Below are 57671 nucleotides of genomic sequence, written 5' to 3'. Positions count from 1 at the left end.
GCGCAACAGCTCGAGCGCGCGGTGTCCGACATTGTGGCGACTTATCAGTAAGTAATAGCAGCCGCCGGCGTCAGGCGGCGTTCAGCTCGGCCTGATTGCACTCCCGAAAGTGATACGCGATTTCGTCGAGCGCGCGCTTTTCCCATTCTTCCGCCTGCGCCAACCAGAACAGCCGGCGCTTCGAATCGAGCGCCGCGCGCTCGCGGCACAAGAATTCCTGACTGCGTATCTCAACCAGCCTGTTCATGCACTCCACTCCTGCCGCGCGTGAAGCCATTCCCCGCAAATCAACCTAACAGAGTCCTGAACCTCTCGTCTCATGATTTCTGTGCATATCGCGACGCAGAATGGGACAGCGACACTTCCCGTGCAATGCGACAGCTCGCACTGCAGCATCAAGTGCGGATCATCAATTGGTGATCGGAGATCGCCACCGTATTCGTGCGCAAGCGATCTTAACTTTTGTGATGCAACGAAGTGCCGCAATTTGTGAAGAGATGTTCTAAACAGCTGACCGAATTCCCGACTCATTGTCGTCGCACGGTCTTCATGCGGCGCCGATAACACAGGCACGCGAACCGGACGATCGCCTGAGGCAACATGAGCAACGATTTCGACTTCGATCTTTCATCCGACCAGTGGGAAGCGCTGAAAGCGCTTCGCAATCCGGTGTCGAACAATCGCCTCGCGAAGGCTTATGTCGTCAAGAGCCTGGTCGAACTCGGCCTTGTCTTCGTGAATGACGGCGTCCCTGCAATGACACCGGCCGGGCGAAAGGCTTTGGTGCGCGGATCTTGCAGGTTGCTGGACCTTGCGGCCTGACGCACACGTCAAAAGATCTGTGCGATCACGATGGCGTAAGCGACGAACACGGCGCCAAGTCCCCACACCATCGCTGGAACCTGCGACCGCCGACCGACGGACACTTCCAGCGCGATGTAGCTCAACGTACCCAGGGCCATTCCGTTGATGAGATTGTTGGTCAGCACGGTCACCAGCAACGTCAGCACGATCGGAACCGCATTGACGAGATCCGTCATGTCGATGCGGGCAAGCCCCTGCATCATCAGCACGCCGACGAGCACAAGCGCGGGCGCGGTCGCTTGCGGCGGGATGATGACGAAGATTGGCCAGAAGAACAGCGCGAGAAAGAAGAATCCCGCAACGGTCAGCGAGGTCAGGCCGGTGCGACCGCCGGCCTGCACACCGGTGATGGATTCGATATAAGCCGTGACGACGGACGTCCCGAGCAGCGGCCCCACGATCGAAGCCGTCGCGTCGGTCGCGAAGGCCGCGGTGGCGTTCGGGATCGAGCCATCGGGCTTCCGTAGATTGGCAGCGCCCGTCACGCCGATCAGCGTGCCCAGCGTCGAAAAAAATTCGGCGCACAGGAAATAGAACAGCAGCGGCAGCGCCACAACGAAATGGCTGAAGAGATACCCGAAATCGAGGGCCATGAAGGTGCTGGTCGGCCAGCGCGGCCACGACAGGATGGCCGATGGCATCGACGTCACCATCTTGCCGTTGGCGCCAGGAACGAAGAAGCCGATCGCGGTCAGCAACACGATCGACAGGATCAACGCCGCCGGCACTCGGCGCGCCACCAGTACCGGCGTGAGCAGGAGTCCGAACAACGTCAGCAGCACCGGCGGGCTGCGCAACGATCCCATGGCGATGTAGGTCGACGGATTCTGGACGACGAATCCCGCGCCTCGCAGCGCAATGAAGACGATGAGGGTCCCGACCGCCGCCTGGATGCCGATCTTCAGCGCTTCGGGCACATCCTTCGCGACCTTCTCCCTCAGTTTCGACAGGCTGAGGATCAGGAATAGCACGCCGGTGAAGGCGACCATGGCAAGCGCGCCCTGCCAGGGCATGCCCATCTGCTTGACGATGACATAGGTGAAGATGACGTTCGAACCCATCGCGGGCGCCACGGCGAGCGGCAGATTGGCCCACAACCCCATCAGCACCGAGCCGAAGATCGCCGCCAGCGCCGTGGCGCTGACGAGATCGGCACGATCCATGCCGGCGTTGGACATGATCGCGGGGTTCACGGCGATGATATAGGCCATTGCCGCAAACGTGGTCGCTCCGGCCATCATCTCGCGCCCGACGCTCGTGCCGCGCTCGGAGAGGCGAAAGACGCGATCGAGCAGCTTCGCGGCTGCCGGCTGCGCGGTGGCGGCTTGCGGCTTCGTCATCTCGTTCATCCCTGTCCTCCCCCTACCAGACCACCGGGTGTGCTTCGCCCGTCTGCACGTTGATGAAACCGAACGGTGCCTGCTCGCACGGCGCTACCAGCACCCAGCTCCAGGGCGCGCAGGTCAGCGTCGCAAACATCAGCCGTTCCGGGAATCCCGGATACCAGCGCGGCCGAAACGTCGGCTCGTACATCCAGTCGACCTTGCGGCCTTCTGCGTAGAGCGCCTGCATCTCGGCATCGAGCGCTTGCGCTGAGCGGCAGCTCATCAGCCCGCCGACCTCGAACCGCACGGTGGCGACGAGCTCACCTTCGCGCACCAGCGCCCATCCGCCTTGAAGTTCGACCAGCGCGTTCACCGCCTTTGCCATCGCCGCGTCGGACGAGCCGACCACCCAGAGATTGTGCTTGTCGTGCGCCACCGAGCAGGCGAGCGCCGTCTCCGGCGTACGCGGGCCACAGCCGCGCCAGAACATCTTTGCGACGCGACCGTCGCCGGAGAACCGGTCGACGATGGCAAATTTTGTGATGGCCTTGCTCTCGTCGCGCTGCACCGCCCCGTCGCGCACCGGCAGGTCGAGCGTGTAGAACTCAGGATGCCAATGGAAGGGGCGGATCACCGCCGCTTTCATCGTGGCCCGCCCTGATTCAGCCCGCAGCTCGAAATCCTCAGGGTTGATCGTGCGCTTGATATTGACGGTCTTGGTCGCCCATTCCGGCCATTCGATCTTGGGCACTTGGCCGAGATAGCGCATGCCCTCGGACACCTGCGCGCCGTCGGCCCACACTTCGGCGATCGTAAGCTTGTCAACATCGGACAGCAGCACGACATCGCCGAAGCGCCCCGGCGCTAGGCTGCCGACGAACGGCGTGAGACGCATGTGCCGTGCCGGATTGATGGTGAGGCACTGGATCGCGATTTCCGGCGCAAGGCCGGCCTCGATCGCGACCCGCGCATTATGATCGCTCGCGCCGAGTTCGAGCGTGTGGCTGGCACTGCGGTCATCGGTGGTGAACGCAACCTGCGACCAGTCCTGCAAACCCTTCGCGAGCAACCATTTGACGATCTCGTCCATGGCGTAGACGCGCAGCTCGACGAAGAGACCGCGCGTGAGCTTGTCCCAGGTTTCCTCGGGCGTCTGCACCTCGTGGTCGGACGCGAGCCCGGCGGCGGCAAAGGCGTTGATGGAGGGCAGATCCCGCAGGCCCGACGCGTGGCCCTCGACGACGCCGCGCGCAGCGAAAGTCGCCTCGATCATGCCCCAGAGCCGCTTGTAGGACGGGTTGTCGGGATTCCACACCGCCGGCCAGTCCATGACCTCGTCGAGGCCGGTGACCATCAGGCTTTCGCTCATGAAGCGCGCCTGTTCGTCGCGGCCATACCAGCCGCCGCCCCACTCATAGGCGGTCGGCGGCACAGCCGAGCCGGGCTGCGGAAAGATCTTCAGCGGCGAGCCGCGACGGCGTGCCTCGAACCAGAATTCGAGATTGCGCGCACCGTTGACGTTGGAGAATTCGTGGCTCGCCTCGCAGGTCCAGGTATTGCCGCGCGGCAGCACCAGCGCCGCTTCCCATTCGGGCGTCAGATGCGAGCTTTCGATATGCTTGTGCACCTCACCGAAGCCGGGCACGGCTGCAAGATCCGGCCGATGCATACGCTCGCGGACCTCGCCGGGATAACTGCCGGCCGGGCCCACCCACGCGATCCGCCGGCCCTTGAAGACGATCTCCTGGTCCTCGCTCCACGTGCGGCTGTGCACGTCGAGCAATTTGCCGACCAGCAACGAACGATCGGCCGGGCGACGACCGAGCGCCGTGAGCACCAGGTCCTGGCGAATGCGAACCTCGTCAGGCGCATTGATGAGGAGATCGTCGGGTATCGCGTTCATGGCTGCCTCACTCTATGCCGGTGCTTTCGCAGCCGCGGTCCGCTTCCGCGGTGGTTTGCGCCCCTTGCCGGCGCGCGCAGCAGCGGCATCGCGCCGACGCACATCCTGCAAAAGGGTCGTGAGCGCCCATTCGATCGCGTCGGCGATCTCGGAGCTCGTCATGCCGAAATCCTCGCGCATCGCGTTCCAGGCCAGCACGTTGTTGAGGTAGGACGCGAGAGCTTCGGCCTGGCGGACGTCCTTGGCAGGGAGATGGCGCACCAGCGGCGCCATCGCCTTGCGATGCTGGTCAATTAGGTGTCGTCTGAAGCCTGCACGCACCCGGCGCCCCACCCTCGTTATCGCAATGGCGCGCGCCAGATGCGGATGACGGTCGAACCGCTTGCACAGCTTGCGGAAGATCTCGGGAAGCTCGTCGGGCGAGGTGAAGGGAATGTAGCTGAAGACGTTGTTCTCGATCCACTCGCCGGCCGCGGCGAACAGCTCCGCACGGGTCTTGAAGTGCCGATAGATGGTTCGCTCGGCCACCTTCGCGCGCTTGGCCACCGCGGCCATGGAGATGTCGTCGGCCTCTTCGTCCTCGAGCGTCGCGACGAAAGCGGCAACGATGCGCTGCCGCGTCATCTCGGCATATTCGTCACGAACGCTGACGGTATGTCGCTCTGCTGTACTCATGTCATAAGTCTGACACCGGTTGATTTTGCGGGTCAAGCCGAGACTTGAGGCACGTGGCGCTGCAAGAATGGGCGCCCGCCGGCTCGGGGGAACTGGTACCCCGCGTCAGCACGACGGTCACTGCCGCCTGAAAAATGGACTTTTGCGCATCGCCAAAATCGGATTTGCTCCGCCGAGAACTTGCGCGCAACGGCGCCGCGCGGGTAGCAAGGGAGCTGATCATGAACGGGCTTGGCGGACTGAACAAATCGCCTGAGGGCGTCGTGATTGGGCTGGTTCAGTTGCAGCTACCGAACGTCGTCACCCGCGCCGATCTCGCCAGGCAGACCGAGCGCATCGTCTGGATGGTCGGCAAGGCCCGCCGCAATCTCTCCACCATGGATCTGGTGGTCTTCCCCGAATACTCGCTGCACGGCCTCTCGATGGACACCAATCCGGAGATCATGTGTCGGCTTGACGGACCGGAGGTCGCGGCCTTCAAGCAGGCCTGTGTCGACAACAAGATCTGGGGCTGCTTCTCCATCATGGAGTTCAACCCGCATGGCAATCCCTACAACTCGGGCCTGATCATCGACGACCACGGCGAGATCAAGCTCTACTATCGGAAACTTCATCCCTGGATTCCGGTCGAGCCATGGGAGCCCGGCGACATCGGCATTCCCGTGATCGAGGGCCCGAAGGGCGCCAGGATCGCGCTGATCATCTGCCATGACGGCATGTTCCCGGAGATGGCACGGGAATGCGCCTACAAGGGCGCGGAGATCATGATCCGCACCGCCGGCTACACCGCGCCGATCCGCGAAGCCTGGCGCTTCACCAACCAGGCCAATTCGTTTCAGAACCTGATGGTCACCGCGAATGTCTGCATGTGCGGCTCGGACGGCTCGTTCGATTCCATGGGCGAAGGCATGATCGTCAATTTCGACGGCACCGTGCTGGCGCACGGCACGACCGGCCGCGCCGACGAGATCATCACCGCAGAGGTCCGGCCGGACCTCGTGCGCGAGGCGCGCATCAACTGGGGCGTCGAAAACAACATCTACCAGCTCTGGCACCGCGGCTATGTCGCGGTGAAGGGCGGCGCGATGGACTGCCCCTACACCTTCATGCAGGACATGGTCGCCGGCACATTCCGACTGCCGTGGGAAGACCAGGTCAAGGTCACCGACGGCACCTCGTGCGGCTTCCCGGCCCCGACGCGGATGTTCGGCAAGACGGCGAAGGCGGCGGAATAACCCGGTTTCTCGGGCGTAACCGCGACATTCTGGCACGGTTGTTGCTCCTCTCTGACGTCCAGGCGTGTCAAAGGGGAGTGCACCATGTCGACCATCGCCGCGGCACCCGCCGCCGAGCCGAAGCCGCTCTACACCTCGCTGTTCGTCCAGGTCTTGGCTGCGCTGGTGCTTGGCGTCATCCTGGGGATGGCCGTTCCGAACTTCGCCATCAGCCTCAAGATCCTCAGCGATGCCTTCCTGAAGCTGATCTCGATGATCGTGGCACCGATCGTGTTCTGCGTCGTCGTGCATGGCATTGCCGGCGCCGGCGATCTCAAGAAGGTCGGCCGCGTCGGCGTCAAGGCGTTGATCTATTTCGAGATCATGACGACGGTGGCCCTCGTGGTCGGCCTCTTGCTCGCCTACATCTTCGGTCCCGGCCACGGCATGAACATCGATCCCTCGACGCTGGATGCCAAGGCGCTCAACACTTATGCCGACAACGCCCACAAGCTCTCCGGCGGCGGCATCGGTGCCTTCCTGATGAACGTGATTCCGACCACCTCCTTCGATGCGCTGTCGCGTAACGACGTGCTTCAGGTGCTGTTCTTCGCGGTGCTGTTCGGCATCGGTCTCGCGCTCGTCGGCGGCGAGAAGGGCGCGCTCGTCACCTCCATGATCGACGCAGCCTCCACCGTGCTGTTCCGCGTCATGGGGCTCATTGTGCGGGTTGCGCCGCTCGGCGTGCTCGGCGCGGTCGCCTACACGGTCGGCAAATATGGCGTCGGCTCGCTGAAGCAGCTCGTATCGCTGGTGATGCTGTTCTACGTCTCGGTCGGCATCTTCGTGCTCGGTGTGCTCGGCGGCGTGATGGCGCTCGCCGGCATCAACATCCTCAAATTCCTCGCCTACCTGCGCGAGGAGCTGACCATCGTGCTCGCGACGGCGTCCTCGGACGCGGTGCTGCCCCAGATCATGAAGAAGCTGGAGCGCATGGGCGTGAAGGATTCCGTCGTCGGTCTCGTCATTCCGACCGGCTATTCCTTCAACCTCGACGCCTTCTCGATCTACCTCACACTCGCCGTCGTCTTCATTGCGCAGGCCACCAACACGCCGTTGTCGTTCGGCGACCTGCTGCTGGTGCTCGGCGTGTCCCTGATCACGTCGAAGGGCGCACATGGCGTGCCGGGCTCGGCGATCGTGATCCTGGCGGCGACCTTGAACGCGGTGCCGAGCATCCCTGCGATCGGCCTCGTGCTGGTGCTGTCGGTCGACTGGTTCATCGGCATGGCCCGCGCGCTCGGCAACCTCGTCGGCAATTGCGTCGCAACCGTCGTGGTCGCGGCCTGGGAAGGCGATCTCGACCGCAGCACGGCGGCCAAGGTGCTGGAGGGCGGCGAGGTGGTCGACGTGACCGCGGGATAGAGGTTCGCGGGATCAGTCATTCCACTTGAGGAGTGGCGTGCCGTACGCCCTCCTCCAAACCGACAGGAAGCGCGGAAACCACGAGTGGGCCACGGCGCCCTTATAGGCCCAGGTGCGATACTTCAGACCCTGCTCCGAGATCAGCTCCTGATAGCCGCCGTGGACCTCGGTCGCGGTGCGAATGTCCTTCAGGATTCCTTGCGCGCAGGCCCGGTAGATCGCGCTCCCTGAGGCCTCATCAAAGTCGAGCATACGATCCGCAAACTCGACGTTGAATGTCGGCCAGGAGGAGCGCCCCTGATAGGCGGGCGCCGCTATCTTGTGGATGATCTTGTTGCGCGGATTATCCGCCGACACCAGGAAGTGGAACGTGCTGGGGATGCGAAACCGCGGTTCGGCAATGATCCGATCCGCCGTGGCCGCGAACAGCGCGCGCTCGCTCGCCTCGCTCATATCCCAGAAGCCGCGATGCACGCTGACGAAATCCAATGCGACCGACGATGCCGGTGAGCTCGCCGGGCCGTCCAGGGAATGCCTGATATAGCCGTCCTTCCCGAACAGGCGGAGCAGGTCCCTCTTGTACTGCGCGAGGTCGCGCCCGAGCAGCCGCTTCAACTCGTTCTCGCCGACGATTCCGAGCTGCACGCCCCACACGAAGGTCGTGTAGACGCAGGCATTGGTGACGAAACGCCGGCGCTCGGCACGGGTATCCGTCGCCGCGGAGCGCGGGCCGGTGGAGTCGCACAGTAAATATCTGGTGCCGTCAGCGTCGAATACCTCCAGCTCGCTCGCAAGCTTCAGGATCGCGCGCTTCAGGTCTCCGCCATATTCGGCCAGCAGCAAGCGGCCGGCATGCGCGCATTGCGACATCGCGAGGTAGGACGACGCTCTCTCCTCGGCAGAGAGCATCTGCTGCAGACCGGCGAGAATGCCGAGCAGCGTATCCGAGGGCCGCGAGAAATAGTTCACGCCGAGATACCGGCCGCGCCCGGCCGGAACGATGGTCGTCGTCACGACATCGGCGCGAACCGCCTCCAACAACAGGCGAACGCTCTTTTCGAGCAGACGGACCCGCCGCACCGCGTCCTGCGCATCGATGATGGTTTCAGGATCGAGAACGTTGGGATAGAACCAGGCAAAGTCGCGGGGGTAATAGGCGGAGGCGTGCGGTGCGCCGGTGACGAGGAAGGCCTCGGTCACCGAAAAGGCGCTGTCCATCGAGTGCCGGTAAAGGTCTTCGATGGCCGAGAGCGAATGATGCGATTGTCTCAGGAACCGATCACTGAGAAAATTGACCGCCTGAAGGGCGTTGGCGACGAAGGTCGCAGCCATCCCCTGATAAAACCGGTTTTCACGATGTGATGGAAAAGAGATGTCGCTATTCATGTCCGTCGATCGGCTGATTGTCTCGTGACCCTCGCGATGATGGCCACCATTCTAAACATGACTGATTCGTATCTCTACCCGGTGACTTGCGGGTCCGTGACGCTCGCCTAAGCCGTACGCGGCCTGAAATTCTCGATCACCCTGAGCAGCACCCGCGCGCCGGCGTCGGCATCGGCCAGCTCGACATGCTCGTCCGGGTGATGGCTGACGCCGCCGCGGCAGCGGACGAAGATCATGCCGACATCGGCGATGTCGATCATCGCCATGCCGTCGTGCCCTGCCCCGCTCGGCAGCTCGAACACGGAGAAGCCTTCGGCTTCGATCGCCTGCGCGATCTGCTGCTTGAGCCAGGGCGCGCAGGGCGCGGTGCGGTTCTCGTGGGTCACGTCGAGCTGGAGTCCCAATTGCCGCCGCTTGGCGATCGCCTCGATCTGGCGGACGACGTCGGCGACCGCGCGCTTGCGGTGCATGTCGGTCGGCGCGCGCATGTCGATGGTGAACGATACTTCGCCCGGAATGACATTGGTCGCGCCGGGCCTCGCCTGGATGTAGCCGACGGTGCCGACGAGGCCGCCCTCGTCGGTGCGGCAAAATTGCTCGATCGCGCCGATGCATTCGGCCGCGCCAGCGAGGGCGTCGCGCCGCAGTGCCATCGGCACGGTGCCGGCATGGCCGGCCATGCCGGTCAGCCGCGCCGCAAGGCGCGTGGCACCGGCAATCGCGGTGACGACGCCCACGGGCAGGTTCTGCGCTTCCAGCACCGGCCCCTGCTCGATGTGCAATTCGAGATAGGCAAGCAGCTCGCGCCGCGCCCGCGCAGCCGCGCCGATATGGTCGGGATCGAGGCCGAACTGCACGAGCGCCTCGCGCATCGACACGCCATTGCTGTCGCGCGTATTCAGCACGCTCTCATCGAAGGTGCCGGCCACCGCACGGCTGCCGAGCAAGGTCGAGGCAAACCGCACTCCCTCCTCGTCGGCAAAACCGATCACCTCGATCGCAAACGGCAGGCGCTTGCCGCGGCGGTTGAGATCGGCGACGCAAGAGATCGCCGTGATCACACCCAGCGGCCCATCCCATTTGCCGGCATCGCGCACGGTGTCGTAATGCGAGCCGAGCATCAGGCAGGGCGCGCCCGGCCGCTCGCCTTCGTACCGACCGCAGACATTGCCGATGGCGTCCAGATGCGCGCTCATGCCGGCCTCGCGCATCCAACCCATGATGAGGTCAGCGGCCTTGCGCAGCTCCTTGCTGAGAAAGATGCGGGTGAGTTTTTCGGGCTCTTCCGAGATCGCGCCGAGCTCGTTGATCCGGCGAACGATCTCATTGCCGAGCGATGCATCGTGAACGGTACCAGCGCCCATCTCGGCGAGCTTTCCATCTTCTGAGGACACGGCGGTCCTGGCGACAATCGATACAAGTTCGGTGCCAGCGAACATCACCGGCGCCGTCCCAGTCAGCGCGTGGTTAGCATGAATGCGCCTTGCCGGCCGACCGTCCAACGGCGGTCATACACATGCGCGAGCTGGTTCGGGCTGCTCAACTCCACTGCATACAATATTTAGATATTGCCCATAAATTAATCTGCACCTTTCCTCACCAAGTTCGACGCTCTCCTTATCTAGCATTTGTTTTCAAGTACTTATAACGAACTGCTCACTTCATAGCCTCTGGCACGAAGCTTGCGACATCTGGTCCCGGCTCCGCCAAGCCGGCGCAGCCGCGAGATCAAGGCGGGACATCCGCCAAGGGGAGCGAGCAATGGATTCTGGCAGGATTTCACGACGTCATTTGTTGCAGGGCGGCGCGGCCCTCACCCTCGGCGCGGCGGCGGGCCTCCGCCCGGCCTTCGCGGCCGAGACCACCATCGGCTTCATCTATGTCGGCTCGCGCGACGACTACGGCTACAATCAGGCCCACGCGCAGGGTGCGGCGGCGCTGAAGAAGATTCCCGGCCTCAAGGTGGTCGAGGAGGAAAAGGTGCCGGAGACCGATGCGGTCGAGAAGACGATCGAGTCCATGATCAATCTCGACGGCGCCACCCTGCTCTTCCCGACCTCGTTCGGGTACTACAATCCGCACATGATCAAGATGGCCAACAAGTACCCGAAGCTCCGCTTCGAGCATTGCGGCGGCCTCTGGAGCGACAAGGACCCCAAGAATGCCGGCAGCTATTTCGGCTATATCGACGAGGCCCAGTACATCTCCGGCATCGTCGCCGGCCTGACGTCGAAGAGCGGCAAGCTCGGCTTTGTCGCAGCCAAGCCGATCCCTCAAGTGCTGCGCAACATCAACGCCTTCACGCTTGGCGCCAAGTCCGTCAATCCGAAGGCGACCACGCAGGTGATCTTCACCGGCGACTGGTCGATGCCGGTCAAGGAGGCCGAAGCCACCAACAGCCTGATCGATCAGGGTGTGGACGTGCTCACCTGCCACGTCGATGGGCCCAAGACCATGGTCGAGAATGCCGCGCGGCGCGGCGCCTTCGTCTGCGGCTATCACACCAACCAGTCGGCGCTGGCACCCAAGGCTTATCTCACCGGCGCGGAGTGGAACTGGGAAGCGCTCTATCCGAAGTTCGTCAAGATGATCGCCTCCGGCGAAGGCATCCCGAATTTCTACCGCGGCGGCCTGAAGGAAGAGATCGTCAAGACCTCGCCCTATGGCGAAGCGGTCTCGGCCGAAGCGCGCAAGGCGGCCGACGAGGCCAAGGCAAAATTCCTGTCGGCAGAAGGCTACGCCATCTTCAAGGGTGGGCTGGTCGACAACAAGGGCAAGACGGTGATCCCTGCCGGCACCGACCGGGGCCAGAAGGATCCTGAACTGGAGAAGATGGACTACCTCGTCGAGGGCGTGCTCGGAGCCACTTCGTGACCACGGAAGCGGCGGATTCCACGGAAGCGGTCGGGACAGTCGCCCCGGCCGCCGATCCCGGCTTCCTCCGGCGTCACGGCGGCACGATCGAATATGTCCTGGTCCCGGGCGCGGCGCTGGTCGGCGCGCTCGCGGTGTTCGGCATCTTCGTCGCGATGTTCGGCAAGAACCCGTTAGATCTCTATTTCTACATGTATTACGGCGCGTTCGGCACCTGGTTCTCCTGGCAGAACACGCTGACGCGCGCAGCGCCCCTCATCCTCACCGCGCTCTGTACCGCACTGCCGGCGCAGCTCGGCATGGTCATCATCGGTGGCGAAGGCGCGCTGCTGATCGGCGCGTTGTCGGCAACCAGCGCCGCAATCGCGCTTCAGGGCATGCCGCCGTTCGTCGTCCAGATCGCCATGGTCTGCGCCGGCGTGATCGGCGGCGGACTGTGGATCATGCTCTCAGGCGGCTTGCGGCAGTATCGCGGCGTCAACGAGACCATCTCGAGCCTGCTGCTCGTCTACATCGCGCTGGCGATCCTCAACCATCTGGTCGAAGGGCTGATGCGCGATCCCGCCAGCCTCAACAAGCCGTCCACCCGCGAGATCGGCGCCGCCAACATGATCGGCTCCATTCCCGGCACCGACGTGCATTGGGGCCTCGTGTTCGGCCTGATTGCCGCGATCGCCTCTTACATCCTGATCTATCACACCGTGTTCGGCTTCGCCGCGCGCGTGGCTGGCGGCAACATCCGTGCTGCGAAGATCGTCGGCCTCGGCGTCGACAAGCTGATCCTGACCGTCTGCTTCCTTGCTGGCGGCGCGGCTGGCCTTGCCGGCATGGTCGAGGTCGCCGCCGTGCAGGGACGCACCAACGCCAACCTCGCGGCCGGCTACGGCTTCACCGGCATCCTCGTTGCCTTCCTGGCGCGGCAAAATCCGCTCGCCATCATCCCCGTCGCCATCCTGCTCGGCGGCATCAGCGCCAGTGGCGGCCTGCTGCAACGCCGCTTGGGGCTACCCGATGCGTCCGTGCTGGTGCTGCAGGGCATCATCTTCGTTTTCGTGCTCGCCAGCGATGCGCTCTACGGCCGCATCGGATTTCTGAAGGGAAAATCCTGAGATGGCAGACGGATCGATCGGCCTCTGGACCGTCCCGCTCGCCGTGCTTGGCGGCGCCATTCGCGTCTCCACCCCATTCCTGTTCGTGAGCCTGGGCGAATGCATCACCGAGCGCTCCGGCCGTATCAATCTCGGCCTCGAAGGCACGCTGGTGATGGGCGCGATGAGCGCCTATGGCATCTCCTATCTCACCGGCTCTCCGTGGCTCGGCGTGCTGGCCGCCGGTATCACCGGCGCGCTACTGGGTGCACTGCATGCCGGCATCTGCTCGCTGCCGCGCGTCAACGACGTTGCCGTGGGTATTGCCTTGATGCTGTTCGGCACCGGCCTTGCCTTCTATCTCGGTAAGCCGCTGATCGAGCCGACAGCGCCGCGGCTGCCCGCCATCGACTTCGGCTGGTGGAGCGACATCCCGCAAGTCCGCGCCGCGCTACGCATCAACGTGCTGTTCCTGATCGGCGTGGTGCTGGCGCCAATCCTTTATTGGGCCTTCCGCACCACGCGCTGGGGCTTGCTCATCCGCACCGCCGGCGAGAGCTCGGATGCCGCACGCGCGATGGGTCATTCCGTGCTGCTGATCCGCCTGCGCGCCACCATGGTCGGCGGTTTCCTCGCCGGCATCGGTGGCTCGTTCCTGTCGCTGTTCTATCCCGGAAGCTGGAACGAGGGCCTGTCCTCGGGCCAGGGCATCACCGCCGTCGCGCTCGTGATCTTCGCACGCTGGGATCCCCTGCTCTGCCTGTGGGCTTCGCTCGCCTTCGGCGGCGCGGCGGCGCTGGGTCCGGCGCTGCAATCGGTCGGGGTCACCTCCGGCTACCACCTCTTCAACGCTGCGCCCTACATCCTGACGCTGGCGATCATGATCATCACCTGCTCGCCGAAGCGGACGCTGACCGGCGCGCCCGCCGAACTCTCGATCACACGGTAAACACGCACGAGGTCGTCCATGCCCGAGCGCTACATCAAGTCCGAGCCCTATGCCTGGCCCTACAATGGTGATCTCCGCCCGGAGAATACGGCGCTGATCATCATCGACATGCAGACCGATTTCTGCGGCGTCGGCGGCTATGTCGACAAGATGGGCTATGACCTCTCGCTGACGCGGGCGCCGATCGAGCCGATCAAGCGGCTGCTCGCGGCGATGCGCGGCCAAGGCTTCCACATCATCCATACCCGCGAGGGCCACCGCCCCGATCTCTCCGACCTGCCCGCCAACAAGCGCTGGCGTTCGCGCCAGATCGGCGCCGGCATCGGCGATCCCGGTCCGTGCGGCCGCATCCTGGTGCGCGGCGAGCCCGGCTGGGACATCATCGAGGAGCTCAGCCCCCTGCCGGGCGAGCCGATCATCGACAAGCCCGGCAAGGGCTCGTTCTGCGCCACCGATCTGGAGCTGATCCTGCGCGTCCGCGGCATCGAGAACATCGTGCTGACCGGGATCACGACCGACGTCTGCGTCCACACCACCATGCGCGAGGCCAACGACCGCGGCTTCGAATGCGTCCTGCTGCACGATTGTTGCGGCGCGACCGACAAGAGCAACCACGACCACGCGCTGAAGATGATCAAGATGCAGGGCGGCGTGTTCGGCGCGGTCTCGACCTCTGATGCCTTTATCGGAGCGATTTCGTGATCATCGGCGAAACGCCTCCGCCCTCGGGCGCCTTCGGCGTCGATGCGATCGCCATGACCATGCGCTTCGGCGACTTCCTGGCGCTGGACAATGTCGAACTGAAGGTGCGGCCGGGTTCGTTCCACGCCCTGCTTGGAGAGAATGGCGCCGGCAAATCCACCCTCGTCAAATGCATCATGGGCTATTACCACGCGACCGAAGGCGACATTCTCGTCGGCGGCCGCGAGCAGGCGATCGCCAACCCGAAGGATGCCCATGCCCTCGGGCTTGGCATGGTCTATCAGCATTTTACGCTGGTGCCCGCGATGACGGTCGCCGAAAACCTCGTGCTGGCGCGCGACGACGTGCCGGCCGTGGTGAGCTGGCCGAACGAGATGAAAGAGCTGGAGGCGTTCCTTGCTCGGATGCCTTTCAAGGTGCCGCTTGCCGCGAAAGTTTCGGACATCTCTGCCGGCGAACGGCAGAAGTGCGAGATCCTCAAGCAGCTCTATCTGAAGCGCCGCTTCCTGATCCTGGACGAGCCGACCTCGGTGCTGACGCCGGCGGAAGCGGACGAGGTGCTCGGCATGCTCCGCGACATGGTCGTGAAGGGCGAGCTGACCATCCTGATGATCACGCACAAGTTCCGCGAGGTCATGGCCTTCGCCGACGAAGTCACCATCCTGCGCCGCGGCAAGCTCGCTGGAGCCGGCAAGGTTTCCGAGCTGACGCCGGATGAGATGGCACGTACCATGATCGGCGCCGAGGAGCTGACGGTGCAGCCGCCGCGCACCGGCGAAGCCGGTCAGGCCAGGCTGGAGCTGCAAAAGCTCCGCGCCCTGGACGATGCGGGCGCCGTTGCCGTGCACGATGTCTCGCTCACGGTTCGCGCCGGGGAGATCGTCGGCATTGCCGGCGTTTCCGGCAACGGCCAGCGCCAGCTCGTCGAAGTTCTGGCCGGCCAGCGCGAGGCCGAGAGCGGCGATATCCGCGTCGCCGGCGATCCCTATCGCGCAAGCCGCGAGGAGATGCGGCGCCACAGAATGTCTCTACTGCCCGAGGAGCCGCTGAAGAATGCCTGCGTCGGCGGCATGAGCGTCGCCGACAACATCGCCTTCCGCGAATTCGACCGCGCACCCTTTGCCAGCGGCGGCTGGTGGCTCAATCGCGGCGCCTTCCGGAGCGACGCCAGGAAGAAGATCGGCCAGTACAAGATCAAGACCCGCACGCCCGATACGCCGATCTCGGCGCTGTCGGGCGGCAACGTGCAGCGCGCCGTGCTGGCCCGCGAGCTAGGCGGCGACGTCGAGGTGCTGATCGCCGCCAACCCCTGCTTCGGCCTCGATTTCGCGGCGGTGGCGCAGATCCACGCCGAGATCATGGCGGCGCGCAACCGCGGCGCCGCCGTCCTGCTCGTCAGCGAGGACCTCGACGAGCTGCTCGAACTGTCGGATAGGCTGGTGGTGATGTTCCACGGCGAATTCGTGTATGAAGCACGGACCAGCGAAGCCGATCTCACCGTGGTCGGCCGGCACATGGCAGGACACTGAACGGAGGATCGATGGACGACGCATCAGGGCGCGACGAGTACTTCCTGCGCCTGTCCTTCGCGGTCGCCCGTCGTTCCCTCACCCATGGCAACCACCCCTTCGGCTGCATCGTCGTCGATGCCGACGGCAAGGTGCTGATCGAGACCGAGAACGGCTACATGCCGGATCGCGACGCCACCGCGCACGCCGAGCGCCTCGCAGCGACCCAGGCCTGCCGCACGCTCGATCGCGAGGTGCTGGCGAAAGCCACGCTCTATTCCTCAGCCGAACCCTGCGCGATGTGTGCGGGCGCGATCTACTGGGCCGGCATCGGCCGCGTGGTCTATGGCCTCAGCGAGCATCGCCTGCGCGGCATCACCGGCAACCATCCGGAGAATCCGACCCTAGACCTGCCATGCCGCGAGGTCTTTGCCAGCGGCCAGCGGCCGACGGAGGTCATCGGGCCCCTGCTCGAAGACGAAGCCGAAGCGCTGCACGACGGCGTTTGGACGACGTAGCAGCACATCCCCAAAGGACCAAAGAAGATGACGCCGCGGAGGTTTGACGCGGCGTCATTTTCTTTCACCTGCAGAGCATCAGGCGATCAGAACTTCACGGTGATACCGGAGTAGAGCGAGGACTCGGTGCACGCTCCGGTGCTCACCCTCGCGCCACCGACGAGCGTGGTACAGCCGACCGCCAGGTTGTGATCGAGACCAAACTTGTTCTGCCAGTAGCGGTAAGCCACCCAGACGTCCACGAAGTGCGAGTACTTGTCGCCCCAGGCCGCCTTCGACGCATCGAAGGTCAGACGGATGGGCTCCGAATTCAACTCGACCGCGGTGTTGTAGACGCCGTTCGCCGGGCTGTAGGGAAGCGGCTCGGTGTCCGTGCCCTTCTTGCCGTACCAGCCGGCGCGGCCGCTGATCGAGAAATACTGCATGTTCGGCGGCAGGAAGCCGAGGTCCATGTAGTAATTGACCTCGACGGCCCAGGTTGGCTTGAACGACGTGTTGCCGTCTGCAAGACAGGTGACGCCGGGAACGCCCGGACCGAACAGCCCGCACTGGCTGAAGGAATTGTGGTTGGCGAACTCCCAATAGACCAGCGGCGCGACATTGACGTACCCCTTGTAGGGCAGGTCGAATGCGAACTGCAGACCGCCGACGACGTCGCGCTTGGCAGCGCCGAAATACCGGTTCTCGGTATTGGCATCCATGCCGACTTCGAACGAAATGTTGTGCAGCGGGCCCGCGCTGAAGGCCTTGGTGTTGAAGAGTTCGTTCCAGCCGAAGGTCGAGCGGAACAGGCCGTAGATTTCGGTCGCACCCGCGCACGTCGCCGGCGCACCGAAGATCGTCCCCGCATTGGTGCACGGCCCCGCCGGATCATTGTGATCCGACTTGAACAGGGAGATGGTGAAGAAGTTGGTGCCGTACGCCCAGAGGTCGAAATGAGTGAACGAATAGACCTGCTTGGTGGTCTTGCTGTCGATCGACCCATCTGGCCGGAATGACCACGCGCCCGGTTGCGCAGCGTTGAAGATGTATGAGAACGTGACGCGGTTATCGATCACCAGGAAGAACGGAAGGTCTGGAGCCTTCTTGGCCGCCTTGACCGGCAGGTCCGCCGCCTGAGCCAGGCCACCGATGGCCAGCGTAGCAAGTGACAGCGCCGCTGCTGCCACTGCCTTACAACGAAACGACATCCTGAATACCCCCTCGTTTGGGCAAGCAAAAATGCGCGCCCCTGGGTGCGACATTTGCGCCGATCTCCGGGACCGAGAAGCCTCAACTTTTCACATGGCGTGCCGCATGTTGCAGCAGCACGCGACGGGTGACGGAAAAATCGCAGCGCCCCGACGTGGAGCGAACACGCAACGAGAGAGGCATCGCTGCCGAACATTCCCGATTGTTTTTATTCGGATTTTCTGATTGCGCCCGAACGCAGTGCCGCATCGACGCAGCTGTTGCCGCCGCTGCACTCCACGCGATGGGCGACCGACGCGTCCATTGCTCAACATGGCGTCAGGTCTGCACAGCGGGTTCCGATTTGCCTTGAACCGTCACAAATTTGCAACAGAGGACCCACTCGCGGACGCGATCGCCCCGGCCGTCCAGGTGCCGTTTGCGGGAATTGATCGCTCGGAATCGATGACAAGCGCTGGGCCGAGGGCCTGCCGAAGCGTTGAGCAAGGGATGATGCTTTTTCACATCTTACACCGCGGTCCAAACTGGCCCAGTATTGAGGCACTTCACCCATGCAAGCGCATCAGCGAATGTTAGATCCGACGCCCAACGGCCAGCATTCCGGCAAATCCCCGCTCCTGAGGACCATCGGCCTCACCAAGCGTTACGGGGATTTCATTGCCAACGATTGCATCGATATCGACATCTGGCCGAGGGAAATCCACGCCCTGCTGGGCGAGAACGGCGCCGGCAAGTCGACGCTGGTCAAGGCGATCTACGGACTGATCCAGCCCAGCGCCGGCGAGATTCACTGGCAGGGCGAGCGAATCGTGCTGTCCGGTCCGTCCGAAGCCCGCAGCCGCGGCATCGGCATGGTGTTCCAGCACTTCTCGCTGTTCGACAATCTCACGGTGGCCGAGAACGTTGCGCTCGGCCTCGACGGCAAGGAATCCTTCAAGGACATGTCGTCCCGGCTGGAACAGGTGTCCAAGACTTACGGCCTGCCGCTCGATCCCAGGCGCGAGGTGTGGCAACTCTCCGTCGGCGAGCGCCAGCGCATCGAGATCGTCCGCGCCTTGATGCAGGATCCGAAATTCCTGATCCTGGACGAGCCCACCGCGGTGCTGACGCCGCAGGAAGCCGACCAGCTCTTCATCGTGTTGGAGCGCCTCAAGGCCGAAGGCCGCGCCATCCTCTACATCAGCCACAAGCTGGAGGAGGTGAAACGGCTCTGCGACACCGCGACGATCCTGCGCGGCGGCAGGAAGGTCGAGACCTGCAATCCTCGGCTCGAAACCGCCGCCTCACTTGCGCGGATGATGGTCGGCGGCGAGGTCAAGGAAGTGAAGGCCGCATCGGGCCGCAAGACCACCGTGCCGCGGCTCGTCGTCAACGATCTCTCGCTCGCCCCCGCCGAGGCGCATGGCGTGCGGCTCGAGCACATCTCATTCGAGCTGAAGGGCGGCGAGATCCTCGGCATCGCCGGCGTCGCCGGCAACGGCCAGGACGAATTGTTCGCGGCGCTTTCCGGCGAGCGCCTCTCGAAGGACCCCGGAACGGTGGTGATCGAAGGCATCGCCGCCGGCCACCTCTCGATCACCCAACGGCGAAAGCTGGGCGCAGCTTTCGTTCCCGAGGAGCGGCTCGGCCACGGCACGGCGCCGCGGATGAGACTGTCGGAGAATGCGCTGCTCACCGGCCATGCCGCCAGCGGCATGGTCCATCGCGGTTTCATCGATACGGCGGCCACGCTGAGAACGGTCGACCGCGCGACCGAAACCTTCGACGTCCGCAAGGCCAAGCGCGATCCCGAGGCCGCGAGCCTGTCCGGCGGCAATCTGCAGAAGTTCATCGTGGGACGCGAGATCCTGCGCAACCCCGCGGTGCTGGTGGTGAGCCAGCCGACTTGGGGCGTCGATGCCGGCGCTGCCGCCGTCATCCGTCAGGCGCTGCTCGATCTCGCCACCGCAGGCGCCGCGGTGCTCGTGACCAGCCAGGATCTCGACGAGCTCGCCGAGATCGCCGACCGCATCGCCGTGATGTTCCACGGCAAGCTGTCGGCTCCGCTCTCGGCAGGCGAAGCAAGCCGCGAGAAGCTGGGCCTTCTGATGGGCGGCAGCAGCCTGCAGCCGAAGGAGGTCGCGCATGCAGCTGGTGCTTGAGAAGCGTGCCGAGCGCTCCAATACGATCGCGCTGGTGTCCCCCCTGATCGCGATTGGCCTTACGATCGTGACCATGGTCATCCTGTTCGCGATCCTCGGCAAGAATCCGCTGCTTGCCCTGCACGCCTATTTCATTGCGCCCCTGACCGACGGCTATTCGCTCCAGGAGATCGCGGTGAAGGCGACGCCCCTGGTGATGATCGCGATCGGCCTGTCGCTGTGCTATCTCGCCAACGTCTGGAACATCGGCGCCGAAGGGCAATTCCTGATCGGCGCAGTCGCGGGAAGCTGGATCGCGGTGAAGACGCAAGGCACTGACGCCGGCGCCTGGGTGCTGCCGGCCATGCTCGTCCTCGCCGCCGCCGCGGGCGCGCTCTATGCCCTGATCCCTGCGATCTGCAGGGTGAAGTTCGGCGCCAGCGAGATCCTGACCAGCCTGATGCTGGTCTATGTCGCCGACCTTTTCCTCGACTATCTCGTGCGCGGTCCCTGGCGGGATCCGCACGGCTTCAATTTCCCGACCACGGCCGAGTTCGATCCGGTGGCGACGGTGCCGTTGCTGATCGAGGGCGGCCGGCTCCATGTCGGCTCGATCATCGCCCTGTTCGTCGTCGCGGCAGCCGCGATCCTGCTCGGGCGCACCATCAAGGGTTTCGAGATCCGCGTGGTCGGCGCCGCGCCGCGTGCAGCGCGGTTCGGCGGCTTCAACGCCAACCAGCTGATCATCCTGACCTTCGCCGTCTCCGGGGCGCTGGCCGGGCTTGCCGGCATCATCGAGGTGGCGGGGCCGGTCGGGCATCTCCAGCCCGGCATCTCGCCCGGCTACGGCTTTACCGCGATCATCGTCGCCTTCCTCGGCCGGTTGAACCCGCTTGGAATATTAATTGCAGGCCTCTTCCTCGCGTTGACCTTTATCGGCGGCGAGCAGGCGCAGATCGCGATGAAGATTCCGCTGGACGTCACCAAGGTCTTTCAGGGCATTCTGCTGTTCTACGTGCTCGCCTGCGACTCCCTCATTCTCTACCGCTTCAAGCTGGTGTTCCCGAACCGACAGGTGGCCCGTGGTGCTGGTTGAGGCCATCATCCTGGCGGTGCTCGCCGCGTCGACGCCGCTGTTGATTGCGGCGACGGGCGAGCTCGTGGTCGAGCGTTCCGGCGTGCTCAATCTCGGCGTCGAGGGCATGATGATCGTCGGCGCGGCCTGTGGCTTTGCCGGCGCGTGGCTGACCGGATCAACCTTTATCGGCGCGCTGTTCGGCATCGTCGCGGGCATGCTGATGTCGCTCGTGTTCGCGCTGATGGCGCTTGGGCTCGCCGTCAACCAGGTCGCCACCGGCCTCGCGCTGACCATCCTCGGCGTCGGGCTCTCGGGCCTGATCGGCGCCGGCTTCGTCGGCGAGCGCATCACGCCGGCCGTGCACCTCCATATCCCTGTCCTGACCGATATCCCGCTGATCGGCCGCGTGCTGTTCGGCGAGGACGGCTTCCTCTATTTCTCGATCGCGCTGATCGTCGGCGTGTGGCGGTTCCTGTACCGCACCCGGGCGGGACTGATCTTGCGCGCCTGCGGCGACAATCACGTTTCCGCGCATGCGCTCGGCTATCCCGTACTGCGCATCCGCACCTTCGCGGTGATGTTCGGCGGCGCCTGCGCGGGTCTTGCGGGCGCCTATCTGCCGCTCGCCTATACGCCGTTCTTCATTCCAGGCATGACCGCGGGGCGCGGCTGGATCGCATTGGCGCTGGTGGTGTTTTCGTCCTGGCGGCCGGGCCGGCTCGTCGTCGGCGCCTATCTGTTCGGCGCGGTGACGATCCTGCAGCTGCACGCGCAAGGTTGGGGCGTCGGCATTCCCTCGCAATTCATGTCGGCGCTGCCTTACCTTGCGACCGTCATCGTGCTGGTCCTGCTCTCCCGCGCGCGCACGGGCGGCTCGACCGCACCGGCCGCGCTCGGCACGGTGTTCGTGCCCGACCGCTAGATTTCGTTTCCGCAGTGTGCGCGAAGGGGCGCGCATGCGGCGGATTGTGGCTTCCCCCGATGTTTGGAGATTGATGATGAGGAAATCACTTCTTGCACTGGCTGCCGGGCTCTTGCTCGCCGGGAGTGTCAGTGCGGCCTCCGCCGCCGACAAGCTGAAAGTCGGCTTCATTTATCTCGGTCCGATCGGAGATCTCGGCTGGACCTATCAGCACGACCTCGGTCGCCAGGCGCTGGTGAAAGAATTGGGCGACAAGATCGAGACCACCTATCTCGAGAACGTGCCCGAAGGACCGGACTCCGAGCGAGCGATCGAGCAGCTCGTCCGCGCGGGCAACAAGCTGATCTTCACCACCTCGTTCGGCTACATGGATCCGACGCTGAAGGTCGCCAAGAAATATCCGAACGTGCATTTCGAGCACGCCACCGGTTACAAGCGCAACCCGAACATGTCGACCTATTCGGCGAAATGGTATCAGGGCCGCTACATTCAAGGCCTGATCGCGGCCAAGATGTCGAAGTCCGGCGTGCTCGGCTATATCGGCTCGTTCCCGATTCCGGAGGTCGTCTCCGGCATCAACGCGACGATGCTGGCGGCGCAGACCATCAACCCGAACATCAAGGTCAAGATCATTTGGGCCAACACCTGGTTCGACCCGGGCAAGGAGGCCGACGCCGCAAAGGCGCTGATCGACCAGGGCGCCGACGTCATCATGCAGCACACGGATTCGCCCGCCGCCATGCAGATCGCCAGCGAGCGCGGCAAGCTGGCCTTCGGGCAGGATTCCGAGATGATCAAGTTCGGCCCCAAGACCCAGCTGACCTCGATCCTCGACACCTGGGGCCCCTATTACATCGAGCGCGTCAAGGCCGAGCTCGCCGGTACCTGGAAGTCCGAGGACACGTGGGGCGGCCTCGATAGCCACATGTTCGCGATGGCGCCCTACACCAACATGCCTGACGATGTGAAAAAAATGGCTGAGGATGCCCAGGCCGCGATCACCGCTGGCAAGCTGCATCCGTTCAAATGCCCGATCGTTGGGCAGGACGGCAAGCCGGTCGAGTGCAAGGGCGGCGATCACCTGGATGACGGCCAGATCCTCGGCATGAATTTCTACGTGAAGGGCATCGACGACAAGCTGCCGGGCAAGTAGCACGCTTCTTGCATTGGCTAAATCACCTGCTCCTCCCGGAGGAGGTTCGGAGGGGGTGGCCAGAAGCACCCGGCACTTGTGGCTGCCCCCTCTTTTTATTTTGCCCCGACTATCCCGCCTGCATCGCGCGCGCCGCGGAACTGTGGCGACGGACGAGGTCGGCGACATCGAGGCCCGGGATCGCACCGTCGATCACCGCCCATTTTCCAGCCACCATCACCCGGTCGGCGCGATGCGCCCCGCATAGCACGAGCGCGGCCAGTGGATCGCCGTGGCCGGAGAAGCGCAGCTCGTCGAGCTTGAACAGCGCGAGATCAGCGGCCTTGCCGACGGCGATGTCGCCGAGTTCCGGCCGGCCGACGCACGCCGCCGAGCCCTTGGTGGCCCAGCGCAGCGCATCCTTGTGGCTGACCTTCGTCACGCCATAGCGCGCCCGCTGCAGCAGGAAGGCGGCCCGGACCTCCTGCATCAGGTTGGACCCGTCGTTGGAGGCCGAGCCGTCGACACCAATGCCGATCCCGACGCCGGCTTCTTCCATGTCGCACACCGGGCAACAGCCGGACGCGAGCAGCTGGTTGCTGCACGCACAATGGCTGACGGTCGTGCCGGCCTTGCCGAGCCGTCTCATCTCGTCCGGATTGAAGAAGATTCCGTGGGCGAGCCAGGTGCGCGCGTTGAGCCAGCCGCATTGCTCGAGATAGTCGAGCGGGCGGCAGCCATACATCTGCTGGCAGAATCTGTTCTCATCCTCGGTCTCGGCGAGATGGGTGTGCAGGCGCACGTCGAGCTTGTCGGCTAGATCTGCCGTGGCGCGCATCAGCGACGTCGTCACCGAGAACGGCGAGCATGGCGCGAGCGCGATCTGCACCATCGCGTCCGCGCCGCGCTGGTGATGCTTGGCGACGACGCGGGCGCTGTCGGCGAGAATGGTGTCCTCGTCTTGCACGACGCTGTCCGGCGGCAGGCCGCCGTCGCGCTGCGACAGGTTCATCGAGCCGCGCGTGAGCAGCACGCGCACGCCGAGGCGCTTCGCCACCGCCACCTCGATATCGACGGATTCCTCGAGCCCCGCCGGGAAGACGTAGTGGTGGTCCGTCGTGGTGGTGCAGCCGGAGAGCAAAAGCTCGGACATCGCCACGGTGACGCCGAGCTCGAGCGCTTCCGGCGTCAGCCTCGCCCACACCGGATAGAGCGCCTGGAGCCAGGGGAACAGCTCGCGGTCCATCGCCGCCGGCAGCGCCCGCGTCAGCGTCTGGTAGAAATGATGATGCGTGTTGATCAAGCCCGGCAGCACGACGTGCTCGCCCGCATCGAACACTGCGACATCCGTACTTGCCGGCACACCGCCCGCCGGCACGAGCTCGACGATCCGGCCGTCCTTCACGACAATCCCGCGCTCGGCCCCGTCGGCGAGGATGGCCAGGGGATCCCTGATCCAGGTCGGACTTGCCTCACTCATGATCCTGCTTCTCCTCACACAAGCTGACAGCGGAGCCGCAAGGCGGAGGACGACTTGCGTCCTTGCTGCGACTTGCTGTTGCCACTTGGCTCCCGTCTTGCAACACTTCTCTCGGACCATTCACCCTTGGGACGCGTTGGCACAGCCATGGACTTGAATACCATCACAGCCGTCGCCCATCCGCAAACGCGCGCGCAGCTGCCCGTTTGGACGGCAGGTGATGCTTGGCTCGCAGGCGGCACCTGGCTGTTCTCGGAGCCGCAAACGCATCTGACACGACTGATCGATCTCACCGATCTGAAATGGCCGGCGCTGACGATCACCGAGAGCCACCTCTCGATCGCCGCCACCTGCACCATCGCAGAGCTCGATGGACTCGCCTGCCCGTCCGATTGGCTCGCAGCGCCGCTGATCAACCAATGCTGCCGGGCCTTCCTTGCCTCGTTCAAGATCTGGAAGACCGCGACCGTCGGCGGCAATCTCTGCATGTCGCTGCCGGCGGGACCGATGATCTCGCTGACGTCGGCACTCGACGGCGTCTGCACCATCTGGAAAGCCGGCGGCGGTGAACGGAGGCTTCCCGTCGCCGAATTCGTCACCGGCAACCAATGCAATCGCCTGATGCCAGGCGACCTCCTCCGGCAGATCGACGTCCCGATCGCCGCCTTGAGGCGCCGCACCGCTTTCCGCCAGATCTCGCTGGCGCCGGTCGGCCGCTCGGCGGCGCTCTTGATCGGCAGCCTCGAAGCCGACGACACGCTGACGCTCACAGTCACCGCGTCGACGGTGCGGCCGATCCAGTTACGCTTCCGCAAAGCCCTGGACCCGAGCGCGCTGCGCGCCGCGCTCATGCAAGAGATTACAGATGATCTGTACCACACGGACATCCATGGCACGCCACTTTGGCGCAAGCACATGACGCTGCGCCTTGCCGAGGAAATTCGCGGCGAGCTCTTGGGAGCGACACCCGCATGAGCCTTGAGGTCAACGGCAAGGCATTTTCCCAGGAGCCGCGCGTCGGCCAGTGCCTGCGCACGTTCCTGCGGGAGCTCGGCCATTTCGGCGTGAAGAAGGGCTGCGATGCCGGCGACTGCGGCGCCTGCACCGTGCTGCTCGACGGCGAGCCCGTGCACAGCTGCCTGATCCCGGCGTTCCGGGCCGAGGGCCGCACCGTGACCACGATCGAAGGCCTTGGCGGCGATCACGGCAAGCATCCGATGCAGCAGGCCTTCCTCGATGCGCAGGGCTTCCAATGCGGCTTCTGCACCGCCGGCATGATCCTGACCTGCGCCTCGCTGAACCAGGCGCAGCGCACCGACCTCGGCGCGGCACTGAAGGGCAACATCTGCCGCTGCACCGGCTATCGCTCGATCGAGGATGCGATCATCGGCAAGACCAATGTCGAGGCGAGCGTCGAGGCCGGTGCCGCCTTCGGCCGCAGCCTGCCGGCCCCCGCAGGCCCCGACGTGGTCCGCGGCGCGGCACGCTACACCTTCGACACCGCAATCGATGGCCTGCTCCACATCAAGCTGCTGCGATCGCCGCACGCCCACGCCAGGATCATCGCGATCGACAAGTCGGACGCTCTGGGCATCCCCGGCGTGCACGCCGTGCTGACGCATGAGGATGCGCCGTCCGTCCTGATGTCGACGGCGCGGCACGAGAAGGACTGGATGGACCCGGAGGATACCCGCGTCCTCGACGACGTCGTCCGGTTCATCGGCCAGAAGGTTGCCGCCGTCATCGCCGAGACCGAAGCAGGCGCCGAGGCGGCGTGCCGCAGGCTGAAAGTCAGTTACGAGATTCTGCCGGCGCTGATCGATCCCGAGCAGGCGATGGCACCGGGCGCGCCGGTCGTTCATCCCGGCCGCACCAGCGCGAACCGCGTTGCCGATGCCGAGCGCAACCTGGTCGCGGAGACGCATGGCGAGTTCGGCGACGTCGCATCGGCGCTTGCGACATCTGCCGCTACCTATGAGGCCACTTTCCACAGTCACCGTGTGCAGCACGCTGCGCTCGAGACCCATGGCGGCCTCGCCTGGCTCGATGATTCCGGCGTGCTCAATGTCCGCACCTCGACGCAGGTGCCGTTCCTGACCCGGCGTGCGCTGTCGGACATCTTCCAGCTCCCCATAGACAAGGTCCGCGTGTTCTGCGAACGCGTCGGCGGCGGGTTCGGCGGCAAGCAGGAGATGTTCGTCGAGGACATCCTGGCGCTCGCCGCGCTGAGGACGGGGCGGCCGGTCAAGCTGGAGCTGACACGCGAGGAGCAGTTCATCGCGACCTCGACGCGGCATCCGATGCGGATCCACGTCAAAGCCGGCGCCGATAGCGACGGCAAGCTCACCGCGCTCCAGCTCGACGTGCTCTCCAACACCGGCGCCTACGGCAATCACGCCGGCCCCGTGATGTTTCACGCGCTGGCCGAGTCCATCGCCGTCTACAATTGCCCGAACAAGCGGGTCGACGGCGTCGCCGTCTACACCAACACCGTGCCGGCCGGGGCGTTTCGCGGCTATGGCCTGCCGCAGGCGCTGATCGCCGTGGAAGCGGCGATCGACGAGCTGGCGAGGCAACTCGGCATCAGCCCCTACCAGATGCGCCGGCGCAATATCGTGAGGGCCGGCGATCCCATGCTGTCGCCGCCGCCGTCCGAATTTCACGACGTGCTCTACGGCTCCTATGGGCTCGACCAGTGCCTCGATCTCGTCGAGCGCGCGATGCAGGCCGATGGCCCGCAGCCGGAGCTGTCGCCGGATTGGCTGATCGGCGATGGCATCGCGCTGACCATGATCGACACCGTGCCGCCGGCCGGACACTTCGCCGATGCTGCGATCGCGCTCAACGACGACGGCGGCTTCGATCTCACCGTCGGCACGGCCGAGTTCGGCAACGGCACCAGCACCGTGCATCGCCAGATCGCGGCGACCACGCTGGCGACGACCGTCGAGAGAATCCATCTGCGCCAGTCCGACACCGCCCATGGCGGCCACGACACCGGCGCGTATGGCAGCGCCGGCACCTTCGTTGCGGGCAAGGCGACGCATGCGGCTGCCGTGCAGCTCGCGAGCGAGCTGAAGGCGGCAGCCGCCGGCGCCTGGCTGTGCGATGTGGAGACTTGCGCGCTCGATGCGGACGCTGTCGTCAGCGGCGTCCGCCGCATGCCTTTTACGGAGCTGGCGAAGCTCGCCCGCGAGCGCGGCCGGCCGTTCGCAGGCAGCGGTACGTCCGGCGGCACGCCGCGATCGGTGGGGTTCAACGTGCAGGGCTTTCGCGTCGCGGTGAACAGGGGCACCGGCGAGCTCCGGATTCTCAGGAGCGTGCACGCCGCGGACGCGGGCGTGGTCGCCAATCCCATGCAGTGCCGCGGTCAGGTCGAAGGCGGCGTGGCGCAGGCGCTCGGCGCTGCGCTCTACGAGGAGATGGTGATCGACGCGAACGGCCGCGTCATCAATCCGAAATTCCGCGACTACCACCTGCCCTCATTCGCCGACGTGCCGCGCACGGAAGTGTTCTTCGCCGACACGTCCGACACGATCGGACCACTCGGCGCGAAATCGATGAGCGAGAGCCCGTACAATCCGGTCGCCGCCGCGCTCGGCAACGCGATCGCGGATGCCACCGGCATTCGCTTTACTGCACCGCCCTTCAAGCCGGACCGGCTGTTTCCGGCGCTGCTCGACAAGTTTGGGGGCTAGCTGCCGCGATAGGTCGAGTAGCTCCAGGGCGTGACCAGCAGCGGCACGTGGTAATGGCTTTCCGGCTCGCTGATCGCAAAGCGCAGCGGGATCTCGTCGAGGAACGGCGGGTCGGACAGCGGCACGTTGCGCGCGGCATAATATTTGGCAACGCGGAATCTGAGCTCGTAGCGACCGATCGGCAGCGGACGGCCGCCGATCAGCGGCCCGTCGGTGCGGCCGTCGGCATTGGTCACCGTGCGCGCGATGACGCGGTTCTCGCCAAGGCTCGCGAGCTCCACCAGCTCAATCGGAATGCCCGGCGCGGGCTTGCCGATCTGGTTGTCCAGCACATGGGTCGAGAGCCGGCCGTGCACCTTCAGACTGTCGTCGGCGACGACGAGCTGGTCGAGCCGCAGCGCGGAGATGCGGCCGATCTCCTCGATCGCACGCCTTGTCTCGGTCTTGGCGATGTTGAGCAGCCGGGCCTCGAAGTCGCGCAGCACGGAATCCTTGGTGTGACGGCGCACGCAGACGATATAGGGGAAGCCGAACTTGTCGCGATAGGCATTGTTGGCCCGCTCGAACGCGGAATATTCGGCATCCGACAGCCGGTCGAGCCCGGCGCTGTTCTGCTCGTCGGTCGATTCCGCGGTGAGGCCGGCGGCGCGCTGGGTCTTGTTGGCAAGATCGGGATGCGCCCGGATCAGTGCCAGCTGCACGTCGGGCTCGGCACTCTGGATCGCCGTCATCAGCGCGGCGTGCAGCTCGTTGATGCCGGCGAACGGCCGCTTTGCCGCGAGCTGCTCGGCGATCCACGGCGAATATTCGACGACGTTGGCGAGCACCGCGACGAAGTCGGCCGTGCTTGCAGTGTTGAGATCGGCGAGCGAAATCTGCGACATCATCTCACCCGATCTCGAATGCGTCGGCGGCAAGGTGGGCGTGCTTGTCGTGCCAGTGCTGCGCGATCTGCAGCCGTGTCGGCACCCAGACGCGCTCGTGCTTGCCGATATAGTCGAGAAAGCGGATCAGGCCCGCTGCGCGGCCGGGCCGGCCGGCGAGGCGGCAATGCAGGCCGACCGACATCATCTTCGGCGCGGTCTCACCTTCCGCGTAGAGCACGTCGAAGGCGTCCTTCAGATAGGTGAAGAACTGCTCGCCCTCGGCAAAGCCCTGCGGGTTGATGAACCGCATGTCGTTGGCATCGAGCGTATAGGGAATGATGAGCTGCTTGCCGCCCGTGCCCTTGACCCAATAGGGCAAATCGTCGGCGTAGGAGTCGCAGAGATAGAGGAAGCCGCCCTCCTCCATCAGCAGACGGTTGGTGTTGATCGAGGAGCGCCCGGTGTACCAGCCGAGCGGACGCGAGCCCGTCGCCTCGGTATGGACGCGGATGGACTCGGCGATCTCGGCGCGTTCCTGCGCCTCGGTCATGTCCTTGTGCTCGATCCATTTCAGGCTGTGGCTGGCGATGTCCCAGCCCGCCTCCTTCATCGCCGCGACGATTTCCGGATTGCGCTTCAGTGCAGTGGCGACGCCGAACACCGTGGTCGGCCACTTCCGCTCGTTGAACATCCGCCACAGCCGCCAGAAGCCGGCGCGCGAGCCATATTCGAACATGGATTCGATGTTGGCATGGCGCTGACCGGGCCAGGGCTGCGCGCCGAGCACGTCGGACAGGAAGGCTTCCGAGGCGCGATCGCCGTGCAGGATGTTGTTCTCGCCGCCCTCTTCGAAATTGACGACGAACTGCACCGCGACCCGCGCGTCACCGGGCCATTGCGGATGCGGCGGGTTGCGGCCGTAACCGCGGAGATCGCGCGGGTAGCGGGGCTCAGTCACTCAGACTTCCTCGAAGCGGATCGGCAGCGCGCCCTTCCACAGCACGCTCTTGCCCAGCGTCGCCAGATTCTCCAGGCCCGAGGTCAGCGTGATGAAATGATTGCCGGCGAGCTGGCCCATCTTGCTCGCGAAATGCACGCCGCCATAGGCCAGCAGGATCTCGGTCTCGCTGATGCCGCCGGGATAGAGGATGATCTGGCCGGGCGCCGGATAGCTGGTGTGGTTCTCGTAGCCGACGCCGAAGTCGAGGTCGCCGAGCGGCATCCACACGCCCTCGCCGCTCCAGCGCACATGGATGATGTGGCTTTCGAACGGCAGCGCCTTGCGGAAGGCGGCGACGGTTTTGGGCGCCGCTTGCTCCTCGAAACGGGCATCGAAGGTGAAATCGCCGGCGCGGATAACGAGTTTGCTCATCTCATCTCTCTGGATCGGGGGCGATGCGCCCCGCGGGAACTTTCAGCAAAAAGCACTCCATCGGGCTTCGCGCAAGGGGCGAAGCCACATCACCTGCGGTCGTAGGACCAGCCGAATATGCCGCTCCGCCTGACCTCCGGCTCCGGCTCGGCCGCGGCCGGCGCCTCCTTCAGTTCCGCCTGCGGCGGCGGTGCGGGCGGCGCCGGCAGGTTCTCGCATTTCATGGAATAGACCAGCTTGCCGTCCGCGGTCCGCCCGATCGGTGCGCAGGGGTCGGGACGCGCCGCCGCGCTCTTCGGCGTGGGCTTGATCTGCGCCGCCGCCGGCGCGGCGACCAAGAGAAGGATCAGCAGATATTTCGACATCGTTGTCGCCTGGAAGCTCAATGGCCCATTGAACCGGATTGCGCAGGCCAAGTCCATACGCGAGGCGGCGATCGTGCTCACGAACGTGTCCCGGACAAGCTGCAACGCTTTGAGCGTGGCAGCGCAGAGCCGGGACCCGGAGCGATACGGCACCATGCCGCGAGTGGGCCCCGGCTCTGCAGCGCATCGTCGAAGGGACGCTGCCATAGCGCGTCGAAGACGCGCGTAAACGCGCTGATGGCGTCCGGGGCACGAGAGCGAAGTGTGGTGCGCACACTCTCCTCCTCGTCATTGCGAGCGCAGCGAAGCAATCCAGAGTCTTTCCACGGAGGGATTCTGGATTGCTTCGCTGCGCTCGCAATGACGGAGTATGAGGCAACTGCATTGCTCTTTCGGCTCGCATCTTGCTTGCAGACACGCCTTCGCGTCCTCGCGGCTTATTCGCCCGAGCCTTGCTTGATTGCTCGACCCTCTTGAGCCAAGAGAGCGCAGGGAAGACCGGGTGCCGACTGGCACCCGCGGTCCGCTGCGCGAAAAGCACACGCAGAAAGAACCGCACAGCAGCATACAGGTGTAGCCAAGCACTCGGCCTTCCCTGCGCGATGGTCGGACGGCTTATGCCGCGCTCTCCCGGGAGCCGAATTCCTTCTGGCCTCCCTCACCTTCGCGAAAGTCGCTAACACGACGCCGGTTGACGCCAATGTCACATTCGCCAAGGCTTGACCGTAGCAACGACGGCCAGGACCACACGGTTTTGCCGTACGCACGGCCCGCCATTTCGCCGCAGTTTTCCCTGACACCGTCGACAGCGCCGGAAACTTACAGACGAGACGAACCTAGCAGCGCCGTTCGTCCGCGCGCGGCCGCGAGCTCACCGGGGACTACCCTCCCTGCCCGCACCTCTCGCGCCCGACGCTGCCGCGTCCACCGCAAGCCCCGACTCGCGAACATGACGGCATCACGATCGCCCCTCAAGGATGAGCCGGGATGGACGACACATACGACAAATCCGAATTTCGGTAAAGCGGAATGTTTTCACGCGGATGGGTTGACAACCCGGCGACACACCCCGGTCCGGTAGCCCGGATGGCTACACCGCGAGTAACAAGAAGGGCGGCGCAAAGCACCGCCCTTTTGCAAAGATCCGGAAGACAAACGACCGCGCGATACGGCCGATATCAATAGCCCGGGTCGTAATAATAGGGACTGCCCCCGTAATAGCCCTGACCGCCGTAATAGCCTGGGCCGCCATAGTAACGTCGCGGGCCATAATAATAGTTGTTCTCATAGTAGTCGCGGCGCCGCTGCTCGGCGATCACTCCGCCGATGATCCCCGCTGCCGCGCCCATGAAGGCGAGACCTGCGGCGTTCGGTCCGCGCCGATAGTAGCGGCGGCGAGCTGCGCTAAAGTCCGTGACGTCGGAGGAGCCCTGACCTGCGTTTGCGGGAGCGGCCTGGGCCGGCCGGGGGGCTGCTGCGGCCGAGGGCGACACCGAGGCCGCGAACAGCGCCAGGCCTGCGCACGCAGCCAGGACGGTGTTGCGGTAGGATGCGGAAATCATGAGTCTGCTCATTGTGATCTTCCTCTGTTTCGCCCAAGCACATCTATGCAAACCCGCTCTAACGCGTAAACCACTGAATTGGTTTCATGATCGCGGCGATCTGCCACGCTTTGAACGATTGTAAACCGAACGATCAGAACCAGATTGAACCATCCAACCTGAGCGAATCATGAACAGCCGCGCCGTTTTCGGTCCCGGAAGCGTTCCAGCCTGGGTCGTCGCAACTCCGCCCGGTCGATAAGCCCGCCTAAGACAGCGCCCCCAGCACGCCCCTCGTCGCCTTGTCGATCTCCTCGACATAGCGGCGGCGGGCGAAGTTCTCGGTGAGGAAGCCGACCACCTTGCGGCTGTCGGTGGAATCGACCACCGCCAGCATCTCCGCCTCGGCTTCGTCGAACACCGCCATCGCCGACTTCACGTTCATTTCGGGGATCAGCACGATGTCGATCAGGCGGGCGAGCTCGATCACCTGGATGTCGTCGGCGATGGTGTCGAGGTCGCTGGAGAACAGATCGGGCAGCAGGACGAGGCCGATATATTCGTCGGCATTGTTGACGATGACGATTCCCGGCCGCGAGCCGAGCGCGAACTCGCGGCGCGCGGCGGCGATCGTCGTGGTCGACGGCACCTTGCCGACGTCCGAGCGCATCAGGCGCTCGACCGTGAGGTTGCGCAGCCAGCCGACGTCGTTGGCGCTGCGAATGGTCTCGCCGCGCAGATGCAAGCGCCAAGTCGAGAAGGAATGGCCGAACATGAAGCGGACGCAGATCGAGGTGACGATGCAGCCCGCCAGCACCACGGCGGTGACGTCGACATTGCGGGTCATCTCGAGCACCAGGAACGACATCGTGAGCGGGCCGCCGACGATGGCGACGCCGAGCGTCGCCATGCCGGTCAGCATCGCCACCAGCGGGTCGATCACGAAATGCGGACTGATCAGTTCCAACAGCTCGGCAAAGAACTTTCCGATCAGGCTGCCGACGAACAGCGAAGCGAAAAACAGGCCGCCGCGAAACCCCGAGGCGAGCGAGATCAGGCAGGCCGTCACCTTCAAGGCGATGATCAGCGCGATCAGGCCGATGGTCATGTCGTGGAAGAGATCGAGCACCATGGCGCCATGGCCGGCCGCGAGAACCTGCGGCGTGATGATCGCGAACCCGCCGACGATGAGGCCGCCGATCACGGGACGCAGCCAGACCGGCATCCAGGCGAACAGCCGCTCGAACACCGGCGAGGAGCGCATCACGGCGATGCCGACGCCGCTGGTGATGAGGGCGAGCCCGATCAAGGCGAGGTACTGCTCGACGCCGACGGCGCTGACCTTGGGTATCTCCAGCGAATAGGGCGCGCCGCCGAGCCATTGCGCGGTCAGGGCGCCCGCCAGCGAGGCCGCCAGGATCGGCGCAGCGCTGCCGACCGAATAGACGCCGACGATCAGCTCGCAGGCATAGAAGGCGCCGGTGATCGGCGCGCCGAACGCCGCCGCGATCGCCGCGGCCGCCCCGCAACCGACCATCAGGCGCAGATCGTTGCGGCGAAGGTTGAAGAACTTGCCGAGCAGCGAGGCGATCCCCGAGCCGATCTGGGTGTAGCCGGCCTCGAGGCCGACCGAGGCGCCGCAGCCGTTAGAGATCAGGGTCTGGCTCGACACCACCACGCTGTCGCGCATCGACAGATCGCCGCCGCGCAGCGCGTTGGCCTCGATCGGGTCGACCGCGTTCGAGATCTTCATGCGCCGCCGCGACCATTCCATGATGCCGAGCGCGAGCCCCCCGAGCGCGGGTGCGATCAACGCTGCCCAGGGGCTGACGCTCGCGTTGGCCGACAGGCGGACGTCGACGGGAATGCCGTAGATCACGACATGCGCGATCTGGGCGATGTGGGCCATCAGCGTCACGACGGCACCCGCGAGCGTGCCGATCACGAGCGCGAGCGGGATCAAATAGAACTCGTTGCTGCGCAACAGCGCACGCAGCCGAACCATGGTGCGGTTCGTCTTCTTGCGATCGACGAGATGCCTGATCCGCACCAACATCGTCTGGCCCGCCCTACCCTTCCGACAGACCGTAACCGGCCATGCGCTGGCGGACCCGTTCGATCTCCTCGCTGGGGAGTAACGGCGGTTGTCCGAGCTGCAGGCAGCCGTGATATTGCCGCGCCAGCGTCTCGACCTCGACCGCCAGCCACATCGCCTTGTCCAAGGACTTGCCGATCGCGATCATGCCGTGATGATCGAGCAGGCAGGCGAGCCGGCCCTCCAGCGCCCGCACCGCATGCTCGGACAGCTCCGCCGTTCCGAACGTCGCGTAGGGCGCGCAGCGGATGCTGTCGCCGCCTGCCGCCGCGATCATGTAATGCACCGGCGGGATCTCCATGCCCATGATCGCCAGGATGGTGCAATAGGTCGGGTGGGCGTGCACCACGGCGTTGACGTCGGGCCGCGACTTCAGGATGTCGCGATGGAAGCGCCATTCGCTCGACGGCTTCTGGCCGGGCGCGTGCGAGCCGTCCATGGCCATGAAGACGATCTGGTCCGGACTCATGGCCTCATAGGGCACGCTGGTCGGCGTGACCAGGAGCCCGTCCGCATGCCGGACGCTGATATTGCCCGATGTGCCCTGGTTGATGCCGAGCGCGTTCATGCGCCGGCAGGCCTCGATAATGGCCTGTCTCTTGGCGAGCTCGTCTGCTGTCAGCGACATGTCGCTTTCCTGTCGAAGGGCTTGTTGGACCGGAAGTACGTCAAAGAAACGTGACAGTGCAAGCGAAAGCGTCCCGGATCCTGCCGCCAAGCGGGAACGGGAGTTCGACAAGTTAACAGATTGTCGCAGCTCCAGGGCAGGCTGGTCCGGACCGCCGCGACCCCGTTGCGGTGCGCCCGAGCAAGCGCGCGATCAGGCTAGCTGAGAGAAAGCACAGCCTGCTGCAGAGCACGTCGAAGACGACATCCAGCATCTGAAATCGATGCCCAAGCGCTGCATGTCGGCCCACCTTCAGCTCGAATATTTTCGCGGCTTGCGCAAGTTCGGCCGCTCGCCGCGAGAAGCGATCGGCGACGTGACCAAATGGCTGCGGAGCACGACCGAAGCCGGAAACTTCACCGCCGGGGCGGCGAGCCGAAGGCGCCCGCGGTGCGGCAACGGCTCACCGACCTGGTCTGACGCCGCGGGCCGCGGCCGCATGGAACGAGGTTTCGGCCGCCGACTTAGCTCAGCGTGACAGCAATGGACAATTGTGGAGACCAATCATGAGCGACAGCGGAGTTAGCATGCTCTTGGGTCACGCCTCGGCCCAGATGCTTTGGCTCTGGTTCATCGGCGCGTTCGTGCTCGGCGGGGTCCTCGTCTACGGGGTGATGAAGGCCGGCCATCTGCGCCGCAGCGAGCGCGCACGCCTCGACCGCGCGACGGAAGAGCGCCAGCGCCAGGAAGACCCCTACAAGCGCCCGACCTGAGCGCGGTTGCAGTTTGGAACTTTCGTTCTCGGACGGCTTTGATCGGCCGAGGATCGAGGAAGGCGAGGCCTTCCCGTGTCGCCTCATGAGGAGGACGTATGGCAAAACGAGCGAAGAAACGCACGACAAAGAAGACCGCGGCGCGCCGGCCGCGTCAGGCGCCGAAGATGCTCAGCGACCTGTTTCTGGAGACGCTGAAGGACATCTATTTCGCCGAGAACAAGATCATCAAGACCCTGCCCAAGATGGCCAAGGCCGCGAATTCCAAGGAGCTTGCGGCCGCCTTCAACAAGCATTTGCGCGAGACCCAGGGCCAGGTCAAACGGCTCGACCAGATCTTCAAGATGCTGGGCAAGCCGGCACGCGGCAAGCCCTGCGAAGCCATCAACGGCATTGCCGACGAGGGCGCCGAGATCATGAAGGAGTTCAAGGGCGCGCCGGCGCTCGATGCCGGACTGCTCGCGGCAGCGCAGTCGGTCGAGCACTACGAGATCTCCCGCTACGGCACGCTGTGCACCTGGGCCGAGGAGCTCGGCATGCAGGACGCAGCAAGGCTGCTCCAGGAGACGCTGGACGAGGAAGAGGCGACCGATCGGACGCTGACCGAGCTCGCCACCTCCGTGATCAACCTCGAAGCGGAAGAAGAGTACCGCGCAGCGGCCTGACCGCGCGCCCTGCCAATGAACGGAACGTCGCGGCCGCATGCCGCGGCGTTCGCTTGCCTTGATCGCACTGCGGCGCATGGCACGTGCGCGCCACCGCACTGGATTTCCTTGGAACCAGCCCCATATGCAGGCTTTCCCAGCCCCGAGCCCGCATCATGCAACCCAAAAATCCCCTCGACTGGATGCTGTCCGAAGCCCTGGACTCGCTGACCCGCGCCGATCGGCTGCGCCAGCAGTTCGGCCGCCAGGAAGCCTGCTGGGAACCGCCGATCGACGTGCTCGAAACCGAGCGTGAGCTCCTGATCCTTGTCGCACTTCCCGGCGTCAATCCGGACAATGTCGAGACCGTCATCCATGACGGCGTTCTCGTCATCTCGGGTCAGCGCACGCTCCCGCCGGAGCTTCGCAACGCCCGCATCCATCGGCTCGAGCTGCCGCAGGGCCGCTTCGAGCGCCGCATCGCGCTTCCTCTCGGCCGCTACGCCATCAGCCGCTTCGTGATGGACGGCTGCGTCGCACTGCGCCTCGCGAAATCCTGAGGTCGATCATGGCCACCGAACAGATGAACAACGAACAGACCAATAACGACGTGAAGATCCCCGACGACGCGCTGATCATCGTCCCCGTGCGCGAGATGGTGCTGTTTCCCGGGGCCATCGCGCCGATCACGATCGGCCGGGCGAAGTCGATTGCCGCCGCGCAGCAGGCGCTGCGCGAGCAGCGGCCGATCGGCATCGTCCTGCAGCGCGGCCCCGAGACCAACGACCCCGGGCCGGACGACCTCTATAGGGTCGCGACCATCGCCAACATCGTGCGCTACATCACCGCGCCCGACGGCACCCACCACATCGTCTGCCAGGGCGTGCAGCGCGCGCGCATCCTCGACTTCCTGCCGGGGACGCCGTTCCCCGCCGCGCGCTTCCAGCAGATCCCCGAGCCGACCACGACCTCGCCCGAGATCGAGGCCCGCGCGCTGAACCTGCAGCGCCAGGCCATCGAGGCGATCGAGCTGCTGCCGCAGGCGCCGCCCGAGCTCGCCGCGATGTTCCAGGGCACCACCGCGCCCGGCGCGCTGGCGGACCTGGCGACCTCGTTCATGGACATCAAGCCGCAGGACAAGCAGGAGGTGCTGGAGACCATCGACCTCGCGCTCCGCATCGACAAGGTGTCGAAGCACCTGGCCGAGCGGCTGGAGGTGCTGCGCATTTCCAACGAGATCGGCCAGCAGACCAAGGCCTCCTTCGACGAGCGGCAGCGCGAGGCGATCCTGCGCGAGCAGATGGCGACCATCCAGCGCCAGCTCGGCGAAGGCGACGGCAAGGCCGCCGAGGTCACCGAGCTGACGGCTGCGATCGCCAAGGCCAACATGCCGCCGGAGGCGGAGGCGCATGCCAAGAAGGAGCTGCGCCGCTACGAGCGCATGCCGGAGGCTGCAGGCGAAGCCGGCATGGTCCGCACTTACCTCGACTGGCTGATCGAGCTGCCCTGGGCGCTGCCCGCGGAGAAGCCGATCGACATCAAGCAGGCGCGAGCCATCCTGGATGCCGACCATTTCGGCCTGGAAAAGATCAAGAGCCGGATCATCGAATATCTGGCGGTCCGCAAGCTCGCCCCGCAGGGCAAGGCCCCGATCCTCTGCTTCGTCGGCCCGCCCGGCGTCGGCAAGACCTCGCTCGGCCAGTCCATCGCGCGCGCGATGGATCGCCCGTTCGTGCGCGTCAGCTTGGGCGGCGTGCATGACGAGGCCGAGATCCGCGGTCACCGCCGCACCTATATCGGTGCGCTGCCCGGCAACATCATCCAGGGCATCAAGAAGGCGGGTGCGCGCAACTGTGTCATGATGCTTGACGAGATCGACAAGATGGGCCGCGGCGTCCAGGGCGATCCTTCCGCCGCCATGCTGGAGGTGCTCGACCCCGAGCAGAACGGGACGTTCCGGGACAACTATCTGGGCGTGCCCTTCGACCTGTCGCGCGTGGTGTTCATCGCGACCGCCAACATGCTGGACCAGATCCCGGGTCCGCTGCTGGACCGCATGGAGCTGATCAGCCTCGCCGGCTATACCGAGGACGAGAAGCTGGAGATCGCGCGGCGCTATCTGGTGCGGCGGCAGCTCGAGGCCAATGGCCTCTCGGCCGAGCAGGCCGAGATCGAGCCGGAGGCCTTGAAGCTGATCGTCAAGGGCTACACCCGCGAGGCCGGCGTGCGTAACCTCGAGCGCGAGATCGGCAAGGTGTTCCGCCATGCCGCGGTGCAGGTCGCCGAAGGCACGGCCACGAAGGTCGTGGTGACGGCGAACGACATCGCCACCGTGCTCGGCCAGCCGCGCTTCGAGGGCGAGATCGCACTGCGCACCAGCGTTCCGGGCGTTGCCACTGGCCTCGCCTGGACGCCGGTCGGCGGTGACATCCTGTTCATCGAGGCCACGCGCGTGCCCGGCAAGGGCGGGCTGATTCTGACCGGCCAGCTCGGCGACGTCATGCGCGAGAGCGTGCAGGCTGCGCTGACGCTGGTGAAGAGCCGGGCCTCCCAGCTCGGCATCGATCCGCAGGCGTTCGAGAAGAGCGACATCCACGTTCACGTCCCCGCGGGCGCAACCCCGAAGGACGGACCGAGCGCGGGCGTTGCGATGTTCACGGCGCTGACGTCCCTGCTCACCAACCGGACGGTGCGGAGCGATACCGCGATGACCGGCGAGATCTCGCTGCGCGGCCTGGTGCTGCCGGTCGGCGGCATCAAGGAGAAGGTGGTGGCGGCGGCGGCTGCCGGCCTGAAGCGGGTGATGCTGCCGGCGCGCAACAAGCGGGATTACGACGACATCCCGAAGAGCGCGCGGGACAACCTCGAATTCATCTGGCTGGAGCACGTCGACGAAGCCATCGCCGCGGCGCTCGAGCCGGCTGAAGCCAAAGAAGCGGCGGAGTGAAGGCGATGAAGAAACTGCTGAAAAGAGCGAAGCGATCGCGGAAGACGCAGCGGCTGCGCCAATTGCTCGATCGGGCGATCGACCGGATTCGCGATACGCTCGCAGGACCCGAGCCGCGGCTTCAGCCGGTCCCGGTGCGGGTGAAGCGCCGCAAGGGTTGAGCCCTCCGTCTCAGGCCCTCGCGGCTGCCCCAGACAAAAGGCCCCCTCGTTCGAGGGGGCCTTTGCGTTGTTAGCCCACGGCGTCCTTGGCGGCCTTGACCGGGCGGGCGCGGACGATCTTCCGGGCCGGCTTGGCCTTGAACATCATCTCTTCACCCGTGAACGGGTTGGTGCCCTTGCGCGCCTTGGTCGCGGGCTTCTTGATGACCACGAACTTGGCGAAGCCCGGCACCAGGAACAGGCCGTTCTTCTTGAGCTCCTTGTGGCCGACGTCGGTCAACGTCTCCATGACGTTCTTGACGTCACGCTTGGAAAGCTCGGTGGCGGTCGCAATCTTTTCGATCAACTGCGATTTGGACATCTGGGTTGGCATCGTGTCTCCTCTGATTCGTTGCCGGTTGCATATTAGACCAACCGTTGAAGGCCTATAGCCTTCTGCACAGTTTTGTCGCGAAATTACGGGCTTTTCTGGCCTGCTGTGACAAAAAACCCTGCTTTTTAGCACCTTCCGGGGCGGAGGAAGCCTCGGGCAGCGGTTTTTGCCTTGTTTCAAAGGCCCGCACGACATCTTGCTAGAACTGATTCGCCGCTTTCGACAAGCGACGACCGGCCTCTTTGTGAAGGCGGGCGCGTGTTTCACCCTGAAAAATAAGGGTCGGATCGCAGGTCGCCGGTCTTCCTCCCCGTGAAAATGGGGAGAAAGCGAGGGGCGATTGGTTTAGACGCGCTCGATGATGATGGCCGGCGCCATGCCGCCGGCGGCGCACATGGTGACGAGACCGCGCTCGAGGTCGCGCCGTTCGAGCTCGTCCAGCACCGTGCCGATCAGGATCGAGCCGGTGGCGCCGATCGGATGGCCGAGCGCGATCGAGCCGCCGTTGACGTTGACCTTGGCCCGGTCGAGCTTGAGGTCGCGGATATATTTTTCCGCCACCACCGCGAAGGCCTCGTTGATCTCGAACAGGTCGATGTCGTCGATGGTGAGGCCGGCCTTGGCCAGCACCTTGCGCGTTGCCGGCACCGGTGCGTTCAGCATCAGGGTCGGCGAGTCCCCCATGTTCGCCATCGCGACGACGCGGGCCCGGGCTTTGAGGCCATGGGCCTTGGCGTAAGCGGGCGAGGCCAACAGGATCGCGGCGGCGCCGTCGACGACGCCGGAGGAATTGCCGGCGTGATGCACGAAGTCGATGTCGAGATCGGGGTACTTTTGCAAAATCAGGCCGCGATAGGTCGTGCCCTTGTCGTCGAGCGCGTAGTCCGCGATCGCCGGAAACGCCGGCTTCAGGCTGCTGAGGCCTTCCATCGTGGTCTGCGGCCGCGGGTATTCTTCGTGATCCAGCGCCAGGCTGCCGTCCTCGCGGTTGACCGGCACGAGGCTCTTCTTGAAGTGGCCGTTCGCGATCGCATGCGCGGCGCGCTTCTGGCTCTCCAGCCCGAGCGCGTCGACGTCCCTTCGGGTGATGCCTTCCAGCGTCGCGATCGCATCGGCGCAGACGCCCTGATGCGACTGCGGATGCCGTGCCCGCAGGCGCAGATTGCCGCCGTCCATCATCATCGGACCGCCGCCGCGGCGTCCCTCCATCGACATCATCTCGCAGCCGCCGGCGATGACGAGGTCTTCCGCACCCGCCATGATCGAGGATGCCGCCATGTTGACGCTGGTGATGCCGCTGCCGCAGAAGCGGTCGAGCGTCACCGCGCTGGCACGTACGTCGTAGCCGGCATCGAGCGCCGACATGCGGCCGAGATCGCCGCTCTGCGTTGCCACCTGCGCGCTGCAGCCCCAGACGATGTCGTCGACATCAGCGGTGTTGATGCCGGTGCGATCGGCGAGCGCGCGCAGCACGGTTGCGCCGAGCTGCTGCGGATGAATGCCCGACAGGGCTCCCTTGCCGGCCTTGCCGATGCCCCGCGGGGTCCGGCAGGTATCGATGATCAGCGCGTCAGCCATTGGCGTCGTCCTCTTGTTTATGGGTGTTGAAGACGGTTTTGAATAAGGGGGAGAAGAGAGTCAATGCGCGGCGCCTTCTTCGCCTCTCCCCGCGTGCGGGGAGAGGCCGGATTTTACGCGCAGCGGAAAATCCGGGTGAGGGGGAGCTTCAGCAAGGACGGCGACAGATGGACTCGCGGAGAGAGCCCCTCACCCCTGCCCTCTCCCCGTAAGAACGGGGAGAGGGAGAAGAGCTACGCCCCCGCCGCGTTCTTCGCGATCACGTTGTGGTAGAAGCTGGCGCTGAGTTTTGCCGTGCGGACCTGGGTGTCGAAATTGACGTGGTACAGCCCGAAACGCTTGTTGAGGCCATACACCCACTCGAAATTGTCCATCAGGCTCCAGAGGAAATAGCCGCGCACCGGCACGCCTTCGTCGGTGGCGCGCTGGAGCTGAGCCAGATAGTTGCGCAAATACATGATGCGGTCGGTGTCGTAGATCTTGCCGTCGGGCGACACCACATCGTCGCCGGAGGTGCCGTTCTCGCTGATATAGATCGCATCCGTCTTCCAGATCTTCGCCGCCAGCTTCGGCACCCAGTAGATCGTCTCTGGCCCGACGCGCAGCCAGTCCGAATTCATGTGCGGGAAGGATTTCGGGATCGGCAGCGGCTTGAAGCCCGCGCCCTGGTCGGACGCCACCACGTAGTTCTGCGGCGCATAGATGTTCAGGCCGAGGAAGTCGACCGGCGACGAGATGATCTTGAGCTCCGCATCGGTGTATTTCGGCGCGTTGGTCCCGGCGTATTTCAGGAAGGCGTCGGTATAGCGGCCCGTCATGATGACGTTGAGATAGCCGGCATTCATCTCGCGCAGCGCGATCTCCGCGGCGCGCACGTTTTCCGGCGTGTCGAACGCGGGCGCGCAGGCATCGATATTCTCGGCCGGCCCCACCCTGGTGCCGCGGCGGCCATGGGCGCGCACCGCCTGCACCGCGAGCCCGTGCGCCAGCGCGCTGTTGTGCCTGATCTGGTTGACATCGGCTTGCGGCAGCTTCAAGCCCGGCGCGTCGATGCCGATGCCGTAACCGAAATAGACGAAGCGCCCGCTCTCGTTCAGCGTGAACACGTTCCTGACCCGGTCGGTGAGGTGCGCGGCGACATAGGCCGCGTAGTCGCCGAAAATCTTGCAGGTCTCGGTCGAACGCCAGCCGCCGAAACGGTCCTCGAGCGATTGCGGCAGATCCCAATGATAAAGGGTCAGCCACGGCTCGATGCCGTTCTTCAGGAGCTCGTCGACAAGACGATGGTAGAAGTCGAGCCCTTTCGGATTGGGCTTGCCGTCGCCGTCGGGAAACAGCCGCGGCCAGGCCACCGAGAAGCGATAGGCCTTGCAGCCGAGCTCCTTGATGAGGGCGATGTCCTCCTTGTAGCGGTGATAGTGCTCGTTGGCGCGGTCGCCGGTGGTGCCGTCCTCGATCTTGCCGGGGATGCGGACGAACTTGTCCCAGATCGAGGCCCCTCGCCCATCCTCCTCGACCGCGCCCTCGACCTGATAGGACGAGGTCGCCGTGCCCCAGAGAAAGCCCGCAGGAAAGCCGCCTGCATTGCGCGGCGGCCGTCTCGGCTTGGCCTCGACCGCCTCAAGGGGACTCGCAATCCCGGCTGCGGACAATCCCGCCAGCGTGGCAAACCGGCGGCGCGAGACCCTTTCCATCATCGATGCTGCTCCACTTCTCTTCATTTCGGCCCGGCACAATGAACAGTTCCGGGCGATTTGAGAAGCGGGTGGATTCTAGCGTCGACTTGCTCCGATTGAACCGACCAAGACCTGCATCAACCACTCAATGCCGGCGTCTCTCATCGCCGCCTTGGTTGCGATGGCCCGGATCGTGTCCGGTTTGCGCGCGAAAGGCAGCTCGACGAACACCAAGCCGAAACGACGCGCGTGGTGCTCCACCAATCGGCGCGGCAAGGCTGCGATCAGGTCAGACCCGGAAAGCTGGGCTAGCGCCATCATGAAATTCGGGACCGTCAAGGCGATGCGGCGTTGGAGGCCGCGCTTGGCCAACATGTCGTCGACGAAACCGCGCGGCTCACCGCTGAGTGAGACCAGCAGATGTTGCGATTGCGCGAAGGCCGCATGGGTTGGCGCTTTTGAAAAGCGATGTCCCTTGCGCATGGCCAGCACAAAATCCTCATCATAGAGGCTGCGCGCCTCGAACCGCGGTGATACCGAAGGCAGCGGCAACATTGCGACGTCCAGCTCGCGTCTTTCCAGCATGTCGAGGCATTGCTGCCAAGGCTCTCCGATCGCGCCGTGGCGCGGCGCGGGCATCAGGTGGATCAACCCGATGTCTATGTGCGGCGCGGCAGCTGCGATCGATCGCAACAGCGGACCGGTAGCCGAGACCAGCACCGCATCGGGTGCGCCAATGGTGAACCTGCGGCTGCTCTTTTCGGGGTCGAACGGCGTAGCCGAGCCGAACAGCTGTTCGACGCGCGCGATGATCTCAGCCACCGGCTCCCCCAGCTCCAAGGCCCTTGCCGTTGGAACGACGCCCTTCGGGGTCCGCAGAAACAGCGGATCGTTGAGCAGCAGCCGGAGCCGGCCGAGCGCATGGCTGACGGCCGACGGTGTCAGGCTCAGCCGAGCGGCTGCGCGCGCCACATGGCGCTCTTCCAAAACCACGCGGAAGAGCACGAGGAGATTGAGGTCGATCCTGGATAAATCAATTTGGTTCAGCATGTTGCTGAAATCATATCACTGGATTCATCGGGATCAAGGCTTCATGGATGAGCTCGCACGTCATTCGACCAGGAGCTGTGAAATGACCAGGAGACCGCCCGGAGCGAACAAAAGCCCAGATTCTCAGGAGATCTCGCGGCGCTCGATGATGGCCGCTACGGCTGCAATTCCACTGTCCGTTCAGCTGTCGGCCGATGCGGCGGCTCAGAACGAGGCGGTAACGACTCTCGTCGAACGCGCTCGGCAGAAAAATGCCGCGTTCATGCGGGGCGACATGGATCGCTGGTCCAGGCTTGTTGGCATTGCGCCGGATTTCACGCTGATGCAGCCCTTCGGCGGCCCGGCAAGCCGCGGATTTGACGCCAGCCCCGAGCGCCTTGCCGCGCTATCGCGATACTTCAGGGAAGGCAAAACGGAACTCGAGGTTTTGCAGACCTATGCATCGGACGCGCTCGTCGTTCTCGTCATGGTCGAGCGCCAGCGCGCCGAGGTGGGCGGGTTGCCGGCTCAAGACTGGTCGCTGCGCGTGACCGAAGTCTACCGTAGGGACGGCACGGATTGGCACCTCGTGCACCGTCATGCGGATCCGCTGGTCCGAAGCATCACCTTGAAACAGGCGGCGATACTCGCCCGGGGCTGGCCAGAGGAAGAATGACGAAGCGCCGCAGATGAGCTGGATTCGGAGTGACGCGAGATCTTGTCCGACATGTGATGCTGCCCCCGCAATGGTTGTTGGAGCCGTACAATGACGGGTTAGGGGAATTTGAGAAGCAGTGGGGCAGAAGTTGACGATGCAAACATGCCGAAGAGCGCCCCTGCTCCGAGGCGCTAACGCGGCGTGCATCAGGATCATGAACCGGTCTTCGGTCTACAGAACAGATCGAAGGCTGAGCCGAACACGTTATGTCCGTCCGGACAACTGATTCCCGCGAAACCGCCATTGGCAAACGCCATCACGCCGAAGAAGATGAGCAGGCCGGCCATGACGGCAAGTCCGAGGGTGCCTCCCTTGATCAACCGTACCCACCTGGCCCACTTTTCCTGCCGAGCGATGAAGTCTCCCAGCATCGTGATCGACAGGTGAACGGCCGCCGTGATCGCCAAAGCAATCAGGCTGACATTGCGAGCACCCGACGCCCCGATCAACGCGGTAACGCCGAAGAACAGGAATTCCACAACGTACAGCAGCCCGAGCCAGTAGCAGAACACGGCTCGACCAAGGCTGCCCGGCGTCGAGATCGTGAGCAGGGTCTGAACCGCGCGACCGGCCCGTGTGACCCACATCATCCAGCTTCGCTGTCCCCGACGGTGCTGTTCCGCCTCCTCGAGGATCTGTCCGGTAATGGTCAAGGCGCGTGAGCCGGTCCGCAGCGCGACCTCGGTGCTGGGCCTGCGGTTGACGTTGTAGTACTCGCGCACATAGTTGAGCATGCCCTGGTCGCCCAGCACCTCTTTCAGCGCCTGAGCGATCTGCGTGCGGCGCTGTCCGCCCGCGGTCAGCGCCAGTTTTTGCCATAAGGCATCGAAGGCGCCTTCGAGCGTTTCATTCTTCTGCTCCGCCAGCGCCTTTGTGAAGCCGTCAACCAATTGGTCGTAGCTATCCGGCTTCATCTCCTCGCGTATGATCGTACATTGCGCCTCCTTGAGGAGAGCGTCTCTGATCACCTTGTCCTCGGCGGCAGGAAACAGGGTTGCCAGTATCCGCTCGCAACCGTCCAGCCGGCCCCACATGATGTCGTTGCGCCGCCACTGCTCGTCGAGAAAGGCGCCGAAGTGGAGCACGGCAACGCCGGCGAGCTTGTGTCGCAGGCCATTGCGTTCGTCGATCAGGCTGGTGGCATCCTCCGGGCTAACCCGAACGATCTCGACGGTCGAAGGCTCGCCGGTGCCTGTATCGTAGTAGAGCGGGAAGCTCGCCTGATCGTACTCGTCGAACCTCATGAAATATTCGGCCAGGAATTCGCGGAGCGCCGTCCCCTCCGGGGTGTTGAGCGCGTCGACGTCCTCTGGCAAGGCCACCTTGGCGACCGCGACGCGGACCTTGGGGCCGCCTTCGTCGCTCTCCTCGCAGGCATGAAGCTCCGGGTTTCCAAGCAGGGCCTGGGGAAGCGGCATCTGGCCGCGCGGCGCCATGCCGATCACCGGGGCGTAACCGTCTTTCAACGCGCGAATGTCGCCCTCGAGCGCGACCTGAAGCTGCGTCTCGACGGCCCTCGTATATTGGAGGAGCATCTTGGCGTTGGCGAAGACGTTCTCCTGAAGCGTCCGCAGCGGACTCGGAGGCGGCAGGTCGCTCGGAAGCGGCACGGGCGTACCGGACTTGGTCGTCAACGCCTTCAATTTGGGATCCGGCTTCTGGCCAAGAATCACACGAAGCGTCTGGATCAATTCTTCATGACATGCCGACCTGCTCCCGGTCTCCGGGGGCTTCAACTGCCAGGTCACGCAACGGAGCTGGGCGATGGCTTCTCCGAGCCCGCCGGCGAGGCGGTTCAACGCAGCGAAGAGCGCCTGCGAGTCCATTCGCCGGTGGGACACGTGCCTGTCCCACCGTTCCATGAGATGTGTTTCAGCATCCGACCAGGCGTTCCCGTCGCCAGGCAGCTCCGGCTTGATGAAAAGACTTCGAAGCTGATGCACCTTGCGCAGGATAAACCCGGTGCGCCTGAGGCGATACTTGACGTCGTAATCGTCCAGAAAGGCGTTGACCGACTCGGTACGACCCTTGGCGTCTTTCTCGTATTCGTAGAAATTCTCCTCGCGCCAGGCTCGCGCCAATGCGCGCAACGCGTAAAATTGGTCGGAGCGGCGGTCGATGCCCCACCAGACGGCCAACCGATCGGCGAGATCGTCCGTGACGGTCATCAGCCGGAGATGACGGTATGGCAGAAACGCGACGCCGTAATAATCGACCATATGGCGCATGTCGCGCGACCGCCAGGCAGGCACCTTGCCGTCCCCGTCGAGCACGATGCGCGCGAAGGGGTCATCGTTGCGCGCTTCGATGTCGACTTCGACCTGACGCACAATCCGCTCGACCCGCTCGATGCGCCTGTTGCGCGCCAACACCGCTTCGATGTCCTCGCGGATCGTCTCATCCTGCGGGATTGTCAGCATGGCCGAGAGCGCATTGGCGAGCGCATCGGGTTTTTGGCTCGCGCTTCCCTGCTCGGTTTCGGGATGAGCGGGGGTCGGTTCGACATAGATCAGCTTGCGTTCCATCGGTAGGCTGCCGAGACGCCATGACAGCGCATCGACGACGTAGCTGAAGGGCTTGTTGTCGAGATAGCCTCCGTCGCCGAACGCGCGCTTGCGCCAACCGTCACCGTCCAGGTCCGCGATCGACAGCCCCGTGAAGAACGGCTTCCAGGCGTCGAAATTCACGCTCCCGACGGTTTGGCGCGCGTCGCACAAGCGCTGCGCGTCGGATACGGACATCGGTTCGAATGCGAATGGGAAGGATGACGTGCAACGCGCCGCAAACGCAAGAAACGGGGCGAAACTTTCGGTGAAATGGTTCTCGCCCCCGGCGGCATATTGGAAGTGATAGACCTGCTTGTAGCGCTGCTCATAGACGACCTTGTCGAACAGCCGCAACGGCACGACTGCGCCTCGAATGTCCGTCGTCGTGACGTACAGATCCAGTTCGTCGACGAGTTGAGACTCGCCCCTCGCCGTCGGCGCGACCCTCCCCTCTCTCTCCTTCTCCATTTTCTCGAAGGCATCGAGAAGCTTGACGTACATCCGATCGCTGTTCAGGAGCGACTGCGGCGCAGAACCGGTCTTGGCGAACTCCAGCCCCTCGTAGGAGGCGTTGTCGTTGAGCAGACGATTGATATCGCCCTCCTCGATCCACAACGTCTTCAATGGAGCGAACTTCTCTCCGCTGACGAGAGCTTTTGCGAGGAAAATGCCGTTGATGCCGCCAGCGGAGGTGCCCGCGAGCGAATCCACCACGAAGCGTGTGCGTTGCCCAGTCGGCAGAGTGGCCATGTCGGCGAACGGATCACGCCCGCCGATGGTCAGATGCTCGAGATAGCGGGCGCGCAAGTTCTCGTCGCGCAGCAGCCATGACGCCTTTCGGTAGACCTCGCGCGGCGAAGATTCAGGTCATCATGCTCCTTCGGCGTCGCGCACGCCATCTCGTAGAGCTCATTCGTAACTCCGTTGATGTAGATCGCGAGCGAAACGCCACCATACATCACGATGCCGAAGCGGATCTCCCGCGAATAGAGATTATCCCCCACCCTGGGGTGACAAGCCGCAGCAACTTCCATCGCCCGCCTCGTTCAAAAAATCTTCACGCAATTCGTCGAAGCGAGGCCACCCATGGCGGCTCGCAACGTTCCCGCTAATCGGTCAGCAGCTCATTGTGCCCTTGCCACGACGCCACTGAAATCGCGCCGGGCTCCTGCACGCACCGTCGAGGTCATGCCCTCGAAATCACGATCGAAACATATGGACGCAAAATCGACCCGGCGTGGCTTGGTCCTCGTACGATATCGAACCTGCCACCCATCGCAACGGCTGTATTATGATCTATCGGCAACCATTGATACAAGCCTATCCGGGGCCTGATTTTGACAATTTCCGCTGAACCTGCCTGAGACAATTTGCCCGAACGTTGGCACGCGGCGGTGCCGGATCGGAGTTCACGATCGTCATGGCCGGGCCGAAGAAGCAGCACGTGCAATGCGGGCCGGCGCGGCGGCCCTCGTTCAGCGCGAGCGCTTCGGCAGTTTCGGCAGCTTGTCGGGATTGAATGCCGGCATCTGCCCTGGTGGTTCAGGTGCGGGCGGCTGTTGTTCCGTGCGGATGAGCGTTCCGTGGAGGATCATGCCCGGCGCCTGAGGTGCCGTCGCGGTGTAGGTCGCGATTCTGCCAGGACAGCTTCCTTCGATCGTCAGGGTCAGCTCGTCATCGTTGCCGAACACGGTGGCGCGACCGTCGGTATGACGCCTCGTCGACACGATAGCGGTGAAGCGATCTCCATCGACCTGGCAGGTGCCGTGATAGGTCATCAGGCTGTCACGGCCCCAGATCTGGCCGTCGGCGACGTGGACGATCCCGGTACCCTGGTCGACCGGCGTCTTGTACCAAGCCGCGTAGGTGCCGTCCTTCAACATGGGAGCAGCCTCCGCTGGTATTCCCACGCCGACAATTGGCATCATTAGCGCCAACAAACGGTTAATGACCGGGCCCGTGCCAATCCGGTCTTTCCTTGCGCAGCTCGGCCTCGAGCTCCTCGATGATGCTGTGAAGCAGATGCACGGCAAGCGGGTCGGTCACCTCGCGCTCCAGATGCCGGTATCGCGCGATCAGAAATTCCTGCTCTCTCAACTGGTGCTCTGTCATCGGACGGGCCCTCCGACACATCGACGCGCAGACGATCAAGCAGTTTCGTTAAAGTTTTCAGATCATTTGCTATGGTTTCTGACCGGTTAAGAGGCCCGCGCCGCCGGCCTTCGCCCGCGGGCCTGCAACGATCGCCCGCCGTCATCCCGCGTGCCTTTGAAACCGCGCGCTCGGCTGGAGCAGGATCAGGCAAAGCACAACCGTTTCAGGCAAGACCGGTGCCTCGGCCCCGCATAGAACCCGCGCCAACCCGTACAAGTACGGGCCCCTGATCTCAGGCAGCAGGCGATCGGAAGGAGCCACGCAATGACCGGGAGCACCGCATCCACGCACAATCCCTCGCCCAATGGCCAGCCACCCGTCCCTGGCGCACACCCCGCCGATGTCGCGATTTCCGAGCGGCGCGCCGCCGGATCGGAGATGGCGCGGGTGCTCAGGACCGAACCGACCCGCATGGCCTTGGACGCCTCCGGCGCCGGCATCGCGCACTGGAATCACGACCCATTGCACGACGTCGTCGAGCCCATGAGCCACCACGTGATCATGGCGTATAACGGCGTGATACAGCGCATGGAGCGCCGGACGGGAAAATCGGTTTCGATCGGGACGTTTCGCCCCGGAGCCGTGATCATCATTCCGGAAGGGTCGAGCTCCCGATGGGACATTCCGAAGCCGGTCGATGTCGTTCAGCTCTACCTTCCGAATGCGACACTGAAGCGCGTCGCCGGCGAAGCCGGAATCGCAGGGCCGACCGACCTGCTGGAGCGGACGGCGCACCCTGACCCCATTACATCGAGACTGCTGTTGAGCGCAGCGGATGCACTCGAAGGCAATGGGGTCCTGGATGCGCTGTTCCGGCATCAGGTGACGGATCTTCTCGCCACCCGCGTCCTGGCTGCGCACACAGGCACGCGGGCCACGTTCCGACCGGCCATGGGCGGGCTGGCGCCGAAGGTCCTGCTCCGCGCGATCGAACGGTTGCGCTCGGACGGCGATGCGGACGTCTCCCTCGATGCGCTGGCATCCGATGCCGGCCTCTCGCGCTTCCACTTCTGCCGCGCCTTCAAGGAGAGCACCGGGCTCTCGCCCCACGCCTGGCTGCGCCAACACCGGCTCGAGCAGGCCATGCACAAGCTGCGGGGGAGCGACGAGCCGATCGTCTCGATCGCTGCCGCGCTCGGCTATTCCTCGCAGACGGCGTTCGCGGCGGCGTTCAGGAAGCTGACCGGCGAGACGCCGAGCGATTGGCGCAGGCGCATGCGCTAGCAGTTATCGCCATTGGCGAGCGCATACCGCCTCATCTCGTGAGGCACGACACCACCTCAGCGCCGAGGTTGGCGTCCGGACCGTTGCTTCCAATTGCGCGCCCCGCGGGCTTCTGCTAGCTTGAGGTACGTGCCTCATTTCACCTCGCCGGCCGGGTCGGTGACCCGCCTCTGCCGCAACGATGCGGGTGGCGGCCGATTGCCGCGCCGCTGGGGGTGAGGCATGCGCCCAATCTGGGCTCAAGCAGAGTTGGCCATCGAAAACGGCCGACCGCCTTAGGGGAGGATGATATGCAGCGTCTCTTGGTTGCAGGTGCGTCTATTGCCTTCGCGATTGCAGCGGGGGTCGGCTCGGCCGATGCGGCGGACAAGAAGGTTCTGGCCTTCGTCGTCAATGGCGCATCCGACTTCTGGAAGATCGCCGAGGCCGGGATGAAGAAGGCGCAGGGCGAGTTGCCCAACTACGAGCTCCAGTTCAAATATCCGGAACAGGCTGCGGCCGCCGTGCAGCAGCGCGTGATGGACGACCTCGTCGCCGCCGGTGCCGCCGGCATCATGGTCAGCGCGGTCGATCCGAAGAACCAGACCGAGCACCTCAACAAGGTTGCGTCCCAGACGGTGCTGTTCACCACCGACAGCGACGCGCCGCAATCCAAGCGCGTGGCCTATATCGGCTCTTCCAACACCGACCTCGGCAAGGAGGCAGGAAAGCTGATGGTCAAGGCGCTGCCGAACGGCGGCAAATGCGTTGGCTTCGTCGGCCTGCCCGGCGCCGACAATGCGCGCGAGCGCATCGAAGGCGTGAAGGAGACGATCAAGGGCTCGAAGGTCGAGCTCGTCGACGTTCGCGGCGACGAGATCGACCAGACCCGCGCCAAGCGCAACGTCGAGGACATCCTCGCGGCCATGCCCGATGTGAGCTGCCTCGTCGGCTTCTACTCCTACAACACGCCGCGGATCTACGAGGTGCTCAAGGAGGCCGGCAAGCTCGACAAGATCAAGATCATCGGCTTCGACGAGGATCCGATCACGCTCGGCGGCGTCAAGGAAGGCAGCATCGTCGGCACGGTGGTGCAGCAGCCGTTCGAGTGGGGCTATCAGGGCATGAAGCTGATGGCGAACTACATCGGCGGCAACAAGTCCGGCATTCCGGCCAACGGCATCATCATCGTGCCCGGCAAGGTCATCGAAAAGGCGAATGTCGACGAGTTCATGGCCTCGATGAAGCAGATGCTGAAGAAGTAGGAGATATCCGCGCTGCCCGCCGCGCAGCCTACCATGCCAGAACCGTTCCTCGAGCTGGTCGACATCAGCAAGAGCTATCCAGGCGTGGTCGCCCTCGACCACGTCGGTCTCCAGGTGTCGCCCGGCGAGGTCGTTGCGCTGATCGGCGAGAACGGCGCCGGCAAGTCGACGCTGATGCGCGTGCTCGGCGGGGTCGTGGAGCCGAGCGGCGGCGTCATCCGTGTCGACGGCGTCGCGCGAGGCTCGCTGACCGTGGCGGACGCGATCAAGGCGGGCATCGCTTTCGTCCATCAGGAACTGAACCTCTTCGACAATCTCGATGTCGCCGGCAACGTCTTCATCGGCCGCGAGCCTGTGCACGGCGGGCCCTTGCGGCTGATCGACCGCAAACGGATGTATGCCGATGTCGCGCCGCTGCTGGAGCGGCTCGGCTGCGATTTCGCGGCCGATGCGCCGCTCGCCGAACTGTCGCTGGCGCAGCGCCAGCTCGTCGAGATCATGAAGGCGCTTTCGCTCGATGCTCGTCTCGTCATCATGGACGAGCCGACCTCGAGCCTGACGCTCGCCGAGACGGACCGCTTGATGCGGACCGTGGCCGGCCTAAAAGCCCACGGAGTCAGCGTCATCTTCATCACGCATCGGCTCAACGAAGTGATGCAGTGCGCCGACCGCGCGGTCGTGCTGCGCGACGGGCGCGTGGTCGGCGCACTGACGCGTGCGGAACTCTCTCCGGCGGCGATGATCCGCCTGATGATCGGCCGCGACCTGAAATCGCTCTACGTTCCGCCGGCCGCGCCGCCCGGCGACAGCGTGCTCGATATCGTCGATGCGGTCACCGACACCTATCCCGGCCGCGCCGTGAGCCTGTCGGTCCGCCGCGGCGAGATCCTCGGACTTGCCGGTCTCGTCGGGTCCGGCCGCACGGAGCTCGCGCGCGCCCTCTTCGGCATCGACCGATTGCGCGGCGGCGCGATACGACTCTATGGCGAGCCGATCCGGATCGCAAGCCCGCGGGCCGCCATCGAGCAAGGCATCTATCTTGTTCCGGAGGACCGCAAGGGCGCGGGCCTGCTGCTCGACGTCTCGATCACGGAAAACATCTCGCTGCCGGATCTGGCGTCCTATATGCGCTTCTGGCTGGTGGATAGCGCGCGCGAGAACGAGAATGCGGTGCGTCAGCGCGAGCGCCTCAAGATCCGCGCGCCCGACGTCAAGACCGCCGTCGCCTCTCTGTCGGGCGGCAACCAGCAGAAGGTCGTGCTCGCCAAATGGCTATCGATGCAGCCGAAGGTGCTGATCGTCGACGAGCCGACGCGCGGGGTCGATGTCGGAGCCAAGCAGGAGATCTACGGCATGCTGCGCCGCCTGACCGATGCCGGCGTGGCGATCCTGATGATCTCCAGCGACATGGAGGAGGTGATCGGGGTCAGCGACCGGCTCGCGGTCATGCATGAGGGCGCGATCTCGGGCTTCCTTGATCGCAGCCAGTTCAGTGAGCACAATGTGCTGCAGCTTGCCGTTGGCCACACAATCGCGGCGGAGGGACCTTGAGCAAGAAAGACCTGAGCCTTCTCGTTCTGATTCTGGTGGTCGGGACCGTCGTCGCCCTGATCAATCCGAGATTCCTGTTCGTGGGCAATCTCTCCAACACCGCCAACCAGATCGGGCTGTTCGGCATCTTCTCCATCGCGGAAGCCTTCATCATCATCATCGGCGGGATCGAGCTGTCGGTCGGTTCGGTGATCGCACTGCTGGGCGTCCTGTTCATCGACCTCATCGTCAATCACGACGTCAACTGGGTGGTAGCCCTCGCGATGATCGTCGGGGCCGGGCTCGTGATCGGCCTCGTCCATGGCACGCTGGCGACCCGGATGCGGATCCAGCCTTTCGTTGTCACGCTGTGCGGCCTCCTGATCTATCGCGGCGCGGCGCGCTATTACACCGAGGACGCGACGGCTGGCTTCGGCTTCGGCGCGAGCTTTCCGACGCTGGAATGGCTGGCCGCCGGCCGCACCAACGTGCTCGGCTTTCCGCTGCCGCACAGCGTGGTGGCGCTGGCCGTGGTGGCCATGATCGCCTGGGTGGTGCTTCACCGCTCGGTGTTCGGCCGCTATCTCTTTGCCGTCGGCAAGAACGAGGAAGCGGCACGCTATTCCGGCATTCGCACCAACCGCGTGATCGTCTCGGCCTATGTCATCTGTGGCGGGCTGACAGCGTTTTCGGCAATCCTGATCGCGATGTACACCCGTTCGATCTCGCCGGCCGTGCACGGCTCGTTCTACGAGCTCTACGCCATCGCCGCCGCCGTGCTCGGCGGCTGCTCCTTGCGCGGCGGCGAAGGCTCGATCATCGGCGTCGTGCTCGGCACCGTGCTGCTCCAGGTGCTGCAGAATCTGGTCAACCTGCTGGGCATTCCGAGCTCGCTCAATTTCGCGGTGATGGGAACGGTGATCCTGGTCGGCGTGCTCGGAGATCAGTATCTCGTGCAGCGACGCCAACGCGTGGGAGTGGCCAAAGGCCGGGAGCAGGCGAGCGTCGCTGCGGCGCCGCTCGAGCGCGTGAAGGTGGAGTGAAGGCGAGGGTTTCGCGGGCCTTTCGTCGACATAGACGGCCATCCAAGAGAGGACGCTCCAAAATATCTAGAACGTCACCCGCATCCCCGCGTAGAACGCGCGCGGCCGTGCCGGGCTGAGCGAGCGCGGGTCGGTGAAGGCATTGCCGCCGTTGGTGAAGTTGGGCAAGGCACCGGTATCGAAGAACTGCCCGTAGGTCGCGTAGCGCTTGTCGAAGATGTTGTCGACGCGGCCATAGAGCTGGATGTTCTTCGTCACCTGGTAGGAGGTGTGGAGATTGAACACCGTGTAGGACGGCAGTTTCGCGAACTGGTTCGACTCGTCGCCGACGAGATATTGGCTGGAGACGAACAGCGCGTTGCCGCCGACCTTCCAGACGTCGGTCACGGCGTAGTCGACGCCGACCTTGACGCGGTGGCGCGGGATCGCGGGGATCTGGTTGCCGGGCCTGACCTGGATGGTGTCGGTGGCGGGGTCTCTGAACGGGCTCTCCGAGCCGAGCTCGAGCGGATCAAGGAAGCGCGCATCGACGAACGCATAGCTCGCCTGGAATTGCAGCGTGGGCGACTTGATGCTGACTTCGGCTTCGAGCCCCTGCCGCCGGGTGCGGCCGACATTGGAGAAATAGCCGAAGCCGGTCCGCCCGACGACGGGAACCGCTACGATGTCGTCATAATTGGTGGCGCGGAAGCCGCCGACCTTCCATCCGAGCGTGCCGATGTTCAGCTCCTTGGTGCCGCGAAAACCGGCTTCCACGGTCTTGGAGACGACCTGCTTCAACGGCGGATCCGCGACCAGAAACGCCGCGAGCAGGCAGGGCCTGGCGGGATCGGCGCAGCCGAGCTCGAGCGGCGTTGGCACGCGGTTGGCTTCGGAATAGCCGGCATAGGCGGTCAGCTCGGGCGTGATCTTGTAGGTGCCGCCGATGATCGGGTTGAAGCGGGTGTAGGTGTGATCGCCGTTGAGCGCGGTGCCGAGCTGGTCCTCCAGCGAGATCCGCGCCACGTTGAAGCGACCGCCGCCCGTGATGGCGAAAGCATCCGTGACGTTGAACGTGTCCATCGCATAGAGGCCGTTGTACTGGTTGACGGTCCGCAGCGAGACGGGGCCGGCGACCGGGTTTGCCGTGGGAGTCGGGCCCAGGAAAACGCCGCTGCCGCTGACGACGTAGTTCTCTCCGATCGAGCCGATTTCGGCGGTGGCGTTGTAGCGCGTGACGCTGGCGTCGTAGGTGGCGCCGATCACGAAGCGGTTGTCGTGGCCGAACAGCTGATCGGTGTTGGTCGCCTGCCCCGACACGCCGAGGGTGGTCGAACGGATCGAGCCCCGGTCGATCTCGCCGAGGATGGTTCCCGGCGCGAAGGGATTGGCGAGTTGCGCGCCACCCGCGCCGTTCGCCGCGGTGGTGTCATCGCCGAAGCACAGCAGCGCCGGATCCGCACCGCACTCCTGCACGTCGGTCGGGTTGCCGTCGACCACCTTCTGCTCGTACCTGCGCACGTGAGCGGTGCCTTCGAACGTCCAGGTCGGCGTCGCCTCGACCTTGCCGGTCAGGTTGAGATAGCCGACGCGATTTGAGGTGGTCTGCGGCGTGGTGTAGGTCGCACCCCAATATTTGTCGAGCAGCTCGGCCGGGACGGTGGCGCTGGCACCGAAATCGTTCTTGGCGACGCCCATGTTGGCGTGGAATTCGCTGTCGCCGGCTTTGTAACCGACATCGCCGTAGAAGCGCCGCACCGTCGATTGGGAAAAATTGCGGAAGCCATTGTCGCGCAGTCCTTCGAGCGCGGCATAGACGGCGTAGTTCTGGTCGACCTGCTTGCCCCATTGCGCCGAGCCCTGGATGCGGCCGAACGATCCGCCCATGAGGTCGACCTCCGCGCCCTGATAAGTGAAGCCGTCCTTCATTTGCAGGTTGATCGCGCCGCCCAGCGCATTGAGACCGAAGGCCGGGTTGTTGGTCACCAGCGTCACCGACCTGATCGCGGCCGTGGGGATCAGGTCCCAATTGACGGCATCCGAGAATGCCTCGTTGATGCGGACGCCGTTCTGATACACCGCAAGACCTTGCGGCGTGCCGGTCACGGGCGACGCGACGAAGCCGCGGAACTCGACATCCGGCTGGAACGGATTGCCGGTGACTTCGCTGATGTTGACGCCGGCGATGTTGTCGCGCAGCGCGTCCGTGACGTTCAGCGAACCCGTGCGCCTGATCTGGTTGGCATCGACGGCATTGATCGCCGACGGGACCTTGTCGACGTCGAGACCGCGGCCGATGCCCGGCGAGGTCGGATAGACGTAGATGCGCGTCCTCGGCGCGGCGGATGCCGGCGCCCCCACGCGCGCAACCGGTCGCGACGGCGCCGCGCGCCGCGTTGCAGGGGGTGGCGCGGAGACCTCGACCGGCGGCAGGTTCTGGACGTTGGTCTCCTCGTCCGGCGCGGCCCCGGCGGGGCTCACAAAGACCAAGCCCGATGCCAGCCCGGTCGACACCGAGGCCATCAACAAACCACGCTTGAACGAAACAACCTTGCCCATCCCCGCCTTCCCATCCGTGACCACCGGCTGTTTTGATTTCCGCCGATTGGTCGAGACGAGTTTATTCGGCCGCAATGGGGACGCCAGCCACAAAAGGTCGGGTCCAATCCGCACCCATTTTCCCGACCAAATCGGGAATTTTTCCCGATCGCTTCGGGTGCGATCAGGTTGCCGCCGTCGGCACCAGCGCTTCCACGGTCACACCGCCGTCACCGGAGACCACATTGAGCGTGCCGCCCAGCGCCAGGATCCGCTCGCGCATGCCGACGAGGCCGAAGCCGAGCTTCTGGCCCGGCTCCATGCCGCGACCGTTGTCGCTGACCCGCACCCGGGCGCAGCCGCGGCCGCCGGCCTGCTCCACCGGCTCGATGACGACGCTGACCGAGGTCGCGCCGGCGTGACGGAACACATTGGTGAGCGCCTCCTGCACGATGCGGTAGATGGTGAGATCGGCGGTCTCGCCGGTTGCGCCCAGCGCCGGCGAGATCGAGGTCTCGATCGCGACGTCGGGACGCGACTCCCGCCACAGCCGCGACAGGGATTCCAGCGCCTGGCGCAGGCCGAGCTCGGCAAGACCCACGGGCCGAAGCCGCTC

At 64.7% G+C, this 57671-nt stretch carries 51 protein-coding genes (2 of these 51 cut by a window edge); 26 read left to right on the top strand and 25 right to left on the bottom strand.

Annotation, left to right across the window (positions count from 1 at the left end; translation table 11 throughout):
• On the top strand, positions 1-51 hold the 3' portion of the coding sequence (locus XI05_RS24010; protein ID WP_271506362.1) for a vWA domain-containing protein. 1326 nt of this gene lie to the left of the window's left edge; only the last 51 of its 1377 coding nucleotides appear in the window; its start codon lies off the left edge, out of view; it ends in the stop codon at positions 49-51.
• A 19-nt stretch (positions 52-70) separates the two neighbouring features.
• Here the strand turns inward: XI05_RS24010 and XI05_RS24005 are convergent, their stop codons facing one another.
• The gene (locus XI05_RS24005) at positions 71-247 is read right to left on the bottom strand and encodes a hypothetical protein (RefSeq protein ID WP_271506360.1); all 177 of its coding nucleotides are present in this window, start codon (positions 245-247) and stop codon (positions 71-73) included.
• Between the two features lie 353 nt (positions 248-600).
• On the opposite strand from XI05_RS24005, the gene XI05_RS24000 reads away from it, so the two are divergent.
• Positions 601-822: a hypothetical protein gene (locus XI05_RS24000; RefSeq protein WP_271506357.1), complete on the top strand. Its 222-nt coding sequence runs from the start codon at positions 601-603 to the stop codon at positions 820-822.
• Between the two features lie 8 nt (positions 823-830).
• On the opposite strand, the gene XI05_RS23995 is transcribed toward XI05_RS24000, so the two are convergent.
• The 3 genes from XI05_RS23995 to XI05_RS23985 are packed head-to-tail and all read right to left on the bottom strand — an operon-like array spanning position 831 to position 4767.
• Positions 831-2213, bottom strand: a complete 1383-nt coding sequence (locus tag XI05_RS23995; RefSeq protein ID WP_271506354.1) for an NCS2 family permease — start codon at positions 2211-2213, stop codon at positions 831-833.
• Between the two features lie 13 nt (positions 2214-2226).
• Positions 2227-4092 carry an adenine deaminase gene (locus XI05_RS23990; protein WP_271506352.1) on the bottom strand — a complete coding sequence of 622 codons (1866 nt, stop codon included), beginning with the start codon at positions 4090-4092 and terminating at the stop codon, positions 2227-2229.
• A gap of 12 nt (positions 4093-4104) precedes the next feature.
• Positions 4105-4767, bottom strand: a complete 663-nt coding sequence (locus XI05_RS23985) for a TetR/AcrR family transcriptional regulator (RefSeq protein WP_271506349.1) — start codon at positions 4765-4767, stop codon at positions 4105-4107.
• Positions 4768-4988: 221 nt separating this feature from the next.
• Between XI05_RS23985 and XI05_RS23980 the strand changes: the two genes are divergently transcribed.
• Both XI05_RS23980 and XI05_RS23975 read left to right on the top strand, forming a co-directional pair.
• Positions 4989-6002, top strand: a complete 1014-nt coding sequence (locus XI05_RS23980; protein WP_271506347.1) for a formamidase — start codon at positions 4989-4991, stop codon at positions 6000-6002.
• Between the two features lie 84 nt (positions 6003-6086).
• Complete coding sequence (locus tag XI05_RS23975; RefSeq protein WP_271506344.1) at positions 6087-7406, top strand: dicarboxylate/amino acid:cation symporter; 1320 nt, start codon at positions 6087-6089, stop codon at positions 7404-7406.
• A gap of 12 nt (positions 7407-7418) precedes the next feature.
• Here the strand turns inward: XI05_RS23975 and XI05_RS23970 are convergent, their stop codons facing one another.
• Both XI05_RS23970 and XI05_RS23965 read right to left on the bottom strand, forming a co-directional pair.
• Positions 7419-8792 carry a hypothetical protein gene (locus XI05_RS23970; RefSeq protein ID WP_271506341.1) on the bottom strand — a complete coding sequence of 458 codons (1374 nt, stop codon included), beginning with the start codon at positions 8790-8792 and terminating at the stop codon, positions 7419-7421.
• A 107-nt stretch (positions 8793-8899) separates the two neighbouring features.
• Positions 8900-10156: an allantoate amidohydrolase gene (locus tag XI05_RS23965; RefSeq protein ID WP_271506428.1), complete on the bottom strand. Its 1257-nt coding sequence runs from the start codon at positions 10154-10156 to the stop codon at positions 8900-8902.
• Positions 10157-10553: 397 nt separating this feature from the next.
• Here XI05_RS23965 and XI05_RS23960 point away from each other — a divergent pair, with 397 nt between their 5' ends.
• From XI05_RS23960 to XI05_RS23935, 6 genes are read left to right on the top strand one after another with little or no spacing between them, the layout of a single operon-like run.
• Positions 10554-11666, top strand: a complete 1113-nt coding sequence (locus tag XI05_RS23960) for a BMP family ABC transporter substrate-binding protein (protein WP_260371771.1) — start codon at positions 10554-10556, stop codon at positions 11664-11666.
• On the top strand, positions 11663-12775 hold the full coding sequence (locus XI05_RS23955; protein ID WP_271506338.1) for an ABC transporter permease: 1113 nt from the start codon (positions 11663-11665) through the stop codon (positions 12773-12775). Before XI05_RS23960 ends, XI05_RS23955 begins: the two co-directional genes overlap by 4 nt.
• Before the next feature lies 1 nt (position 12776).
• On the top strand, positions 12777-13703 hold the full coding sequence (locus tag XI05_RS23950; RefSeq protein WP_025037674.1) for an ABC transporter permease: 927 nt from the start codon (positions 12777-12779) through the stop codon (positions 13701-13703).
• Between the two features lie 18 nt (positions 13704-13721).
• Entirely contained in the window at positions 13722-14405 is a 684-nt protein-coding gene (biuH, locus tag XI05_RS23945) for a biuret amidohydrolase (protein ID WP_271506335.1), read from the top strand.
• Positions 14402-15934 carry an ABC transporter ATP-binding protein gene (locus XI05_RS23940; RefSeq protein WP_212255324.1) on the top strand — a complete coding sequence of 511 codons (1533 nt, stop codon included), beginning with the start codon at positions 14402-14404 and terminating at the stop codon, positions 15932-15934. Before biuH ends, XI05_RS23940 begins: the two co-directional genes overlap by 4 nt.
• Before the next feature lie 11 nt (positions 15935-15945).
• Positions 15946-16431 (top strand): nucleoside deaminase, encoded by a 486-nt coding sequence (locus tag XI05_RS23935; RefSeq protein WP_271506333.1) that lies wholly within the window; start codon positions 15946-15948, stop codon positions 16429-16431.
• Between the two features lie 86 nt (positions 16432-16517).
• Here XI05_RS23935 and XI05_RS23930 read toward each other — a convergent pair whose 3' ends face one another.
• The gene (locus tag XI05_RS23930) at positions 16518-17621 is read right to left on the bottom strand and encodes a hypothetical protein (RefSeq protein ID WP_271506330.1); all 1104 of its coding nucleotides are present in this window, start codon (positions 17619-17621) and stop codon (positions 16518-16520) included.
• Between the two features lie 570 nt (positions 17622-18191).
• Between XI05_RS23930 and XI05_RS23925 the strand changes: the two genes are divergently transcribed.
• The 4 genes from XI05_RS23925 to XI05_RS23910 all read left to right on the top strand — a co-directional run bounded on the left by XI05_RS23925 (position 18192) and on the right by XI05_RS23910 (position 22895).
• Positions 18192-19763, top strand: coding sequence for an ABC transporter ATP-binding protein (locus XI05_RS23925; RefSeq protein WP_271506327.1), 1572 nt, complete (start codon positions 18192-18194; stop codon positions 19761-19763).
• Positions 19747-20838 carry an ABC transporter permease gene (locus XI05_RS23920; protein ID WP_271506324.1) on the top strand — a complete coding sequence of 364 codons (1092 nt, stop codon included), beginning with the start codon at positions 19747-19749 and terminating at the stop codon, positions 20836-20838. Before XI05_RS23925 ends, XI05_RS23920 begins: the two co-directional genes overlap by 17 nt.
• Positions 20825-21742, top strand: coding sequence for an ABC transporter permease (locus XI05_RS23915; protein ID WP_271506321.1), 918 nt, complete (start codon positions 20825-20827; stop codon positions 21740-21742). Before XI05_RS23920 ends, XI05_RS23915 begins: the two co-directional genes overlap by 14 nt.
• Before the next feature lie 76 nt (positions 21743-21818).
• Positions 21819-22895 carry a BMP family ABC transporter substrate-binding protein gene (locus tag XI05_RS23910; RefSeq protein WP_271506318.1) on the top strand — a complete coding sequence of 359 codons (1077 nt, stop codon included), beginning with the start codon at positions 21819-21821 and terminating at the stop codon, positions 22893-22895.
• Between the two features lie 109 nt (positions 22896-23004).
• Here the strand turns inward: XI05_RS23910 and XI05_RS23905 are convergent, their stop codons facing one another.
• On the bottom strand, positions 23005-24354 hold the full coding sequence (locus XI05_RS23905) for an 8-oxoguanine deaminase (protein ID WP_271506315.1): 1350 nt from the start codon (positions 24352-24354) through the stop codon (positions 23005-23007).
• 147 nt (positions 24355-24501) lie between these two features.
• Between XI05_RS23905 and XI05_RS23900 the strand changes: the two genes are divergently transcribed.
• A complete protein-coding gene (locus XI05_RS23900; protein WP_271506313.1) occupies positions 24502-25329 on the top strand; it encodes an FAD binding domain-containing protein in 828 nt (275 codons plus the stop codon).
• Positions 25326-28052: a molybdopterin-dependent oxidoreductase gene (locus XI05_RS23895; RefSeq protein ID WP_271506310.1), complete on the top strand. Its 2727-nt coding sequence runs from the start codon at positions 25326-25328 to the stop codon at positions 28050-28052. Before XI05_RS23900 ends, XI05_RS23895 begins: the two co-directional genes overlap by 4 nt.
• Here the strand turns inward: XI05_RS23895 and uraD are convergent.
• The 7 genes from uraD to XI05_RS23860 all read right to left on the bottom strand — a co-directional run bounded on the left by uraD (position 28049) and on the right by XI05_RS23860 (position 34919).
• The gene (gene uraD, locus XI05_RS23890; protein ID WP_271506423.1) at positions 28049-28936 is read right to left on the bottom strand and encodes a 2-oxo-4-hydroxy-4-carboxy-5-ureidoimidazoline decarboxylase; all 888 of its coding nucleotides are present in this window, start codon (positions 28934-28936) and stop codon (positions 28049-28051) included. The genes XI05_RS23895 and uraD overlap by 4 nt on opposite strands.
• 4 nt (positions 28937-28940) lie before the next feature.
• Complete coding sequence (gene puuE, locus XI05_RS23885) at positions 28941-29876, bottom strand: allantoinase PuuE (RefSeq protein ID WP_260380135.1); 936 nt, start codon at positions 29874-29876, stop codon at positions 28941-28943.
• Positions 29877-30290: a DUF3830 family protein gene (locus XI05_RS23880; protein ID WP_036045261.1), complete on the bottom strand. Its 414-nt coding sequence runs from the start codon at positions 30288-30290 to the stop codon at positions 29877-29879.
• Positions 30291-30379: 89 nt separating this feature from the next.
• Positions 30380-30655, bottom strand: coding sequence for a hypothetical protein (locus tag XI05_RS23875; RefSeq protein ID WP_271506308.1), 276 nt, complete (start codon positions 30653-30655; stop codon positions 30380-30382).
• 1178 nt (positions 30656-31833) lie between these two features.
• Complete coding sequence (locus tag XI05_RS23870) at positions 31834-32229, bottom strand: hypothetical protein (RefSeq protein ID WP_271506306.1); 396 nt, start codon at positions 32227-32229, stop codon at positions 31834-31836.
• Positions 32230-32464: 235 nt separating this feature from the next.
• Positions 32465-34252: a chloride channel protein gene (locus XI05_RS23865; protein WP_271506304.1), complete on the bottom strand. Its 1788-nt coding sequence runs from the start codon at positions 34250-34252 to the stop codon at positions 32465-32467.
• A 13-nt stretch (positions 34253-34265) separates the two neighbouring features.
• On the bottom strand, positions 34266-34919 hold the full coding sequence (locus XI05_RS23860; protein ID WP_271506300.1) for an L-fuculose-phosphate aldolase: 654 nt from the start codon (positions 34917-34919) through the stop codon (positions 34266-34268).
• 545 nt (positions 34920-35464) lie between these two features.
• Here XI05_RS23860 and XI05_RS23855 point away from each other — a divergent pair.
• From XI05_RS23855 to XI05_RS23835, 5 genes are all read left to right on the top strand, one after another.
• On the top strand, positions 35465-35671 hold the full coding sequence (locus tag XI05_RS23855; RefSeq protein WP_024342523.1) for a hypothetical protein: 207 nt from the start codon (positions 35465-35467) through the stop codon (positions 35669-35671).
• 98 nt (positions 35672-35769) lie between these two features.
• The gene (locus XI05_RS23850; protein ID WP_271506298.1) at positions 35770-36336 is read left to right on the top strand and encodes a YciE/YciF ferroxidase family protein; all 567 of its coding nucleotides are present in this window, start codon (positions 35770-35772) and stop codon (positions 36334-36336) included.
• Between the two features lie 155 nt (positions 36337-36491).
• Entirely contained in the window at positions 36492-36875 is a 384-nt protein-coding gene (locus tag XI05_RS23845) for an Hsp20/alpha crystallin family protein (RefSeq protein WP_024342525.1), read from the top strand.
• Between the two features lie 8 nt (positions 36876-36883).
• The gene (gene lon, locus XI05_RS23840) at positions 36884-39262 is read left to right on the top strand and encodes an endopeptidase La (protein WP_271506296.1); all 2379 of its coding nucleotides are present in this window, start codon (positions 36884-36886) and stop codon (positions 39260-39262) included.
• Positions 39263-39267: 5 nt separating this feature from the next.
• Entirely contained in the window at positions 39268-39423 is a 156-nt protein-coding gene (locus XI05_RS23835) for a hypothetical protein (RefSeq protein ID WP_271506293.1), read from the top strand.
• Between the two features lie 70 nt (positions 39424-39493).
• Here XI05_RS23835 and XI05_RS23830 read toward each other — a convergent pair whose 3' ends face one another.
• The 4 genes from XI05_RS23830 to XI05_RS23815 form a co-directional block, all read right to left on the bottom strand.
• On the bottom strand, positions 39494-39796 hold the full coding sequence (locus XI05_RS23830; protein ID WP_018320691.1) for an HU family DNA-binding protein: 303 nt from the start codon (positions 39794-39796) through the stop codon (positions 39494-39496).
• 345 nt (positions 39797-40141) lie between these two features.
• Entirely contained in the window at positions 40142-41374 is a 1233-nt protein-coding gene (locus tag XI05_RS23825; protein WP_271506289.1) for an acetyl-CoA C-acetyltransferase, read from the bottom strand.
• Between the two features lie 233 nt (positions 41375-41607).
• Positions 41608-43071: a GH1 family beta-glucosidase gene (locus tag XI05_RS23820; RefSeq protein WP_271506286.1), complete on the bottom strand. Its 1464-nt coding sequence runs from the start codon at positions 43069-43071 to the stop codon at positions 41608-41610.
• Between the two features lie 75 nt (positions 43072-43146).
• A complete protein-coding gene (locus XI05_RS23815) occupies positions 43147-44100 on the bottom strand; it encodes a LysR family transcriptional regulator (RefSeq protein WP_271506283.1) in 954 nt (317 codons plus the stop codon).
• Positions 44101-44182: 82 nt separating this feature from the next.
• Here XI05_RS23815 and XI05_RS23810 point away from each other — a divergent pair, with 82 nt between their 5' ends.
• Positions 44183-44755 (top strand): YybH family protein, encoded by a 573-nt coding sequence (locus XI05_RS23810; protein WP_271506280.1) that lies wholly within the window; start codon positions 44183-44185, stop codon positions 44753-44755.
• A 194-nt stretch (positions 44756-44949) separates the two neighbouring features.
• On the opposite strand, the gene XI05_RS23805 is transcribed toward XI05_RS23810, so the two are convergent.
• The 4 genes from XI05_RS23805 to XI05_RS23790 all read right to left on the bottom strand — a co-directional run bounded on the left by XI05_RS23805 (position 44950) and on the right by XI05_RS23790 (position 49455).
• Positions 44950-48150, bottom strand: coding sequence for a patatin-like protein (locus XI05_RS23805; protein WP_271506277.1), 3201 nt, complete (start codon positions 48148-48150; stop codon positions 44950-44952).
• Entirely contained in the window at positions 48123-48377 is a 255-nt protein-coding gene (locus XI05_RS23800) for a hypothetical protein (protein WP_271506275.1), read from the bottom strand. Before XI05_RS23800 ends, XI05_RS23805 begins: the two co-directional genes overlap by 28 nt.
• Positions 48378-48818: 441 nt before the next feature.
• On the bottom strand, positions 48819-49226 hold the full coding sequence (locus tag XI05_RS23795) for a hypothetical protein (protein WP_271506272.1): 408 nt from the start codon (positions 49224-49226) through the stop codon (positions 48819-48821).
• Positions 49227-49287: 61 nt separating this feature from the next.
• Entirely contained in the window at positions 49288-49455 is a 168-nt protein-coding gene (locus tag XI05_RS23790) for a hypothetical protein (RefSeq protein WP_172785547.1), read from the bottom strand.
• Between the two features lie 306 nt (positions 49456-49761).
• Between XI05_RS23790 and XI05_RS23785 the strand changes: the two genes are divergently transcribed.
• The 4 genes from XI05_RS23785 (at position 49762) to XI05_RS23770 (ending at position 54538) form a co-directional block, all read left to right on the top strand.
• The gene (locus tag XI05_RS23785; protein ID WP_271506270.1) at positions 49762-50721 is read left to right on the top strand and encodes a helix-turn-helix domain-containing protein; all 960 of its coding nucleotides are present in this window, start codon (positions 49762-49764) and stop codon (positions 50719-50721) included.
• 290 nt (positions 50722-51011) lie between these two features.
• Positions 51012-51965, top strand: coding sequence for a sugar-binding protein (locus XI05_RS23780; protein WP_271506268.1), 954 nt, complete (start codon positions 51012-51014; stop codon positions 51963-51965).
• 33 nt (positions 51966-51998) lie between these two features.
• Positions 51999-53516: a sugar ABC transporter ATP-binding protein gene (locus tag XI05_RS23775; protein ID WP_271506265.1), complete on the top strand. Its 1518-nt coding sequence runs from the start codon at positions 51999-52001 to the stop codon at positions 53514-53516.
• On the top strand, positions 53513-54538 hold the full coding sequence (locus XI05_RS23770; RefSeq protein ID WP_271506262.1) for an ABC transporter permease: 1026 nt from the start codon (positions 53513-53515) through the stop codon (positions 54536-54538). The genes XI05_RS23775 and XI05_RS23770 overlap by 4 nt, the downstream gene beginning before the upstream one ends.
• A gap of 66 nt (positions 54539-54604) precedes the next feature.
• Here XI05_RS23770 and XI05_RS23765 read toward each other — a convergent pair whose 3' ends face one another.
• Together XI05_RS23765 and XI05_RS23760 are read right to left on the bottom strand one after the other, a co-directional pair.
• Complete coding sequence (locus tag XI05_RS23765) at positions 54605-57076, bottom strand: TonB-dependent receptor (RefSeq protein WP_271506259.1); 2472 nt, start codon at positions 57074-57076, stop codon at positions 54605-54607.
• A gap of 163 nt (positions 57077-57239) precedes the next feature.
• Positions 57240-57671: the end of a histidine kinase gene (locus tag XI05_RS23760; RefSeq protein WP_271506256.1), read on the bottom strand. Its footprint extends 921 nt past the window's final position; only the last 432 of its 1353 coding nucleotides appear in the window; its start codon lies off the right edge, out of view; it ends in the stop codon at positions 57240-57242.

This window comes from Bradyrhizobium sp. CCBAU 11357, assembly GCF_028128865.1.
In the GTDB taxonomy this organism is placed as follows: Bacteria; Pseudomonadota; Alphaproteobacteria; order Rhizobiales; family Xanthobacteraceae; genus Bradyrhizobium.
Note: the sequence above shows the minus strand (reverse complement) of the source record. Positions and strands in the feature narration are given on the sequence as shown.

Excerpts from the sequence above, each read along its gene's own strand:
- XI05_RS24005 (WP_271506360.1), bottom strand. The coding sequence starts at position 247 with ATGAACAGGCTGGTTGAGATACGCAGTCAGGAATTCTTGTGCCGCGAG.
- XI05_RS24000 (WP_271506357.1), top strand. The coding sequence starts at position 601 with ATGAGCAACGATTTCGACTTCGATCTTTCATCCGACCAGTGGGAAGCG.
- XI05_RS23995 (WP_271506354.1), bottom strand. The coding sequence starts at position 2,213 with ATGAACGAGATGACGAAGCCGCAAGCCGCCACCGCGCAGCCGGCAGCC.
- XI05_RS23990 (WP_271506352.1), bottom strand. The coding sequence starts at position 4,092 with ATGAACGCGATACCCGACGATCTCCTCATCAATGCGCCTGACGAGGTT.
- XI05_RS23985 (WP_271506349.1), bottom strand. The coding sequence starts at position 4,767 with ATGAGTACAGCAGAGCGACATACCGTCAGCGTTCGTGACGAATATGCC.
- XI05_RS23980 (WP_271506347.1), top strand. The coding sequence starts at position 4,989 with ATGAACGGGCTTGGCGGACTGAACAAATCGCCTGAGGGCGTCGTGATT.
- XI05_RS23975 (WP_271506344.1), top strand. The coding sequence starts at position 6,087 with ATGTCGACCATCGCCGCGGCACCCGCCGCCGAGCCGAAGCCGCTCTAC.
- XI05_RS23970 (WP_271506341.1), bottom strand. The coding sequence starts at position 8,792 with ATGAATAGCGACATCTCTTTTCCATCACATCGTGAAAACCGGTTTTAT.
- XI05_RS23965 (WP_271506428.1), bottom strand. The coding sequence starts at position 10,156 with ATGGGCGCTGGTACCGTTCACGATGCATCGCTCGGCAATGAGATCGTT.
- XI05_RS23960 (WP_260371771.1), top strand. The coding sequence starts at position 10,554 with ATGGATTCTGGCAGGATTTCACGACGTCATTTGTTGCAGGGCGGCGCG.
- XI05_RS23950 (WP_025037674.1), top strand. The coding sequence starts at position 12,777 with ATGGCAGACGGATCGATCGGCCTCTGGACCGTCCCGCTCGCCGTGCTT.
- biuH (WP_271506335.1), top strand. The coding sequence starts at position 13,722 with ATGCCCGAGCGCTACATCAAGTCCGAGCCCTATGCCTGGCCCTACAAT.
- XI05_RS23935 (WP_271506333.1), top strand. The coding sequence starts at position 15,946 with ATGGACGACGCATCAGGGCGCGACGAGTACTTCCTGCGCCTGTCCTTC.
- XI05_RS23930 (WP_271506330.1), bottom strand. The coding sequence starts at position 17,621 with ATGTCGTTTCGTTGTAAGGCAGTGGCAGCAGCGGCGCTGTCACTTGCT.
- XI05_RS23925 (WP_271506327.1), top strand. The coding sequence starts at position 18,192 with ATGTTAGATCCGACGCCCAACGGCCAGCATTCCGGCAAATCCCCGCTC.
- XI05_RS23920 (WP_271506324.1), top strand. The coding sequence starts at position 19,747 with ATGCAGCTGGTGCTTGAGAAGCGTGCCGAGCGCTCCAATACGATCGCG.
- XI05_RS23910 (WP_271506318.1), top strand. The coding sequence starts at position 21,819 with ATGAGGAAATCACTTCTTGCACTGGCTGCCGGGCTCTTGCTCGCCGGG.
- XI05_RS23905 (WP_271506315.1), bottom strand. The coding sequence starts at position 24,354 with ATGAGTGAGGCAAGTCCGACCTGGATCAGGGATCCCCTGGCCATCCTC.
- XI05_RS23900 (WP_271506313.1), top strand. The coding sequence starts at position 24,502 with ATGGACTTGAATACCATCACAGCCGTCGCCCATCCGCAAACGCGCGCG.
- XI05_RS23895 (WP_271506310.1), top strand. The coding sequence starts at position 25,326 with ATGAGCCTTGAGGTCAACGGCAAGGCATTTTCCCAGGAGCCGCGCGTC.
- uraD (WP_271506423.1), bottom strand. The coding sequence starts at position 28,936 with ATGTCGCAGATTTCGCTCGCCGATCTCAACACTGCAAGCACGGCCGAC.
- XI05_RS23880 (WP_036045261.1), bottom strand. The coding sequence starts at position 30,290 with ATGAGCAAACTCGTTATCCGCGCCGGCGATTTCACCTTCGATGCCCGT.
- XI05_RS23875 (WP_271506308.1), bottom strand. The coding sequence starts at position 30,655 with ATGTCGAAATATCTGCTGATCCTTCTCTTGGTCGCCGCGCCGGCGGCG.
- XI05_RS23870 (WP_271506306.1), bottom strand. The coding sequence starts at position 32,229 with ATGAGCAGACTCATGATTTCCGCATCCTACCGCAACACCGTCCTGGCT.
- XI05_RS23865 (WP_271506304.1), bottom strand. The coding sequence starts at position 34,252 with ATGTTGGTGCGGATCAGGCATCTCGTCGATCGCAAGAAGACGAACCGC.
- XI05_RS23860 (WP_271506300.1), bottom strand. The coding sequence starts at position 34,919 with ATGTCGCTGACAGCAGACGAGCTCGCCAAGAGACAGGCCATTATCGAG.
- XI05_RS23855 (WP_024342523.1), top strand. The coding sequence starts at position 35,465 with ATGAGCGACAGCGGAGTTAGCATGCTCTTGGGTCACGCCTCGGCCCAG.
- XI05_RS23850 (WP_271506298.1), top strand. The coding sequence starts at position 35,770 with ATGGCAAAACGAGCGAAGAAACGCACGACAAAGAAGACCGCGGCGCGC.
- XI05_RS23845 (WP_024342525.1), top strand. The coding sequence starts at position 36,492 with ATGCAACCCAAAAATCCCCTCGACTGGATGCTGTCCGAAGCCCTGGAC.
- lon (WP_271506296.1), top strand. The coding sequence starts at position 36,884 with ATGGCCACCGAACAGATGAACAACGAACAGACCAATAACGACGTGAAG.
- XI05_RS23835 (WP_271506293.1), top strand. The coding sequence starts at position 39,268 with ATGAAGAAACTGCTGAAAAGAGCGAAGCGATCGCGGAAGACGCAGCGG.
- XI05_RS23830 (WP_018320691.1), bottom strand. The coding sequence starts at position 39,796 with ATGCCAACCCAGATGTCCAAATCGCAGTTGATCGAAAAGATTGCGACC.
- XI05_RS23825 (WP_271506289.1), bottom strand. The coding sequence starts at position 41,374 with ATGGCTGACGCGCTGATCATCGATACCTGCCGGACCCCGCGGGGCATC.
- XI05_RS23820 (WP_271506286.1), bottom strand. The coding sequence starts at position 43,071 with ATGATGGAAAGGGTCTCGCGCCGCCGGTTTGCCACGCTGGCGGGATTG.
- XI05_RS23815 (WP_271506283.1), bottom strand. The coding sequence starts at position 44,100 with ATGCTGAACCAAATTGATTTATCCAGGATCGACCTCAATCTCCTCGTG.
- XI05_RS23810 (WP_271506280.1), top strand. The coding sequence starts at position 44,183 with ATGACCAGGAGACCGCCCGGAGCGAACAAAAGCCCAGATTCTCAGGAG.
- XI05_RS23800 (WP_271506275.1), bottom strand. The coding sequence starts at position 48,377 with ATGGAAGTTGCTGCGGCTTGTCACCCCAGGGTGGGGGATAATCTCTAT.
- XI05_RS23795 (WP_271506272.1), bottom strand. The coding sequence starts at position 49,226 with ATGTTGAAGGACGGCACCTACGCGGCTTGGTACAAGACGCCGGTCGAC.
- XI05_RS23790 (WP_172785547.1), bottom strand. The coding sequence starts at position 49,455 with ATGACAGAGCACCAGTTGAGAGAGCAGGAATTTCTGATCGCGCGATAC.
- XI05_RS23785 (WP_271506270.1), top strand. The coding sequence starts at position 49,762 with ATGACCGGGAGCACCGCATCCACGCACAATCCCTCGCCCAATGGCCAG.
- XI05_RS23780 (WP_271506268.1), top strand. The coding sequence starts at position 51,012 with ATGCAGCGTCTCTTGGTTGCAGGTGCGTCTATTGCCTTCGCGATTGCA.
- XI05_RS23775 (WP_271506265.1), top strand. The coding sequence starts at position 51,999 with ATGCCAGAACCGTTCCTCGAGCTGGTCGACATCAGCAAGAGCTATCCA.
- XI05_RS23765 (WP_271506259.1), bottom strand. The coding sequence starts at position 57,076 with ATGGGCAAGGTTGTTTCGTTCAAGCGTGGTTTGTTGATGGCCTCGGTG.